This is a genomic window from Alicycliphilus denitrificans K601 (assembly GCF_000204645.1).
Lineage (GTDB): Bacteria > Pseudomonadota > Gammaproteobacteria > Burkholderiales > Burkholderiaceae_C > Alicycliphilus > Alicycliphilus denitrificans.
The window spans coordinates 2,902,245-2,957,061 of record NC_015422.1 but is presented as its reverse complement, the minus strand read 5'-3'; the positions used below and the strand labels follow the sequence as shown (position 1 = coordinate 2,957,061).

53 protein-coding genes, 1 tRNA gene and 1 pseudogene (2 of these 55 only partly in view) are annotated in these 54,817 nt (G+C 65.8%); 16 read left to right on the top strand and 39 right to left on the bottom strand.

Features of this window, described 5'->3' with window-relative positions; genetic code table 11:
* The 6 genes from rplT to ALIDE2_RS14020 all read left to right on the top strand — a co-directional run.
* Positions 1-203, top strand: the 3' portion of a protein-coding gene (gene rplT / locus ALIDE2_RS14045; RefSeq protein WP_005795139.1) for a 50S ribosomal protein L20. 157 nt of this gene lie to the left of the window's left edge; 203 of the gene's 360 nt are visible here — the last part of the coding sequence; the start codon falls outside the window, past its left edge; the stop codon is at positions 201-203.
* Positions 204-304: 101 nt separating this feature from the next.
* Complete coding sequence (pheS, locus tag ALIDE2_RS14040) at positions 305-1,357, top strand: phenylalanine--tRNA ligase subunit alpha (RefSeq protein ID WP_013519333.1); 1,053 nt, start codon at positions 305-307, stop codon at positions 1,355-1,357.
* Positions 1,358-1,480: 123 nt separating this feature from the next.
* Positions 1,481-3,925, top strand: a complete 2,445-nt coding sequence (pheT, locus tag ALIDE2_RS14035; RefSeq protein WP_013722370.1) for a phenylalanine--tRNA ligase subunit beta — start codon at positions 1,481-1,483, stop codon at positions 3,923-3,925.
* A complete protein-coding gene (locus tag ALIDE2_RS14030) occupies positions 3,922-4,275 on the top strand; it encodes an integration host factor subunit alpha (RefSeq protein ID WP_013519331.1) in 354 nt (117 codons plus the stop codon). Before pheT ends, ALIDE2_RS14030 begins: the two co-directional genes overlap by 4 nt.
* A 99-nt stretch (positions 4,276-4,374) precedes the next feature.
* The gene (locus ALIDE2_RS14025; protein ID WP_013722369.1) at positions 4,375-4,800 is read left to right on the top strand and encodes a MerR family transcriptional regulator; all 426 of its coding nucleotides are present in this window, start codon (positions 4,375-4,377) and stop codon (positions 4,798-4,800) included.
* A 33-nt stretch (positions 4,801-4,833) separates the two neighbouring features.
* A tRNA-Pro gene (locus tag ALIDE2_RS14020) sits at positions 4,834-4,910 on the top strand.
* A gap of 261 nt (positions 4,911-5,171) precedes the next feature.
* Here ALIDE2_RS14020 and ALIDE2_RS14015 read toward each other — a convergent pair.
* Positions 5,172-6,029: a S1 family peptidase gene (locus ALIDE2_RS14015; RefSeq protein ID WP_013722368.1), complete on the bottom strand. Its 858-nt coding sequence runs from the start codon at positions 6,027-6,029 to the stop codon at positions 5,172-5,174.
* Positions 5,998-7,107 carry a hypothetical protein gene (locus tag ALIDE2_RS14010; RefSeq protein WP_013722367.1) on the bottom strand — a complete coding sequence of 370 codons (1,110 nt, stop codon included), beginning with the start codon at positions 7,105-7,107 and terminating at the stop codon, positions 5,998-6,000. The genes ALIDE2_RS14015 and ALIDE2_RS14010 overlap by 32 nt, the downstream gene beginning before the upstream one ends.
* 485 nt (positions 7,108-7,592) lie before the next feature.
* Here ALIDE2_RS14010 and ALIDE2_RS14005 point away from each other — a divergent pair, with 485 nt between their 5' ends.
* Complete coding sequence (locus ALIDE2_RS14005; RefSeq protein ID WP_013722366.1) at positions 7,593-7,928, top strand: hypothetical protein; 336 nt, start codon at positions 7,593-7,595, stop codon at positions 7,926-7,928.
* Between the two features lie 5 nt (positions 7,929-7,933).
* Here ALIDE2_RS14005 and ALIDE2_RS14000 read toward each other — a convergent pair whose 3' ends face one another.
* The 23 genes from ALIDE2_RS14000 to ALIDE2_RS13890 form a co-directional block, all read right to left on the bottom strand.
* On the bottom strand, positions 7,934-10,708 hold the full coding sequence (locus tag ALIDE2_RS14000) for a conjugal transfer protein TraG N-terminal domain-containing protein (RefSeq protein ID WP_013722365.1): 2,775 nt from the start codon (positions 10,706-10,708) through the stop codon (positions 7,934-7,936).
* A gap of 21 nt (positions 10,709-10,729) precedes the next feature.
* Positions 10,730-12,178, bottom strand: a complete 1,449-nt coding sequence (locus ALIDE2_RS13995) for a conjugal transfer protein TraH (protein WP_013722364.1) — start codon at positions 12,176-12,178, stop codon at positions 10,730-10,732.
* Positions 12,179-12,187: 9 nt separating this feature from the next.
* Positions 12,188-13,066, bottom strand: coding sequence for a conjugal transfer protein TraF (gene traF / locus ALIDE2_RS13990; RefSeq protein ID WP_013722363.1), 879 nt, complete (start codon positions 13,064-13,066; stop codon positions 12,188-12,190).
* A gap of 7 nt (positions 13,067-13,073) precedes the next feature.
* Positions 13,074-13,469 carry a hypothetical protein gene (locus tag ALIDE2_RS13985; RefSeq protein ID WP_013722362.1) on the bottom strand — a complete coding sequence of 132 codons (396 nt, stop codon included), beginning with the start codon at positions 13,467-13,469 and terminating at the stop codon, positions 13,074-13,076.
* Positions 13,466-15,883, bottom strand: a complete 2,418-nt coding sequence (traN, locus tag ALIDE2_RS13980; protein ID WP_013722361.1) for a type-F conjugative transfer system mating-pair stabilization protein TraN — start codon at positions 15,881-15,883, stop codon at positions 13,466-13,468. The genes ALIDE2_RS13985 and traN overlap by 4 nt, the downstream gene beginning before the upstream one ends.
* 9 nt (positions 15,884-15,892) lie before the next feature.
* Complete coding sequence (trbC, locus tag ALIDE2_RS13975; RefSeq protein WP_013722360.1) at positions 15,893-16,645, bottom strand: type-F conjugative transfer system pilin assembly protein TrbC; 753 nt, start codon at positions 16,643-16,645, stop codon at positions 15,893-15,895.
* Complete coding sequence (locus ALIDE2_RS13970) at positions 16,632-17,651, bottom strand: TraU family protein (RefSeq protein ID WP_013722359.1); 1,020 nt, start codon at positions 17,649-17,651, stop codon at positions 16,632-16,634. Before ALIDE2_RS13970 ends, trbC begins: the two co-directional genes overlap by 14 nt.
* Positions 17,648-18,277, bottom strand: a complete 630-nt coding sequence (gene traW, locus ALIDE2_RS13965; protein ID WP_013722358.1) for a type-F conjugative transfer system protein TraW — start codon at positions 18,275-18,277, stop codon at positions 17,648-17,650. The genes ALIDE2_RS13970 and traW overlap by 4 nt, the downstream gene beginning before the upstream one ends.
* Complete coding sequence (locus ALIDE2_RS13960) at positions 18,274-18,681, bottom strand: hypothetical protein (protein WP_013722357.1); 408 nt, start codon at positions 18,679-18,681, stop codon at positions 18,274-18,276. Before ALIDE2_RS13960 ends, traW begins: the two co-directional genes overlap by 4 nt.
* A gap of 11 nt (positions 18,682-18,692) precedes the next feature.
* Positions 18,693-19,280, bottom strand: coding sequence for a conjugative transfer signal peptidase TraF (gene traF / locus ALIDE2_RS13955; RefSeq protein WP_013722356.1), 588 nt, complete (start codon positions 19,278-19,280; stop codon positions 18,693-18,695).
* A complete protein-coding gene (locus ALIDE2_RS13950) occupies positions 19,277-19,636 on the bottom strand; it encodes a hypothetical protein (protein ID WP_013722355.1) in 360 nt (119 codons plus the stop codon). The genes traF (ALIDE2_RS13955) and ALIDE2_RS13950 overlap by 4 nt, the downstream gene beginning before the upstream one ends.
* Entirely contained in the window at positions 19,633-22,215 is a 2,583-nt protein-coding gene (gene traC, locus ALIDE2_RS13945) for a type IV secretion system protein TraC (protein WP_013722354.1), read from the bottom strand. The genes ALIDE2_RS13950 and traC overlap by 4 nt, the downstream gene beginning before the upstream one ends.
* A gap of 7 nt (positions 22,216-22,222) precedes the next feature.
* On the bottom strand, positions 22,223-22,867 hold the full coding sequence (locus ALIDE2_RS13940; RefSeq protein ID WP_013722353.1) for a TraV family lipoprotein: 645 nt from the start codon (positions 22,865-22,867) through the stop codon (positions 22,223-22,225).
* Positions 22,864-23,709: a DsbC family protein gene (locus tag ALIDE2_RS13935; protein WP_013722352.1), complete on the bottom strand. Its 846-nt coding sequence runs from the start codon at positions 23,707-23,709 to the stop codon at positions 22,864-22,866. Before ALIDE2_RS13935 ends, ALIDE2_RS13940 begins: the two co-directional genes overlap by 4 nt.
* Positions 23,693-25,099, bottom strand: a complete 1,407-nt coding sequence (locus ALIDE2_RS13930; protein ID WP_013722351.1) for a TraB/VirB10 family protein — start codon at positions 25,097-25,099, stop codon at positions 23,693-23,695. The genes ALIDE2_RS13935 and ALIDE2_RS13930 overlap by 17 nt, the downstream gene beginning before the upstream one ends.
* Positions 25,096-25,989, bottom strand: coding sequence for a type-F conjugative transfer system secretin TraK (locus ALIDE2_RS13925; protein WP_238530021.1), 894 nt, complete (start codon positions 25,987-25,989; stop codon positions 25,096-25,098). The genes ALIDE2_RS13930 and ALIDE2_RS13925 overlap by 4 nt, the downstream gene beginning before the upstream one ends.
* An 85-nt stretch (positions 25,990-26,074) precedes the next feature.
* Positions 26,075-26,641 (bottom strand): type IV conjugative transfer system protein TraE, encoded by a 567-nt coding sequence (traE, locus tag ALIDE2_RS13920; RefSeq protein ID WP_013722349.1) that lies wholly within the window; start codon positions 26,639-26,641, stop codon positions 26,075-26,077.
* 14 nt (positions 26,642-26,655) lie between these two features.
* The gene (gene traL, locus ALIDE2_RS13915) at positions 26,656-26,955 is read right to left on the bottom strand and encodes a type IV conjugative transfer system protein TraL (protein ID WP_013722348.1); all 300 of its coding nucleotides are present in this window, start codon (positions 26,953-26,955) and stop codon (positions 26,656-26,658) included.
* 31 nt (positions 26,956-26,986) lie between these two features.
* On the bottom strand, positions 26,987-27,349 hold the full coding sequence (locus tag ALIDE2_RS13910; protein ID WP_013722347.1) for a hypothetical protein: 363 nt from the start codon (positions 27,347-27,349) through the stop codon (positions 26,987-26,989).
* A gap of 114 nt (positions 27,350-27,463) precedes the next feature.
* Positions 27,464-28,168 carry an OmpA family protein gene (locus ALIDE2_RS13905; protein ID WP_013722346.1) on the bottom strand — a complete coding sequence of 235 codons (705 nt, stop codon included), beginning with the start codon at positions 28,166-28,168 and terminating at the stop codon, positions 27,464-27,466.
* The gene (locus ALIDE2_RS13900; RefSeq protein WP_013722345.1) at positions 28,165-28,701 is read right to left on the bottom strand and encodes a lytic transglycosylase domain-containing protein; all 537 of its coding nucleotides are present in this window, start codon (positions 28,699-28,701) and stop codon (positions 28,165-28,167) included. The genes ALIDE2_RS13905 and ALIDE2_RS13900 overlap by 4 nt, the downstream gene beginning before the upstream one ends.
* 174 nt (positions 28,702-28,875) lie before the next feature.
* Positions 28,876-29,373 (bottom strand): hypothetical protein, encoded by a 498-nt coding sequence (locus ALIDE2_RS13895; protein ID WP_041701534.1) that lies wholly within the window; start codon positions 29,371-29,373, stop codon positions 28,876-28,878.
* Positions 29,374-29,567: 194 nt separating this feature from the next.
* A complete protein-coding gene (locus tag ALIDE2_RS13890) occupies positions 29,568-29,876 on the bottom strand; it encodes a DUF5983 family protein (RefSeq protein ID WP_013722343.1) in 309 nt (102 codons plus the stop codon).
* Positions 29,877-29,998: 122 nt separating this feature from the next.
* Between ALIDE2_RS13890 and ALIDE2_RS13885 the strand changes: the two genes are divergently transcribed.
* Positions 29,999-30,244: a helix-turn-helix domain-containing protein gene (locus ALIDE2_RS13885; RefSeq protein ID WP_013722342.1), complete on the top strand. Its 246-nt coding sequence runs from the start codon at positions 29,999-30,001 to the stop codon at positions 30,242-30,244.
* A 14-nt stretch (positions 30,245-30,258) separates the two neighbouring features.
* Here the strand turns inward: ALIDE2_RS13885 and ALIDE2_RS13880 are convergent, their stop codons facing one another.
* From ALIDE2_RS13880 to ALIDE2_RS13860, 5 genes are read right to left on the bottom strand one after another with little or no spacing between them, the layout of a single operon-like run.
* Positions 30,259-30,882, bottom strand: coding sequence for an IncC plasmid conjugative DNA transfer DtrJ family protein (locus tag ALIDE2_RS13880; RefSeq protein ID WP_013722341.1), 624 nt, complete (start codon positions 30,880-30,882; stop codon positions 30,259-30,261).
* Positions 30,879-32,786, bottom strand: coding sequence for a conjugative transfer system coupling protein TraD (gene traD, locus ALIDE2_RS13875; RefSeq protein ID WP_013722340.1), 1,908 nt, complete (start codon positions 32,784-32,786; stop codon positions 30,879-30,881). The genes ALIDE2_RS13880 and traD overlap by 4 nt, the downstream gene beginning before the upstream one ends.
* A gap of 1 nt (position 32,787) precedes the next feature.
* Entirely contained in the window at positions 32,788-34,551 is a 1,764-nt protein-coding gene (gene mobH, locus ALIDE2_RS13870; protein WP_013722339.1) for a MobH family relaxase, read from the bottom strand.
* A 53-nt stretch (positions 34,552-34,604) separates the two neighbouring features.
* Positions 34,605-35,255, bottom strand: a complete 651-nt coding sequence (locus ALIDE2_RS13865) for a FlhC family transcriptional regulator (RefSeq protein ID WP_013722338.1) — start codon at positions 35,253-35,255, stop codon at positions 34,605-34,607.
* A complete protein-coding gene (locus tag ALIDE2_RS13860) occupies positions 35,256-35,570 on the bottom strand; it encodes a hypothetical protein (protein ID WP_013722337.1) in 315 nt (104 codons plus the stop codon).
* 311 nt (positions 35,571-35,881) lie between these two features.
* Between ALIDE2_RS13860 and ALIDE2_RS13855 the strand changes: the two genes are divergently transcribed.
* On the top strand, positions 35,882-36,568 hold the full coding sequence (locus ALIDE2_RS13855) for a S24 family peptidase (RefSeq protein ID WP_238530020.1): 687 nt from the start codon (positions 35,882-35,884) through the stop codon (positions 36,566-36,568).
* 68 nt (positions 36,569-36,636) lie between these two features.
* Here ALIDE2_RS13855 and ALIDE2_RS13850 read toward each other — a convergent pair whose 3' ends face one another.
* The 5 genes from ALIDE2_RS13850 to ALIDE2_RS13825 all read right to left on the bottom strand — a co-directional run bounded on the left by ALIDE2_RS13850 (position 36,637) and on the right by ALIDE2_RS13825 (position 40,465).
* The gene (locus tag ALIDE2_RS13850) at positions 36,637-37,701 is read right to left on the bottom strand and encodes a DUF932 domain-containing protein (RefSeq protein WP_013722335.1); all 1,065 of its coding nucleotides are present in this window, start codon (positions 37,699-37,701) and stop codon (positions 36,637-36,639) included.
* A gap of 261 nt (positions 37,702-37,962) precedes the next feature.
* The gene (locus tag ALIDE2_RS13845) at positions 37,963-38,967 is read right to left on the bottom strand and encodes a DUF7146 domain-containing protein (protein WP_013722334.1); all 1,005 of its coding nucleotides are present in this window, start codon (positions 38,965-38,967) and stop codon (positions 37,963-37,965) included.
* On the bottom strand, positions 38,954-39,547 hold the full coding sequence (locus ALIDE2_RS25460; RefSeq protein WP_238530019.1) for a hypothetical protein: 594 nt from the start codon (positions 39,545-39,547) through the stop codon (positions 38,954-38,956). The genes ALIDE2_RS13845 and ALIDE2_RS25460 overlap by 14 nt, the downstream gene beginning before the upstream one ends.
* The gene (locus ALIDE2_RS13830; protein WP_013722332.1) at positions 39,544-39,792 is read right to left on the bottom strand and encodes a hypothetical protein; all 249 of its coding nucleotides are present in this window, start codon (positions 39,790-39,792) and stop codon (positions 39,544-39,546) included. The genes ALIDE2_RS25460 and ALIDE2_RS13830 overlap by 4 nt, the downstream gene beginning before the upstream one ends.
* A 70-nt stretch (positions 39,793-39,862) precedes the next feature.
* Positions 39,863-40,465, bottom strand: a complete 603-nt coding sequence (locus tag ALIDE2_RS13825) for a hypothetical protein (protein WP_013722331.1) — start codon at positions 40,463-40,465, stop codon at positions 39,863-39,865.
* A 494-nt stretch (positions 40,466-40,959) separates the two neighbouring features.
* On the opposite strand from ALIDE2_RS13825, the gene ALIDE2_RS13820 reads away from it, so the two are divergent.
* The 4 genes and pseudogenes from ALIDE2_RS13820 to tnpC all read left to right on the top strand — a co-directional run bounded on the left by ALIDE2_RS13820 (position 40,960) and on the right by tnpC (position 43,894).
* Positions 40,960-41,484, top strand: coding sequence for a hypothetical protein (locus ALIDE2_RS13820; RefSeq protein ID WP_013722330.1), 525 nt, complete (start codon positions 40,960-40,962; stop codon positions 41,482-41,484).
* Positions 41,485-41,538: 54 nt separating this feature from the next.
* Entirely contained in the window at positions 41,539-41,967 is a 429-nt protein-coding gene (tnpA, locus tag ALIDE2_RS13815) for an IS66-like element accessory protein TnpA (RefSeq protein WP_013516301.1), read from the top strand.
* A complete protein-coding gene (tnpB, locus tag ALIDE2_RS13810) occupies positions 41,964-42,296 on the top strand; it encodes an IS66 family insertion sequence element accessory protein TnpB (RefSeq protein ID WP_013516300.1) in 333 nt (110 codons plus the stop codon). Before tnpA ends, tnpB begins: the two co-directional genes overlap by 4 nt.
* An 82-nt stretch (positions 42,297-42,378) precedes the next feature.
* Positions 42,379-43,894 (top strand): annotated as a pseudogene (gene tnpC, locus ALIDE2_RS13805) (IS66 family transposase).
* A gap of 749 nt (positions 43,895-44,643) precedes the next feature.
* Here tnpC and ALIDE2_RS13800 read toward each other — a convergent pair.
* The 4 genes from ALIDE2_RS13800 to ALIDE2_RS13790 all read right to left on the bottom strand — a co-directional run bounded on the left by ALIDE2_RS13800 (position 44,644) and on the right by ALIDE2_RS13790 (position 51,738).
* Positions 44,644-47,241, bottom strand: coding sequence for a DEAD/DEAH box helicase (locus ALIDE2_RS13800; RefSeq protein WP_013722329.1), 2,598 nt, complete (start codon positions 47,239-47,241; stop codon positions 44,644-44,646).
* Between the two features lie 323 nt (positions 47,242-47,564).
* On the bottom strand, positions 47,565-48,272 hold the full coding sequence (locus ALIDE2_RS25015) for a hypothetical protein (protein WP_013722328.1): 708 nt from the start codon (positions 48,270-48,272) through the stop codon (positions 47,565-47,567).
* A 12-nt stretch (positions 48,273-48,284) separates the two neighbouring features.
* Positions 48,285-51,272, bottom strand: a complete 2,988-nt coding sequence (locus ALIDE2_RS13795) for an N-6 DNA methylase (protein ID WP_013722327.1) — start codon at positions 51,270-51,272, stop codon at positions 48,285-48,287.
* Positions 51,253-51,738 (bottom strand): hypothetical protein, encoded by a 486-nt coding sequence (locus ALIDE2_RS13790; protein ID WP_148262971.1) that lies wholly within the window; start codon positions 51,736-51,738, stop codon positions 51,253-51,255. The genes ALIDE2_RS13795 and ALIDE2_RS13790 overlap by 20 nt, the downstream gene beginning before the upstream one ends.
* A gap of 267 nt (positions 51,739-52,005) precedes the next feature.
* Here ALIDE2_RS13790 and ALIDE2_RS13785 point away from each other — a divergent pair, with 267 nt between their 5' ends.
* From ALIDE2_RS13785 to ALIDE2_RS13775, 3 genes are all read left to right on the top strand, one after another.
* Positions 52,006-53,799: a PRTRC system ParB family protein gene (locus ALIDE2_RS13785; RefSeq protein WP_013722326.1), complete on the top strand. Its 1,794-nt coding sequence runs from the start codon at positions 52,006-52,008 to the stop codon at positions 53,797-53,799.
* 97 nt (positions 53,800-53,896) lie between these two features.
* Positions 53,897-54,373 carry a PRTRC system protein E gene (locus ALIDE2_RS13780; RefSeq protein ID WP_013722325.1) on the top strand — a complete coding sequence of 159 codons (477 nt, stop codon included), beginning with the start codon at positions 53,897-53,899 and terminating at the stop codon, positions 54,371-54,373.
* Between the two features lie 96 nt (positions 54,374-54,469).
* On the top strand, positions 54,470-54,817 hold the 5' portion of the coding sequence (locus tag ALIDE2_RS13775; protein WP_013722324.1) for a PRTRC system protein C. The gene runs 111 nt beyond the window's last position; 348 of the gene's 459 nt are visible here — the first part of the coding sequence; the start codon lies at positions 54,470-54,472; its stop codon lies off the right edge, out of view.

Sequence of the window (54,817 nt, the reverse complement as noted above, 5' to 3'; positions counted from 1 at the left end):
AGAAGCGCGTGTTCCGCCAGCTGTGGATCGCCCGTATCAACGCCGCTGCCCGTGAACTGGGCCTGACCTACAGCCAGTTCGCCAACGGCCTGAAGAAGGCGTCCATCGAGATCGACCGCAAGATGCTGGCCGACCTCGCGGTGCATGACAAGGCTGCCTTCGGCAGCATCGTGGAGCAAGTCAAGGCCAAGCTGGCCGCTTGAGTTCACGACTGTCAGCTATGTTCTTCATAGCTTTCAGCGCGCAAACAACAAGGGCTAGGGCTTGAGAAGGCGCTAGCCCTTGTTTCTTTTCAAGAGTCGATATGAACGAGTTGGATTCCTTGGTCGAAAGCGCGCGCGAGTCGTTCGCGCGCTCCGCAACCCCCGCCGAGCTGGAGAACGCCAAGGCGCAGTTCCTGGGCAAGTCGGGCCGCCTGACCGAGCTGATGAAGGGCATGGCGCAGCTCTCGCCCGAGGAGAAGAAGACGCGCGGCGCCGCGATCAACGTGGCCAAGCAGGCGGTGGAGGCGCTGCTCGCGGCGCGTCGCCAGGCGCTGGCCGATGCGGAGCTGGAACGCCAGCTCAAGGCCGAGGCGCTGGACGTGACGCTGCCCGGCCGCAGGCAGGGGCGCGGCGGGCTGCACCCGGTGTCGCTCACGCTCGAGCGCATCGAGGGCATCTTCGGCTCCATGGGCTTCGACGTGGCCGACGGCCCCGAGATCGAGACCGACTGGTTCAACTTCACGGCCCTCAATACGCCCGAGGACCATCCGGCGCGCTCCATGCACGACACTTTCTACGTGGAAGGCGGCACGAGCGAGGCGCCCCACCTGCTGCGCACGCACACCAGCCCCATGCAGGTGCGCTACGCGGTGCAGCACGTCAAGAAATACCGCCACCTGATCGACGCGGGCCAGCCCATGCCCGAGATCCGCGTGATCGCGCCGGGCCGCACCTACCGCGTGGACAGCGACGCCACGCACTCGCCCATGTTCCACCAGTGCGAGGGCCTGTGGATCGGCGAGAACGTGAGCTTCAAGGACCTGAAGGTCGTGTTCACGGCCTTCTGCAGGACCTTCTTCGAGAGCGATGACCTCGTGCTGCGCTTCCGGCCCAGCTTCTTCCCGTTCACCGAGCCCAGCGCCGAGATCGACATCCAGTTCCAGAGCGGCCCGCTGGCCGGCCGCTGGCTGGAGGTGGCGGGCAGCGGCCAGGTGCACCCCAACGTGGTGCGCAACATGGGGCTGGACCCCGAGCGCTTCATCGGCTTCGCCTTCGGCATGGGGCCGGACCGGCTGACCATGCTGCGCTATGGCGTGAACGATTTGCGCCTGTTCTTCGACGGCGACATCCGCTTCCTGTCGCAGTTCCAGTAACGCACGAAAAGAGGAGCTGCCAGCGCTTGCCGGCAAAGGGTTTCAGATCGTTTTGATATTGAAACTATGGAATGGCAAGCGCCAGCAGCTCACTTTAAAAGAGCACGCCAAAGAAGTCTGACTATGCAATTCCCTGAATCCTGGTTGCGAGAGTTCTGCAACCCGCCTTTGACCACCCAAGAACTGGCCGATACCCTGACGATGGCGGGGCTGGAGGTCGAGGAGCTCCAGCCCGTCGCCCCGCCGTTCAGAAGAATAGTCGTCGGCGAGATCAAGGAGGCCGCGCAGCACCCCAACGCCGATCGCCTGCGCGTGTGCCAGGTGGACGTGGGCCAGCCCGAGCTGCTCAACATCGTCTGCGGCGCGCCCAACGCGCGCGCGGGCATCCGCGTGCCATGCGCCATGGTGGGCGCCGAGCTGCCTCCGGGCGAGGACGGCAAACCCTTCCTCATCAAGGTGGGCAAGCTGCGCGGCGTGGAGAGCCACGGCATGCTGTGCTCGGCGCGAGAGCTGAAACTGTCCGAGGACCACGGCGGCCTGCTGGAGCTGCCCGCCGACGCGCCGCTGGGCCAGGACATTCGCGAGTACCTGAAGCTCGACGACACGCTGTTCACGCTCAAGCTCACGCCCAACCTCGCGCATTGCCTGAGCGTGTACGGCGTCGCGCGCGAAGTGTCCGCGCTCACGGGCGCGCCGCTCAAGGCGCTGCAGTTCCCCGAGGCCGCCGCCGCCATCGACGACCGCCTGCCCGTGCGCGTGAGCGCGCCCGACCTGTGCGGGCGCTTCTCGGGCCGCGTGGTGCGGGGCGTCAACCCGCGCGCGCAGACGCCGCAGTGGATAGTCGATCGCCTCGCGCGCTGTGGCCAGCGCAGCGTGGCGCCGCTCGTGGACATCTCCAACTACGTGATGTTCGAATTCGGCCGGCCGTCCCACATCTTCGACCTGGACAAGATCCATGGCGGCCTCGACGTGCGCTGGGGCAGGGCGGGCGAGCAGCTCAAGCTGCTCAACGGCAACACCATCACCGTCGACGAGAAAGTCGGCGTGATCGCCGACGAGCGCGAAGTGGAATCGCTCGCCGGCATCATGGGCGGCGACGCCACGGCCGTCTCCGACGACACGCGCAACGTCTACGTGGAGGCCGCCTTCTGGTGGCCCGAGGCCGTGGCCGGCCGCTCGCGCCGCTACAACTTCGCGACCGACGCGGGCCACCGCTTCGAGCGCGGCGTGGACCCCGAGCTCACCGTGGAGCACATCGAGCGCATCACGCAGCTCATCGTCGAGATCTGCGGCACGCCCGAGACGGCCCTGGGCCCCATCGACGACCAGCGCGTGAACATGCCCGCGCAGAACGCCGTGCGCATGCGCGTGGCGCGCGCGGCCAAGGTCATCGGCATGCCGCTCACGCAGGTGCAATGCGCGGATGCGCTCAGGCGCCTGGGCCTGTCGGTGCGGGAGGAGGAGGGTGCGGTGACCGTGCTGCCGCCGTCCTTCCGCTTCGACCTGCGCCTGGAGGAAGACCTGATCGAGGAAGTCGCGCGCGTGGTGGGCTACAACAACCTGCCCACGAACCCGCCGCTTGCTCCCATCACGCCGAAGCTGCGCGCCGAGTCGCGCCGCAGCAGCTTCGCCGTGCGCCGCGAGCTCGCGGCCCTGGGCTACCAGGAGACCATCAACTTCAGCTTTGTCGAAGAGCGCTGGGAGACGGAGCTGGCCGGCAACGCCGCGCCCATCAGGCTGCTCAACCCCATCGCCAGCCAGCTGAGCGTGATGCGCTCGTCGCTGCTGGGCTCGCTGCTGCAGGTGCTCAAGTTCAACCTGGACCGCAAGGCCGGCCGCGTGCGCGTGTTCGAGCTTGGCCGCGTGTTCCTGCGCGATGCCGGCGTGCAGGGCAGCGACAGCAGCGTGGAGGGCTATGCCCAGCCCATGCGCGTGGCGGGCCTGGCCCATGGCGCGGCCGACGCGCTGCAATGGGGCCGCAAGGACAAAGCCGTGGACTTCTACGACGCCAAGGGCGACGTGGAGGCGCTGCTGGCCCCGCTGCGCCCCACGTTCGAGCCGGCCACGCACCCCGCGCTGCACCCAGGCCGCTGCGCGCGCGTGCTGCTCGACGGCAAGGCCATCGGCTTCGTCGGCGAGCTGCACCCGCAGTGGCGCCAGTCCTGGGAACTACCCGCGGCGCCGGTGATGTTCGAGCTCGAACTCGATGCCGTGCTGCAGCGCAAGGTGCCGGCCTTCCGCGCCGTGGCCAAGCGCCAGTTCGTGGAGCGCGACATCGCCGTGGTCGTGGCCGAGCGCGTCACCCATGACGAGGTGATGGGCGCCATCGCCGCCGCCCTGCCGGGCGAGCTGCTGCGCTCGGCCGTGCTGTTCGACGTGTTCCGGCCCCAGCCGCCGCGCGCGGGCGAGAGCGCGCCGGCGGGCGCGCTGGCCCAGGGCGAAAAGAGCCTGGCCATGCGCCTGACGCTGGGCAGCGACAGCGCCGCGCTGACAGATACGGAAATCGACGCCGCCGTGCAGACCGTGCTGCAGGCGCTGGCCCAACAGACGGGAGCGAGGTTGCGATGACATCGGGAATGGAAACCGGCGCGATCGAATTCGCGGTGGAGAGCCTGGAGTCCCCGGCTCTGACCAAGGCGCAGCTGGCGGACCTGCTGTTCGAGCACATAGGCCTGAACAAGCGCGAGTCCAAGGACATGGTGGACGCGTTCTTCGACCTGATCGTGCAAAGCCTGGTCGATGGCCAGGACGTGAAGCTCTCGGGCTTCGGCAATTTCCAGATCCGCACCAAGGCCCCGCGGCCCGGGCGCAACCCGCGCACGGGCGAGACGATCCCCATCGAGGCGCGGCGTGTGGTGACGTTCCATGCCAGCAGCAAGCTCAAGGAGCAGATCCAGGGCCGCTCCAAAGAGGCCTGAGGCCGTTGACACTGTCTTGCGTTTGCAGCCCCCCGGTCCCTGGTGGACTCGGGGCGCCTGCAGTACCCTTGAGGGTTTCCGCTCATTCACGCAGATCCCATGAGCACCCAGCTGCCCCCCATCCCGGCCAAGCGCTACTTCACGATTGGTGAGGTGGCCGATCTGTGCGGTGTCAAGCCCCATGTCTTGCGCTACTGGGAGCAGGAGTTCACGCAGCTGAGGCCCGTGAAGCGGCGTGGCAACCGGCGCTATTACCAGCACCACGAGGTGCTGATGATCCGCCGCATCCGCGACCTGCTGTACGACCAGGGCTTCACCATCAGTGGCGCGCGCAACCGGTTGCAGGAGCTGACGCATGCGGACAAGGGTTTGCGTGGCGCTTCGCTGCCCGGGCCCGATGACGAGCAGGCATTGCACGGGGAGCCTGGCGCGCAGTCCGTGGAGGGCGATGGGCCGCACGCTGTGCCTCTCGACCCTGCGCGGCTCAGAAAAGAATTGGAAGAAATTCGCGCACTTCTTTTTTAGTGCTGATTTTTCGCTATAGAATACAAGTCTTGTCGGCGTGTAGCGCAGCCTGGTAGCGCACTTGCATGGGGTGCAAGGGGTCGCGAGTTCGAATCCCGCCACGCCGACCAATAACGATAAGGGCTCCTAGCTATCAAGTTAGGAGCCCTTTTTCTTTGTTCGGCAGCCAGGGGTCCACCCAGGGGTCCACCAGTTCTGGGACGGGATGGGCTTCCCTTGCGACATAGATGGGTGCAGAAACCCGAAGCGCACACGTATTCCCTGCATGCTGTAGAGGGTTTTGCGCTGGATGGGCTGGCGAACTGGTTACGTGCCCCGTGTCCGGTTTCGTTCTTGCGCGTTGCATTGGCCTGGTAAGAAGCGTCTCACCTTTAGCGCTGCTCGATTTCTCCGGGATCGGCGTGCTTGGCGCGCATTGTGGAGATCCAAGTGCTCAGGGCGCGAACTCGCGTGTAGATGCCGGCTCCCTGATGCTTCGCGCAGTCGACGCCGCGGCTGACGATGCCGATCACGAACTGTCGGCCGCCCAGCTCAGCCACGAGCGGTCCCCCGCTGTCGCCGCTGCATGCGTCCTCGACGTTCCCCCCTGCACAGATCATCAGCGTGTCCGCCAGCGGAGGTATCCCAGGACCCGATGCTTGGCATGTCGCGCCGGGATGGATGGTGACGTTCGCTGCCAGCAAGTCGGTGGAAAACACCCCCGATTCCGTGATACCCCAGCCGAAGACCTGGGCCTTCGCTCCTACGGCGTCCAGTGACGCTTCGGCCGCGGAGGCGAGTTCCAGCGGTTTTGCCGCGATGGGCTGGTCGAGCTTGAGCAGCGCGGCGTCGAAGCGCCGGGACGAGGCGCTGTATTCCAGTCCCTGGTGGTAGTAGGTCTCGAGTTCGTTGACCCGGCGCACGGTTCGCGCCGGATCTTTGAGATTCCGCGTATTGGCGATGACGCGGACGTCGGAGGCGTCGATGCCATCAGAGCAGTGGGCGGCGGTGAGAACCCAGCGCGATGCAATGACCGCGCCTCCGCAGCGGATTGCATCGGGGGTCTTGCGCAGCACGATTGCCACTTGCCAGGATAGCTCCAGCGATGGATCGGGCTTGAAGCCCTTGTAGATATAGGGCTTGGTGCCTTCCTGCCAAGCGGCCGCGAGGGCGAGGCCGCCGCAGCCCGCCACAGCGAGGCCGAGGAACAGCCGCCTCCTATTGGTTGCGGGCCTTGTCGAAGGAGCCATACAAACTGTCCAATGCGCTCAGATCCTTGGTGGCAGCGAACAGCGCGTCAACCAACTCGCTGGGGCTTGACGGACCGGCCTCGATAGCCCGCGTGTAGGTCCAGTACCAAGTGCGCAAGCTGGCTAGAGTCCGGTCGGCGATCGTGAGAGCGCCCAGCACCTTGGCGTGCGCTGCTGCGGTCTCGGCGAACGCGTCTGCGGCCTGCAGGTTGAGAGTGCGGGGCAAGGCCGGGTTTCGTGCATCGCGTAGCAGTAGCAAGGCCTTGCGCTCAAGGTATTGAAGGTGCTCGCGCAGCATACGGGAGTAGGCGCTGCGCGCACCCGGTGGTACTTTTGACTTGCGCAGCTCCGGATCGTTGGCGATGGCGCCTTGGCTCGTGCTGGAATCGAGTTGGTCCAAGGCGACAGCCACCTCTGCCTTGTAGATGGCGACGTACTGGCGTAGCGCGGCAGCGCGAAGCTCGCGGTCCGCGATCTGCTCGATCTTGAGGATGAGCGCACCGACTGCTTGGATCACAGCTACCGAGCCCAATGCCTTGACATCCGTGCCGAAATCAGGCCCAGTGATCTCCGCAGCAAAGTTCTGTCGGATCACAGTGCCGCAGTCCAATTCGCGCTTCACGATATCGGCCTCCTGCTCGGCCGTGTCCTTCCGGCGTTGTATTTCCCGGGCCTGGTAGTCGCCCAGTGCAGTGAGGCTGTTGAGCGTCTTCTGTGTGGTGGCGATGCTCTGCTGATAGCCCGAAAAGCTGGCATCGGGTTCCTTGCTGAGCACGGTCAGCTGTCGCTGGAATGCGTCCAGCGCATCGAGCGCTTCTGCCGGAATCGGTGGAGGCGGCGCGCACAGCGCGCTGATCAGGCCATTTAGTTCAGTGGCGTCCACCTGGCTGTTGAGAATGGGCGCGGCTGCGTAGAACGCCATCCGGGCAGCGTCCGCCTCGGCCTGACGTTGTCGCAGTTGTGAAATGACGGGGCTTACTTTCTCCGTGAGCGCCTTCTGCTGGCTGAATGTGACACAGCCGCTCGCTAGCAGCGAGAGACCAGCCGCCGCCGCTGCCTTGGAGATCCGCTTCATCATCCGCCCCTCCGTTGGTTGCATTTCCGATACGAAGGGAATGTAAACGTCATTGCCAAAAGCGACAAAGAGGATTTGTCATCGGGAAATCCGCCCGTTCACGCTCGCGGCACCTGTGCCATTCGCGGCCCGCGCAAGTGCCTCAGTCGATTCAAGCGGTTCGGCAGCGCTCTCAAGCTGTGGGGCACGCGCGAGCCATCGCAGTGACACCGTGCTGGCGGTCATCTGCCTGGACAACGCCGAGGTGATCTCCATCAAAGAGCGCAAGCGTTAGCCGACCGTGTGCCGACGGTCGCTTTCGACGTGATCGAGGCTGCAGTCCGCGAGACGCAGACGGCAGTCTAGGATTCGCAGGGCTCCCAGGAAGATTGAGGAACTCGGACATTCGACGGCGCCAGCCGACCATATCGTGTGGTGAGAGGCTGGAAGGCCCTTGGAGGTCTTGACATGAAGGTCGCCGCTGATAGGGTAACTGTCAGGAGGTGCTCATGCGAAAAGCCATCTTCCTCTTCTTCCTGCTGCTGGGCATCGGTGCTGGGTACCTGTCGGCCCGCAACGATGACTGGGGCCTGTGTGTTGTCATGATGGCCGTGGGCGCGCTGTTCGGCGCAGCGATCGGCGGTGAGCTGTCACAGATCGGGAAACGGCAAGGTCGCCTTCCACTCCAAACCGAAGAAGAAATCGAGCCCATCCCTGGGGGACTTGGAACGTCAAGCCGTGATGTCGCGGCCAACTACTGGCGCGATGAAGGACACATGCCGTTCATGAAGCCACCGCGACCGGAGCTTGGAAACCACATGTTCGACGCCGACAAGAACATCTAACGGATCTACTTCTTCAAGGCGTCCTTAACGGCTTGAGTCGCATCGTTGATGATCGGGGCGGCGTCTTCTTTGATCTGCTTCCCAGTCTGCTTCATCAGGGAACGCTCGGAAGCTAGGGTGCCGTCTGGTGTCTGCGTGATCTGGGCTTTTCGGTCGAATCCTCCCTGATCGGCCGAAGTGCTTGCCCGGATGCGCTGACCCTCCTGATGAATCGTGCTGCGCACCGATGAAGGCGAACCCGCCATCGGCGCGGGGGGCGCTGCGCCGCCACCGAACCGGCGCACGTCACCTTGATTCGATTGGTGGCGCCCTGTGAGGTCGGGTGCAAGTGCCGGATCGCCGGAGTTCCGCAGGTGATGGGCCTGAAGGTCGCCAAAGGTCGTTGGCACCGCCGTGCCGTCCGAGAACACGCTATGCGGGCGCAGGGATTGTCGGGCCAGTTCCGCTTCCATCAGCACGTGCGCGGAGGCGCTGTTGCCGCCGTACTGCTCGGCGTAGCGGGTGAACATGGCGAGGTTGTGCGGGTCCTGGGCGATGTCGATAGAGATCGTCTCGCCCCGTTCGTACGCTGTCGAGACGCGCTCCGCGAAGGCGCTTCGCTCCGCGAGGCTTGCGTCGGCACGCTCCGAGCGTGTAGCGGTCGAAGACAGGCGTGAGGCGAGGTCCTGGGCTTCACGTGCATCGCTCGCTATGACGTTCATGAAGCTCCTGTCCTGCGATGCTCGGTCGCCGAACTGCTTGAACTCGGCAAGTTGTTCACTCGTCATGGAGGCAAGAGCCTGCTGCTCTGCCTTGGACAAACCCGATGCATAGGCCTTCTCAGCTGTTGCGTTGCCTTGTAGACCGAAGAGGGGGGTGTTGACGCCAAGTCGGCCAGAGACCCCCAGCGCTATTCGCGCGACCTGCGCCTGTGTCAGGCCCGTGGTGTCCGAGACGCTCCTGCTAATCTGGTCCAGCCGATTGAGCGTCTCGCCGAACTGCTCGAAGCTGCTCGACGTGGAGCCGCTGCTGCTGCGCGACGACCGCAACTTGGCCACGCCTTTCGTGAATGCCTCCGCCAGCACGGACGAGCGCTCGCTGCTGGCTGCCACAGCCTCGCTGCGCGCGGCATCCACCTGCCGACTGGCGTCCTGCACGTCCTGTTCGGACACCCGCATCGACACGACCCGCGATGCGTAGCCCTGGTTGCGCAGCAGGCTCACCGCCGTCCTGCCCGTGAGCGCGTTCGCCGAGAAGGTGTTGCCGCTCAGGTCGTGCTGCCAGCTCCCCATGAATGCCGAGGTACGGTTCGGCGCGAGCTGCATCTGGTCCATGGAGACGTTGCCCAGCGACGTATTGCCGACGGTGACCGCCGAAGTCGAGCCCGACAGCATGGCCTGCAAGCCTGACAGCCCGCCCACCAGCGCCGTGCCGAAGTTCTCCATCCTTTTCAGTGCGGCCCAGGCTACAAAGGGAATGCTAATGGCGAGATACCCCACGATCGCCTCACCCGAGAGCGCGCGGGAATAGATCACCGAGGCCGTCTGCAGCGCCAGCGCCTTCGTGCCGGTGCCCAGGTCCGCCGCGGCTGCCAGGTCGTAGGCCGCGTAGATCGAGGCCATGTAGTTGAGGATGGCGTACAGCGGAGGCCAGAGCTGGATCCAGATCAGGATCGACGCATACCCCTTGAACGCCATCATCGTCTCGCGGCCGCTGGTGAGCAGCAGCAGGAGCACGAACAGCGGGAACATTGCGTAGGTGACCGCTTCGATCACGTTGCGGAAGACGGGCAGCGCCTGCTCGGCCACCTTGCCGTAGTTCAGCCATGAAGCGTTCATCTGAGCCACGGCCTGGGCCCGCCCCACGGCCAGCACCATGGAGGCCGGGTCGTTGACCTTCTGCCCGACGATCTTGCCGGTGTCCTCCAGCGCGTTGAGCATCGCGTTTTGCCGGATGATGTCCGCGGCAGTGGCCGATGCGTTGGCGATGCTGTTCTTGAGGTAGGCCTGCTGGATCTGGCCTGCGATCGCGGCTGCCGCCGCGGTGCCGGGCAGCGTCGGGTTAAGCTGGAAGGCCAGGCGCCTCTGGATGCGCTGCAACTGTGCCGGCAGCCGACCATTGAGGCTCTGGTACACGTTCGGGCAGGTGTCCACGCCCACGGCTCCGCCTGCGCCCGTGAGCGTGCTGAATCGCGCAGGGTTGGGTGAGGCCATCAGCGGCCAGACATCGTTGGAGGCGGAGAATGTGGCCGGATCGAGCGAGCCGTCGATCAGGTCGTACATCGCGCAGTTGTGAATGAAGTTCACGAGGTCCGTGCGGAAGGCGGGATCCTGGAACACCACGTTGCCGGTCTCCCTGACGAGGCGGTTGCCGAACATCAAACCGTTCTGCTGGTAGGAGAGCTCCGAAGGCAAGGCCCCCGCTCCAGGGATCACCTGGAAGGCGGTCTCGAATAGCCCGGTGAGCGTGTGTCCGATGGTGCTGGTCAGGCTGCCCAGCAGCGCCACCCCGAAGGGCACGTTGTCCACGACCTTGACCGGCGAGCCGCCGGTCTTGTCGACGATGCCCACGGTGACCTTGGGCACAATCAGGATGCCGAAGACCAGCACCACGGAGGCGAGCCACTTCCAGCCTTGGAGCTTTTCAGGGGCAAACGCGTAGGCGATGAGCGCGGCGACGAAGCCGCAGAAGGCCACCGCCGCGACGGCTGAGGCGTAGTCGCCGGAGGCGTGAATCGCGGCGGACGCGTTGAATACTCCGAACAGGCTGTCCGCGTTCTGGTAGGCGTAGATCTCCCACATGGTCGTGCCCTACCATCGGCGTCAACGCGACAGGTGGGCCGCCTGCTGGCCCAGCATGTCCATCACATGCTGGGGCATGCTCGAGCGCAACTGGCGCTCCAACTGCTCCAGGTGGCTGGCGACGGCGCGGTAGGAACCGACCTTCGCATACAGGAGGTTCTTCTCCTGGGAGATCTGCAGCAGGATGGCCTGGGCGCGCTGGCGGATCTGGTTGGCCTGGTCGCGCTGCGTCTGCTGCAGCGTGTAGTCCTTCGCCAGGGCCGCCATGCCCAGGCGCAGGTTCCTTTCGAGAAAGACGTGGGCGTAGTCCGCCGCGATCACGTCGCGGTACTGGCCGATCAGGCTGTCGGCCAGACCCGAGCCCGGGATGCTGGTGCCCACCGAGAGCATCTTGTAGACCGGCTCGGTGGTCTGGTTGACGAAGCCGACCTCGGCGGAATTGTTGGGGATGGCCGTGCGGGTGGCGATGCGGTCGGCGATCGAGCGCATCATGGTCTCCACGCGCGCCGTGAAGGGCACGTGGTCGTAGGCGGTGTTGGTCGAGACGACGTCGCAGGTCGAATAGTCGTTGCAGCGCAGCAGGTGCTGGATGACGTTGTTGCCCGATCCGGCGGCCTGGCCGTAGAGCAACTGGCTGATCGACGTCAGGGTCGGTGCGATCGGCTCCGGGTCGCGTCCCGATTCCTCGGGGTAATAGATGACGGTGCCGACCATGCTCATGATCAATTCACGCCCTGCGTCGTCGAGGGAGGAGCCGGTGTACTGCAGCGCCTTCCAGGTCAGGTTGCCCACGAAAGGCGCCTTGTTGCGCACATTGGCATCGCCCGATGAGCGGGCAGAAGACAGGATGCTGGGCCGGTCGGTCGAGCAACGGCGGCGGGCAGCGTCGCGGTCGCTCTCAAGGCCCATCTCCATCGCCAGGTCCGAGCAGGTTTCCTGCGAGCTGTAGCCCACAGCCTCGGCCGCGCTGCTGACGATCGCCTTCGCGGTCTCGCAAGAATTGATGCGGGCATTGTTGATCCAGGTCTCCAGCCCCTTCGCCCACTTGGTCAGGCCCCCGAGGAGTGGGGACACGGCCTCGAGCGCGAGCTGGAACGCAATGCCGGGCAGCGCGGCCGTGATGTTGCGCAAGAGGTTTTTGAACTCCTGTGCGGAGATGTGCGAGAACGAGCCGCCGAACACGTCGATCCCGCCGCAGCCCGCCTTCACGCTCGGAAACTGGATCGCCGCGAGCTGATAGACCTTGTTGGGCGATCGCATCATGAGCGAGCCGCCGGTGTAGGTGTTGTAGGTCTGCCCGCGAAATGCTCCCGGTGCGGTGTAGTTGCCGATGGCGCCCAGGTTGTTGAACATGTCATTGACCTCGCTGTTGAGGTCGGCGCGGGCGGGCAGCGTGGCGGATAGCACGACCAGGGCCGCGGCCAGCGCGACGGCCTTGCGAGCACGGACAGGGCGGGAGGGACGGGACATGGAAACCTCCTAGGGCAGGGCCAGGTGCTGGGTCGCGCCGGGCAGCATGGCCTCGCCGGTGGGCGAGGAGACGATGGCGATGCGCTCGAGCAGCTGCGACTCGGAGAGCACGCCGGATCCGATCGGGGTGATCTTTCCGGTGGTGGGCTGGGCCAGGAAAACGGCCGGCACCTGGGTCACCTGCAGAGCCGTGGCGATGCCGTTGTCGGGGCGGGCGCGCGGGAAGCCCGGCATCGGGCCGCCGTCCACGCTCACGGGTACGACCTGGATGCCGTGGCGCGCCTCGAATGCCTGCAGGGTGGGCGCGAAGGCGTGGCAGTAGGGGCAGTCGCTGCGATAGAAGAAGATGAGCACGTGGTCGCGGCCCAGCTCGGCGACCGAGGCGGAGCGGTCGGTCCGCTGCTGGCGCTCGAAGACCTCCAGCGCCTGGGCGTTGACGGGCCGGCCCTGCAATGTCGGATCAAGCTCGGGCGTGGCCCAGGCCACGCGCTGCGCCACGTCGGCGAAGTAGGAGGCGCGGTTCACCACCTGCATCTCCAGCTCCATGTAGCGCCGCACGTTGGACTCGGTCGGTCGCATGATCGCGATGTTGCGCAGGTCTTCGAGGGACTTTTGCAGCCGCTCGAATTCCACCAGCTCGGGCGGGCGGGGCGGATCTGCCGGTTTGGTTGGCCTTGCCGGGACGGCCTGCGCGCGTGGCGGCGCGGGCTCCTCCAGCGGAGGGTCTTCGTAGAAGTGCCAGCCGCGCCAGCGGTCGGACCAGTAGGGGCGGGGCTCGACCTGCCCAGCGGCAGGGGCTGCTTCCTGGGCCGCGGCCGTGACCAGCGCCATTGCCAGTGCCAGGATCGGCAACAACCGCAGGTACGCGTAAGTGGGGCAGCTCATCATGGCGTCCTCACAGCAGCGACTTCGGCGGCAGGCCGTCGAGGCAGTAGTTGATACCGAATTCGATGGTCTGCTTGCGCGGCACCGCAACGTCGGGCAGCTTTAAGCCCGCCTGCCAGAAGAGCACCTTGAGTCGGCTGCAGCCCGTCTCCCGGTAGCGCTTCACGGTGGACACATCGATATAGATCGGCGAGGTGGCCTGGAAATGCCGGGTGATCGCATCCGCCACTTTGCCGATGAGTACGCCGTGGGCTGCCCCGTCCGTGGACTGCAAGGCCGCCAGCAGGACGGGCCGTGCATCGGTCACGGGCGTGCGGATCGGCTCGGCATGCGCTCGCGTGGCGAGAAGGAGGATCAGGACGATACCTGCGAAGCGGGATCTGGCGCGGGTGGCGGTATTCTTCATTGGCATCTTCCTTCGCCGTAGTAGCAGTTGCTCGCGCGACCGACGGCGCCGCCTTGCATCGCTCCTGCGCTAGGCAGGTTTGGCACGATCGACGCGTAGAACTCGGTGAGATCCATCTGCGCGAAGTTCAGGCTCTGCAACTGCGCGATCGTGAAGCCCGAACAGTCCGGCGCTTCGGCCGTGCCCCACCACTTCGCGACCTGCAGCCGACCCTGCTCATTGATGATCCTGGCCAGGGCCGAGTTGAAGCAGCACTTGGTCGTGGTGTGCGTGATGCAGGAGACGCATTTGCCCAGGATGCGGATGCAGGATGAGCAGTAGGTGCCGACCGTATGGCACAGCCGTGCGCCTTCCTTCATCGCCAGCTTGCCTTCCTCTTCGTCGCAGGAGATCGCAGACATCACCACGTAGATGACGATCGCGATGACCAGGCTCCATGGGTCGAAGGCCACCACCACGCTCTCTCCGGCATAGAGCACCGACGAGCCGGCAGGCAGGGCCGTGCCATTGATAGCCACCGTGACGCCATAGGTGGTAAAGCTGCCTGAGAATCCGCCGCTCATCAGCAGCGCCTGCATTCCGTGGTAGAGGAAGTCGCGGTTGCCGGAATTCATCAACACATCGAAAACCAGTCGCGAACCCACCCCGAATAGACTCTGGTTGCTCATGCCCCGGCCCGAGGCGTCCGACATGCAGCAGTTGTTGAGCAGGCGGTCGCGGCAGCGGTTGGCTTCGCCCCGGAATACCTGGAGGTTGTCCGTATCGAGGTAGACCCCTGCCTCGCGTCCCGCTTCCAGGAAGGACATGGCCCTCGCGAAGTCGGCGTCGTTGGTGTACGTGGTATTGAAGCAGCTGCCCGCGATGCAGAAGACGTCGATCGGGCAGTTGCGCGCCGTCACCGCCGAGCCCGGGGCCACCGGGCAGCTGTAGGTGTTCTCCGCGATTTCGCAGGTGCCCGTGGCCGGGTTCATCTGGCGGCAGACGGTTCCCGATGGCGTGCAGCCTGCCGCGGCCAGTGGCGCGCACTCGTCGGTGGGCGTCCCGTACTGGCAGGAGAGCGAGGTCTCGTAGCGCCAGCACGCGCGTGTGACCGAAGCCCCGTCGATCACCTTGGTGGCCGGCCCGTCGGCGCAGCGCGCCGCGCCGGTGACGGCGCAGCGGCCGTCGCTGTCGAGTGCGGGGCACTGCTCATCCCATTGGTCCGACTCGGTCACCGTGGTGTGGGGCCGCTCGAAGCTCAGCGTCATCTGCGAGATCGGGCCGTACAACGCGTTCAGCCGGAAGCCCACGATGGGGCGGTTGCTGCCAAACCGCCAGTAAGAGGCCGAATAGGTGCCCGTGACGTCCTGGCCCGGCGCGTCGTTCGGGTCGGTGCTGGGGGCATAGCAGCGGCCCTCGTCGAGGTAGGTGGTCTGGATGTCGCCGGCATCACCGCCCGAGCCGGTCGTGTGCGCGATGCGGTCGCCGCTCTGCGTGCCCGAAGGGCAGGCGCCATACACCTCCAGGAACGGCCGCTCGTTGGTGCAATTCATGTCCCCCGAGTCGCCCCCGCCGCCCGTGCAGACCTGGCGGTACTCCTGCGCGATGAAGCCGGTCAGCCGGCAGGCATCGCCATCACAGCGGTTGTTGACGACCCAGACACCGTTCTGGCCGCCCGGCGGCCAGGCGGGGTTGGGCAAGGGGGCCACCATCTGCGGGAACACCAGTCCCGAGCCCACATCGACGTCGAAGAAGACCACCGGCACACCGGCGCTGGTCACCCGGAAGCGCTGGCCCGAGGCCGGCTGGTCGGGCTTGCACTGCACGCCCAGTGCGACGCTGCCGGAGGCCGCCTGGGCGAACCACTCGCCCGGCGGGCAACTGCTGGTGCGCGAGATCGATACCGACAGCGTGCGGGCGCACGACTGGGCAGTCGCGCCGCTGTACTGCCGGCACACGCGGGTCTCCGTCGCGGGCGTGGCCACGGTCTCCACCTGGCAGCCGCTGTAGTAGCTCGCGATGTCCTCCAGGGCCGTCGAGGGGTTGGCCGCCACGCGGCGCGCGTCGAGGACAGCCGGGTCGTAGGGCGAGACGGGCTCGCGCGGTGTGTTGGCCGAGGCCCGCGCGCCCAGCAGCGCCTGGCACACAGGATCGTTCGGGGTGGTCGCGCAGGCCGCGAGCCGGGCGCTGGTCTGGCCCGAGAGGTTGGGCTGGCCGTAGTAGCCGCGCTCGGGCGGCGTCGTGGTGTAGCCCGGCACCACCGCCGATGCGTCGGGGGCGTTGATCGTACCGCGGATCACCGGGTTGGCGGCCTGGCCCGCGGCTGTGCCCTCGGCATGCGGACCGGTTTGCGCGACCGTCTGCGTCGTGACGAAGCAGGCCAGCGTGAGCCAGACCACGGCACGGCGCAGGAGGAGGACGAGGGCGGGGCGCATGGCGGGCTCCTACTCCTTCAGCCGTTGCAGGAAACCCGCGGCATCGCCCTGGAACGCCGGGGCGGTGCGCACCATGTGCTCCAGCGCGTAGTCCAGGCTCACGTCGCCCGCCGTGCGCAGGAAGGCCTCGGGTGGCGCGCAGGTACCGCTGGCGCAGGACACCGGCCGCGTGCCGTCGCGCACGAGCACGAAACTGGGCACGCGCACGATGGAAAAACGGTCGAATGCCGGGGGGTCGATCTGCACCGCCACCTGGCGCGTACCGATGAGCGGCTGCAGTTGCGCCACGGTCTCGCGCAGCGATCCCTTGACGAGGCCGCGTAGGATGACCGAGGCGCGGGCGCGCGCGGCCTGATCGATCAGGCGCTGCAGGGCGGGCCGTGGCATCGACAGGCTCACGAAGACGAACAGGCCCGGCCCGCGCGCCAGCCCTTCGGCGGCCTGCATCGCGTCGACCTGCGAGGCGTAGCCTCGCGCCAGCGCTTCGAGGTCTATCGGCGTGCGCGTCGCCGGCTGGGGCAGGGCCTCGATGGCCGGCGCCGACGGCACGGGTGCCGCTTTCAGCTCGGCCTCGCCCGGCTCGCGATGCCTGCGCCGCGCCTGCTCGATGTCCTGCTCGGTGACGGTGGGCTGCTCGCGGCCCACGCGCTCGAGGTCGGCCTCGGTGATGTCGGGTCCGGCGGCCGTTGCCGCCGTCGCGTGCAGCGCCAGCGCCAAGGCCGAGGCGATCCGGTGTCGCGAGAGAAGGTCAGTAGCCCACACAGCAGTTCCTCTTTCTGAACAAGATGAAGCTGAAGTCCTCGCCTCGTACCGGGTACTCCTTGCCAGCGCTCCAGGTGACGGTCTGGCGGCCGAAAGGCCGGCAGCACTTGCCGGTTTCCTTTGACGTGGCCGGGATTGGATGGGTGAGCTGGGTCTTGTAGGCGGCCTTGTCCATGACGGGCAGGAAGTACGGTCCGCACAGGCCGGGTGTGCCGTGCCAGCCCCAGGCGATCAGCTCGCGGTGCATCTTGGCCGTCAGCCGCTGTGCCATCAGCGCGGCGGTGCGCACGCCGCCCAAGTGGTACGGAACATGGCCGTTCATGGGATAAAGGCCGCCCTGGCAGCCGGCGCACCAGAACATCTCCCGGATCCCGAAGCCAAGCGAGGCCGCCACGCAGTCGGCAGCGCAGGCCGCGATGGCCACCGGATTGGCGAACAGCACGGCGTCCGGGTTGATGATCAGCGTGAGTTCGTCGTCGGCCCAGAGCGGGTCGACCTCCGTGAGGTAGGCCAGGTCGAAGCTGCCCTTTTCCAGGCAGGGGAAATCGGTGACCACCTCCAGGTAGTAGAGGACGGGGTTCACGTAGAAATGGGCCTGGTAGAAACTGCCACCATCGCCATCGCCCTCGGACCGTGTGAATCGCGCGGCCTCGGGTGCCGGGATGCCGGGATTGAGGTCGATGCCGCCGAGCGAGGTCAGGCAGAAGGGCTTGCGCACGGCCTCGACGTGCCGGGCCGGCTCCCAGAAGCCGACCGACAGGCCGATCACCGGGTTGACGCCGCAGGTGCACAGCGGGCTGCCGGGGTTTTCGATGTCTTCCTGCGAACCGAAGTCGCCGATGCGGGCGCTGCCGATGCTCAGCGGCAGGATGCAGCTCCAGCAGATGTCCGTGATGGGGTTGGGGAACTTGCCGGTGCAGGTGGTCGCGCCTGCGGCAGCGCCGCCTGCAGCCAGGGCCAGTCCGGACAGCCATCGGAGCAAGGAGGTGAACCAGGGGCGCTTCATTGCGTCACCTCCATTTCGTCGATGCGCAGCCGCTTGCCCTCCTGCGAGACGAGGGCGGGCACCTGTGTGATGCCCAGGCGCCGCGTGAGCATCCCCTGCTGGTCGTAGTAGACGGGGACGCGCCAGGACTTCATGAGATCCAGGTAGGAGCCGCCGGTCAGGATCGGCTTCACCTTGCCCTGGTAGTGCGTCATCAGCTCGCGTGCGCGGCGGACTTGGCGGCTGTCGCGTGCGTCGAAGAACAGCAGGTGGCGCGAGAGGGACACGATGTCCAGCGGATTGGCCTTTGTGCCCGCGGCGAACAGCAGCTCGCCCTGGGCGCCCAGGAGGTTGCGGTCGAGCGTGTAAGTGGGGTTGAAGTAAAAGGTGCGCGGCGTGGCGGTGGTCCGCACGCTGGCTACCGGCACGGGATTCCTGACGATGTCGGTGCCGCGGGCGCGCGCCTCTTGCTCGATGCGGGCCAGTTCGCCCGAGCGTTCCTTGTCCCGCAGGCGCTCCTCGATCATGCGAAGAAGGTGGGGCTCGGCGATCTCGTAGGTCGGCCCCAGGGTGCCGAGGTCGGTGGCGAGCGTGGGCAGGCCGGTCCCGGCCAGCAGGGCGATGGCGAAAGAGGCGGTGCGCTTCATCGCGCAGCTCCCCGCGGGCACGGGATCTGTGCGATCCACCGGTCCCGCGCCGCCTTGTTTTGCTGGTGGGCGGCGCGAATCAGCCCCATCAGCGCCGGGTGGCCGTCACCCTCGGACAGGGCCTGCCGCAGCTCGGTCGTGGTCGGCGCGCGGCCGCAGCGCAGTTGCGCGGCGGCGAGGTAGGTGCGGGCTCCCTGCTCGGCGGCCGGGGCGATCTGCCGCAGCAGGCCGAGGTAGTCGGCCAGCGGCATGTCATCGGCGGGCGCGGCCGTGGAAGGCGTGCTCACCGGACCGAAGGCCGGGCTGGTCTGCGCCCGCCCGGGATTCGAGGCCGCCGCCAGAATAGCCAGCAGGAGGCCGAGGCTGGCGCCCACGCGGGGGGCGATGCTGGATTTACGGGGCATGGTCCGACTCCTCAGAAGATCGGCTGGACGATGCCCAGCACCTGCCCATCGCGCACCAGTCCGCTCTCGGCATAGCGCGAGTCGAAGCTGTGGAGCCCGATGCCCTGGACGTAGTAGTGGCCCGGCGGGATCACCACCGGGGCGATGGGCGCGAGCGGATGGCCGTCGTAGGCGTGGGTCTTGGCCCGGCCCACGGCTTCGCCGTTGACGAAGACCGTGCGGTCCGAGACCGTGACCACATCGCCGGGAACGCCGCGCACCCGCTTGAAGAAAGGCTGGCCGCGCAGGCCGCGGTAGTGCGCCTGTGCCTCGCCAGCAAAGGCGAAGACGATCAGGTCGCCGCGCCGCACGGGCCTCTGCTGGAACTGCATCAGCGCCACGTGGTACGGCAGGCTTGGTGTCCAGTTCACGAGCAGCGGCACGCGCGGCGTTGGGTCGACGAACAGGCGCACGTAGGCGAAGCCCCAGATCGCGAGTACCGGCAGGTACAGGTACCAGCGCCGCCGCATGTGGCGCAGGAACTCCGCGAAGGATCGGACGTGGAGGCGCCACCAGCCAGACGCCTGGATGGCCGCATTGGTGGAGACGGGTTCGGTCATGGATGGTCTACCTTTCTGCGTAGCACCGGCGTGAGATCGCGGCTGTTCGGCGCACCGGCGATCGCGCTCTTGATCACCACCAGGCAGCCGCACTCGCGCGGCAGTTCCTCCAGCGCCGCGGGCAGGCGCTGCGAGAAGCGGCGAGCCAGTGCGAGCGCCTGTTCGCGTTCGGCCTCGGTGCCGGTGCCGGTGCTTGTGAGCATCTGCGTGAACTCGGCTTCCTTGGCGCGGTAGACCTCCGACAGGTCCACCACGCCGACGACGAGCGTGGGCCGCAGCACCCAGCGGTCGTAGGCCGCGATGCCGGCAGCGGCGAGTAGCGCGGCGACGAGCGCATGCAGCAGGAGCGCCCTCATAGCGCGTACCCCCGCTGCCGCAGCAGCTCGGTGATGGCCTCGTCGATCGACAGGCCCTGGGCGCGCAGTTCGTCAATCGGGGCGTTGTCCTCCAGCTTGTTGGAGAACAGCAGATGGGTCGCCGGGTCGAGGATGTTGCGGGCGACACCCTCGCCGACGGGCGAGGAAATGTAGAGTTCGGAAAAAGCGCCGGCCTCGGTGCGCAGCGAGTTGAGCAGTCGCTTCTTCGGCTCGTCCATGGACAGGCGCCCCTTGCGGTCGAGCATCTCGATGGATTCGGGCTTCTGCCGCAGCAGGAACACCCAGTCGGAACAGTTGAACGCCGCTTCCATCTGGGCGCTGCCGTAGTAGTCGTCGGCGCTTTGGGTAGCAGTGCCGAGCGCGCCCCCGTACTTGCGCGCACGGCGTGCTGCCTCCTCCACCACGGCCGCCTTGACGGGATCGTCGGCGCCGATGTCCCCCAACTGCTGTTTCAGCTCGTCGATGAAAAGCACCTTGCGCCGGTTGCGCGTGAGGTACATCTCCCCGGTGATCTGGTGCAACAGAAGGATGTTGACCACCGCGTGCAGGTCGGGCCGGCGCTTGAGTTCCTCATTCTCGACGACTATGAAATCGTTGCTGAAATCGACGTTGGACCGGCCCTCGAAGAAGCGCTCGTACTGCCCACCCTTGGCGTAAGGGTTGAGCATGATCGCCAGGTCCCGTATGCGCTGGTCACCGTTGACGCCAAGTTCCTCGATGGTCCCGGTCTTGAAGGCGTCGCGCACGCCGGTGATCGTGAGGTCCGGGCCATGTTCGCGCCAGAGCTTGAGCACCATGGCGGAGATGGCCTTGTACTGCACCTCCTCCAGCGTATGCTGCATCGAGCACATCTTGGCGATGCCCGGCACGAGCATGTCGATGTCTTCGTTGATGTCGCGCACGATCGTGAACGGGTTCAGGCAGATGTTGGAATCCGCGCGGAACTCGATGTAGGTGCCCTGCGCTTTCCTGCAGAGCTTCTCGAAGCTGCGGCCCAGGTCCAGCATCCAGACCTTCGCGCCGATCGCGCGGTAGGACCAGGCCAGCTCGTTCATCAGCACCGATTTGCCGCTGCCGGGGGCGCCGATGATGGCGAAGTTGTAGTTCCCGAGATCGTTGTCGTAGAGGTCGAGCGTCATGACCTGGCCGCGACGGCCGCCGAAGACCAGCGCCGGCGTGCGCGTGCCGCGCCACTCCGCAATGAGCGGCGCCATGTGGATCGCGTTCGACATGGTCTTGCGCGTGACGCGGCGCATCTTGCCCAGGTCCTTGTGCATCCTCGGCGTCAGCGTCATGGGCAGGCTCGCGAGCAAGGCCTGCCTGTGCATGTAGGCGTCGGAATTGAGCTGAAAACCCCGTGCGCGCCAGATCGCGTTGGCGGCCTCGTGCGCCGAGGCGGACTTGTCCGGGTGGGTGAAGATCGCGAGCTGGTGGTACAGACTGACGAGGCTGCCGCCGGTGTCGATGGCGTTCGCCGCGGCGGACCAGTCGTCGAGCTTCTTCCTCACATCCGGCATCACATCCGCCATCTTGCTTTTGGCGTTCTGGGTGGCGCGCACGTGGTTCGCGGTGACGACGGACTTGGTGGCGTTGGGGTCCAGGATGTGCACGCCCAGCGTGATGAGGAAGGGCGCGCTGTACTGCAGCGCCGGCTGCATGAGGTCGCCGATCAGCGAGCCCATCTGCCATAACGCGAATTTCTCCGGGAAACTCTTGATCGAGTAGAAGCGCGCTTCCAGCACCTCGGCGCTGGTTTCCTTCCATAGGGTGATGCCGGAGGGATGCGGATCCTGGATGGTGTCGAAGTCCACGATCTGGTCCCGAATCTCCCGGCCATCGTCGTAGTGCAGCCACCGATCGTCATCGAACTGCAGGTCTTCCGCGTCCGAGTGCGCGATCCGGTCGGGGTTCGTGAAGAGGGCGCACCAGTTGATGAGGTCGGCCGCGTCGCACACGCGGTTGGGCAGCATGGCCGCGCGCAGCGTGGCGGCCATCGAGTCGCGCAGCGTCAGCAGCGCCTCGCGGCTGTTCAGATCCGCCGCATCGCCGGGGAAGGACACGCTCAGCATCAGCCGGAAGTCCCGCAAGGTGTAGTGGAAGCCCGCGGTGAGCGAGGTCTGCGTGCCGCGCAGCAGGTGCTGCACGCGCTGTCGAGCGAGCTTGCGGAACAGGTTCTCGTTGGGCACGGGCCGCCCGAAGGGGCGGGCCTTCTCGGCCTGGTCCTCGTCTTCCACGCGCAGGTTGGTGTACTGGCGCAACTGGTGGCGGATGTGCGGCGAGGCGAACAAGTGGAACTGCAGGCCGGTGTCCGGCGGGCAGTTGGCGTAGAGCGAGACCAGCACCTCGGCCATGCGCTCGTCGGCGCCCGACTGCGGCATCACTTCCAGAAGGAAGCCCATGCCGTCGCGGTTCACGAAGAGCTTCTCTTCGGCGAGGTAGGCCGAGTAGGGCAGCCAGCCAGCGAACTGTTCGGCCGGTGTGTCCGCTGGCAGTGCGAAGGGGAACAGCGGTGCCGCGCGGAACTCGCCGGACGGGGCTTCGGTGGAGGGTATGCGCATGGTGGCCTCACTGCGGATGGGTGCCCAGGCCCGCCGGGGGCCGACTGAGCGAAGGGAAGGGATTGAGGGACGTGGGCCGCTGCACCGCGCCCTCGGAGGGGGCGGGCGCGTCGGTCTCGGTGGGTGCCTGGCCGGACGAGGATGGGGCGGGGGCCGCGGGCGGTGGGCGCAGCGGCGCGTACTGGTCGCGGATGCGCTGGCGGACGCGGTCGATCTGCCAGCGCCCGGTGTCCACCTGGACGTAGACGTAGCCCTGGTCCCACAGGTCGCCGTCGGCGTCCTCCCAGGGCTTGGTCCACAGCCGCAGGACACGGGCCTGGGAGCGCAGCGCCAGGGCGGGCGCGTCGCCGGTGCCTGCCAACGCATTCGCGGCTGTGGGAGCCGCGAGCGGCTGACGGGCCGGGGCCGGTGCGACGGGCACCGCGCTCCTCGACGGCGCCGCTGCATCGCCCGCGGCGGTGCCCGACGTCCGCTGGCTGGGAAGGTTCTCGTGCAGCGCGTTGGCGTAGGTGCCCGACACCGAGTCGCAGGCCACGCCCTCGGGCGCCGCGCAGGCGTATTTGGACCCGCCGCTGAGCCCAGACATGTTGACGCAGGCGGCCAGCGGCAAGAGCAGGGCCATGGCGCAGAGGCGCAGCGTTGTCGTGCTCATGGCCGTTTCCCCGTGCTGGCCGGCTTGGATGCGGACTTGGCGGCTTCGGCGAGCCGGGCCTCCAGCACCTGGCGGCCGACGTAGCCGTCGGTGCGCGTGCCGTCGGCCCAGATCAGCGTGGGTGTTCCCTGCACCCCGAGCCTGCGTGCCAGTTCGAGGTTGCGCGCGATCGGGTGCTCGCAGCTTGCAGTCGGCTGCTGCAGACTCGCGTCAGCTTGCAGCATCCATTGCCGCCAGGCGCGCTCGCGGTCGGCGGAGCACCAGATCGCGACCGGCCGGGCCTCGCCCTGGAAGGGCACGAGGAAGGTGTAGACAGTGACGTTGTCGATGCCAGCGACCTCGGGCTCCAGCTGCTTGCAGTAGATGCAGTTCGGATCGCTGAAGACCGCGACCTTGCGCTGGCCATTGCCGCGCACGGTCTTGATCGCGTCGTTCAGCGGCAACTGGTCGATCGAGACGGGTGCTGCCGACGTCGACTCCGACTGGAGTTGAGCACCTTGGGCAGCGCTACGCTGTGCGATCCTGGGGCCCGTGATGTCGCGCATGCTGGCCGTGTCGAAGAGGCGGCCGAACACGAAGAAGCGCGGGTTGGCGGCCGTGACGTAGGCCACGTTGCCGTTCATCCAGACCTCGTAGAGGCCCTCGACCTCGGTGCGTGCCACCTCGGTGAACTGGGTGCCGGGATGGGCCATGCGCAGCGCGCCGAGCAGGCGGGTTTCGTCGGGCGTCGTGGCTTGGCCGGGGGTGGCGGCGGCCAGCAGCACCGCGCACAGCGCCGCAGGGAGAAGCCTTGCGGCGAAACGAGGGCGCCGCGCGCGCACGGGGTCAGTAGTTGCCATCATCGGTGGCCTCCAGGTAGCGGGTTTCGTGGGAAGGGGAGCGGCGGGTGGCCTGCCCGGCCATGGCGGTCATCGGCACGTCGATGCGCACGCCCTTGGTGATCACCACGTCGATCTGCCGGCCGGCGTCGACCTCGATGACCGGAAAGGTGTTCTCGGCCAGCTTGATGTAGTACTGGGCCAGGCGGTCCAGGGCCTTGCCCACGCCTTGCCCGAGGCCCGCCCGGTAGGCGTCGGCATTGCCGTCCGCGCTCGCGATGGTCCCGAGGGCCGAGGTGCTGTAGGTGGTGTTGGCGGTAGACAGACCCTGCCCGATACCGCTGACCACCCCGGCCATGAGCGCATTCGCCAGCATCTGCCCCTGTTTGGTCACCAGCCTGCCGCGCATCCCGACTTTGCCGTCCTCGCCGTAGACGCTGCCCTGGATGCGCACTTCGAGCGTCGCGCCGTCGGCGCGCACGCACGACAGATTCTCGGTGCGCAGGTAGGCGCGCTCGGAGCTGATATCGCCGTAGCCGGCCGCGATGACGAAGCACTCGCGGTACTCGCCGCGGAACTGGTTGGGCAGGACGCTGTTGTCGGAGAGCCGGATCAGCACCGGGTGCGGATTCGATTGCGACTGACCGCCAGTGGGGGCGTCCAGGCCGCCGAGCAGGATGCCGCGCGTGAAGCTGACGGGCAGGAAGGTCGAGACCGTCTTGGGCGTGGTGGCCGACGCAGGTGGGCCGTCCCGCGCGGCTGTGCCATCGCCACCGGCGGGTGGACGCGCGCGCTCTGCCAGTGTTACCCGGGAGATCACGGGCGTCGGCGGTGCTGGCGGTGCGGGCGGCTGCAGGTGGGGCGGTCCGGCCGGTATCGCGCCCAAGCCGCTGGCGGTGGACGGCGGCGCTGGCGGCAGGCTGGCTGCGGGCGGCATGGCCGTGGGGCTCGGGTCCGGAGCTGTGGGCGTCGGTGGCGGCGGTGCGGCGGGCTTCGGCGCGGCTGCCTGCTGGCTCGCGGTCAGGCGCTGCTCCAGTTCGGCGAAACGCTGCATCGTTCTCCCCTCGAAGGCCTGCCGCTCCTTGTTGAGCCGGCTTTGTTCCTCGCGCTCGGTTTCGTACTGGGCCAGCTTCCGGCCCGCGGTACCGACCCACTGGTCCACCGGATTCACCTGGCCGCCGGGCGGCAGGACGCCGATGTTGGTGACGTCGCCGGGCCGCGTTGGGGCGGCCCGCCCGTGCGGCTGGTGGTTCGTGCCGGAGAAGCTGAAGATCAGCCACAGCAGGCCGATGCCGCCGCCCAGGACGGCGGCCAGCAGGGCGTACTGCCGCTGGCGCGGCGAGAGGCGATCCAGCAGCCCGCGCACGGCATAACCGGGCGGGCGCCCGCCCGGTGGCATGGAGGGCGTGCTCATCGCGTGCCTCCCCGCCGGATCACGTAGATGCTGGTGGTCTCGCCCGGCCGCAGGTTGTGGTGCTCGATCGCGATACCGGCGACCGCGCCGCCGGCACGGCTGTCCGGACGGTCGAACTCCTGCTCGGCGAGCACCATCGGGGCCGTGCCGACGTTCTGCAGCGTGTACTTTTCGCCGGTGAGCCCGCGGCCCTCGTACAGGCGCAGCAGCGTGAAGCGCGCCTCGGCCCAAAGCTGGATGGAACGCGATGTTTCTTCGACCCGGACATCCTGCGGCACGCGGTCCGAGGCCATCGCCACCAGCAGCGCCTTCATCGTGCGCACATGGTTGGGCGCGGGGCCGGACGGTGCTGCCTCGGGCGCGGCTGAGCGCAGTGCTCGCGGCGTCTTGTCGCGGATGACGATGGTGTCGGCCGGCGTGTCGGAGCGCCGCAGCAGCAGCGTGTAGGTGGCGCTGGCCGAAGACACGAAAAGGTTGATCGGCCGCGTCGCATCGCCGACCGGGCGGATGTAGACCTCGCCCTTGTCGCGGTCGCACTCGACGATGACGTCGCCGGCCGGGTTGACCGCGGAGGACGTCAGGGCGGCCGCCGTGACCAGGCCGGGCGTGGCGGAGGGCACCCCGGGGGATGCCGCAGCGGCCGGCAAGGGCGAGCCGCCGCAATGGCTCGAATGGATGTTGCCGAACACGTCCGTGATCGGCATGCCCTCGATGCGGATGCGGGTGGGCTCTTTCAGGGAAGCGGTGGCCTCGACGGCCACGCCGTCACTGGCCTCCACGACCTGCAGCGCATGCGCCTGCAGGCCGAAGGACAGGGCCGTGACGGCGAGGATGCGGCGTGCCGCCGGGGACAGGCTATCCCAGCGCTGGCGCGACGGTGCGCTGTGCAAGGGAGGCAGTTTCGCGAGCCTGGTCGGGGCGGGCCGGAGTCCGGTGGGCGCGGGGCCGACCAGGCGTGGCGGCGTGCATGCGATGTCACTTGACCGCATAGGGCACCTCCTTGAATCCGATGACGTGCATGCGGGCTCCGGCGTGGCCGAAGTCGATGCGGTAGGCTTTGAGGTCGTTCGCGGTCTCGTAGCCGTTGACGAGGGTGCGCAGGCGTCCCCGCACGACCAGGGACTGCGTGTCCTCGCTGGACACGAGCTGCTGCGGCGCGAAGGCCGTGGTGGCGTTGATGCGCTTGAGGCGCTCGGCCTCTACTTCCTGGCGCGTCTTGAGCGCGCCGTACTGGGCCGGATCGACGTAGCCGAGCAGGATGTCCTTCTTCCAGTCGATCGTGCTGGGAGTGACATCCAGGATCAGCCAGGCAACGAAGCTGCCCATCTGCTCCAGGTACTCGCTCGATGCCTTGTCGCCGCTGACCCAGAAGGTCTTGTTGAGCGATGGCGGCACGATCACCGTGCGCACCGTGCCCAACAGGTTGAGGATGACGATGAGCGCGAGCACCACGCCCGTGGCCAGCGCCCCGACGGCCAGGGCAAGGCCGCGGTTGCGCCGGCGCAGGTCCTTGAGGTCGCCGCTGAGTCGGTCGAAGTCCATGGCGGTACTCCGGCTCAGCCCACCATGCGGCGGATGTGCGACGGCGGCGTCGCGCGCATCGACGTCGCGGGGTTCGTCGGCAAATGCCAGTAGAGCCAGTGCAGCGCGAAGGCGGGGTGCTTGTCCGCCTTCAGGCGCGAGATCCAGCGCGAGACGGCGATGCCTGCGGCCATGCAGGCTGCGAATGCCGCCTTGCTCGAGGACAGGTAGCCGATGAAGAACGCCAGGACGATGGGCGCGGCGACGTCGACGTCCCAGAAGCCGATCTTCCATTGATCGTCCAGACGCCGCGGGATGTAGGTGTCCGCTTGCATGTGGGCCTCCGGGATTTCGACGCGCCGGGGCTCAGACGACCGCGCCCATGATCGCGCCGGCGATCACCAAGCCCACCGCCGCAAAAATGGCCAGGCCGACATAAAAAAGCACGGGCCCGAAATTGCGCAGCGCGGACAGCGAGATGAGCGCGACGACGAAGCCGACGAAGCCGACCAGGGCCTTGATGCCCGGACCGAGTTCGGCGATCTGCGTCAGTGCGCTGGTCAATGGGCCCGTGATGCCCGTGAACGCCACGAGGTCCAGCGCGTGGCTCGGGAACGCGAGGGCCAGGCCAACGAGGGCGATGACCATCAGGCAGAGGAAGCCGGCGAGCTTGCGCGCGGGCGAGCGCTGCGCGGCCGGGGTGGTAGTGGACAGGATGGCAGTGCTCATGGAATTGCTCCAGCAAAAAGGACGAGACGACGGGTGGAATCGGGTGTCGGTACGGGTTGGCGCGTGGGCGGGGTGGCGGACCGGGGTCCAGTGCTGGTGAAGGCTGTTGGCCGCTCAGGGCGGGTCGTCGCCGTCGATGCGGTAGCGGATCTCGACGCGGCGGTTGTTCGCCCGGCCGGCCGGGCTGTCGTTGGATTCGGCGTAACAGCACGTGCCTTGCGCGTCGACGCTCACGTGCGCCGCGATGGCGGGCGACAGAGCCAGAAGTTGGCGCAGTACCGCCTGAGCGCGGGCCTTGGCGAGGCCGTCGTTCGTGGCCGCAGGGCCGGTGCTGTCGGTACGGCCGCTGAGCGTGATCTCGCTCGCCTGGGCTAGCCGCGGCGCTACCTCGCGCAGCGCCGCGCGGGCGCTCGGTCCCAGCTGCGCGCTTGCGAACGGGAAGTGCACGGCGACCTGCTCGAAGGCCGGCGGCTCTGGTGCCTTGGCGGGGACCGAAGCGATGGGCGGCGGAGCACTCTCTTCGAGCTCGACGTCGGCATTTCTCGGCAAGGCGGGCGTTGCCGGCGCGGCCGGGGCTGTGGATTGCACAGCGACCGGTGCCAGGGTCTTGGGCGTGCGCTGCGGGCAGGCGTCGCCGCGGCACAGTGCGAATGCCGCTCCGTCGCCATATCCCCCCTGCGCCAGCTGTGCCTGTGCGATGGGCGTTGCCGGTGCGGGCGGAGCGACCGGCGCGGGCGGTGTCGCCGCGCACGCCGCGATGGCCAGGCATGACGCGGCCGCGCTCGGGCGACACGCTGGCATGTGCGTCCTGCGCGTCATGGCGCGACCCTCACGTGCAGGTCGCGGCGCTGCGACGGAACCGTGGTGGCGGTTGGCTGGGCGGGCAGCGGCGTGCGGTTCTGACGCACCGTCGGCAGGTGCCGGTACACCTTCCAGGCGTAGGTGGCGCGCGCCTTGGTGCAGGCCTCGCCCTTGAGCTGGCTGCAAGCGGCGTTGTAGGCACCCACGGCATTCCAGGTGACGCCGTGGCGGGCGAAGCTGTCGGCCATGAGCCAGGCGCCGACCTGCAGGTTGATGCAGGGGTCGTAGAGATCGGCCTCGCGGATGCCGAAGCCGGCGAGCTTGGGCAGGTGCCGGCTGTTGATCTGCATCAGGCCTATGTCGTAGCTGCCGGTGTGCTGCGCATGGCCGCGGTTCACCGCCTTCGGGTTCAGGTTCGACTCGGTGCGGGCAACGGCATAGAGCAACTCCGGCGCCACGCCGTAGCGCTGGGCCGCGGTGTCCCAGCATGGCGTCGCCAGCACCGGCATGGAACACGAGATCGCCCACACGAAAACGATAACCAGACGCATCGAAGCCTCCGGGGTGTGTTCAAGACCAACCCGCCATTGCATGAGCGCAGGGCGGGCGCGGGGTGGGGACCTGCAGTGCCGGTCAGGGTCTTGTGCGGGTGGGGCGGGGAAGGCGGCTGGCGGGAGCCGTGGCCCGTTCGGGTCGGTGCGGGTGGGTGGCCTGGCGTCGCAGGGTCAGCGCCGCTGTTGCGGCGCGCGTTGGACCAGATGGCGTTCCACCATGTTGTGGCGCGCCTGGCCGAGTACGGCCGCACCGGATGGATCGGCCTGCTGGCACAGGGCCACGCAGGCGGTGGTGATCTGGTCGAGTCCGAACTTGGGGTTCGGATGCTTGTTCACCGGCGAACACTGTAGGTCGTGCAGCAACTCGTACTGGGGTCGCCACAGCGATTCGCGTCGGCGCGGCGTGGTCGGCGAGCGCATGACCAGATCGGTCCCGAGAAAGCCGAAAATGCGTTCGACGGCGTCGTCGCGGGTGAAGACGATGGCCACGCAGGCACTGAGCAGATCCGGGATGCGGAACGTGGGCGATACGTTGTCGTCGCTGCGCAGCAGCGCATACAGCCAGTTGTGTTCTTCCATCCACAGGCGGGTTTCGACCACGTCGCAGGGGTCGGCCCCGCCCGCGGATGGCTGGTCTGGAAGGTGAATGTTCGGCATGGCAGTCAGCATGGCGTCGGTCCTCGTGTCCCGGAGTGCAATGAACACGCTCATGAGCGCATGGACGTAGGGTATGAGCGGGCGGCGCGAACGTCGCCTCGCAATGCCGCTCTTCTGAGGGGTGTTTCGCGATCAGCGTCCCAAGGCGCCCGGACAGGCCGGGGCGTGAAGGCGGATGGTGCCCGGCACGCGAGGCTCCGCGCGCGTCAGGCTTCGGGCAGTTGCTGCGCGTACAGCGGAAGCTCGTCGAGGGTCGGGGCCTCGGCATCGAAGAGCAGCCATTCGACTCCCGCCTGCGCCGCCAATTCGCTGATCAGGGCCAGGTCGTGCTCGACCGGCGCACGGTGCGGCGCCATGCCTACATGGACCAGCCCGCCGAATTCGGTGGGATAGGCGTTCACGGAAAGCGCGTTGGCCTGCAGCTTCGCGCGTGTAGTGGGCAACAGGTGCGATAGCGAAACGACGGCAATGGTTTCGGCCAGTTCCCGCAGGCGGCCGATGCCGGCAGTGTTCATGCTTGGGTCTTCGCAAGGGTGGTGTGGTTCGAGGATGAAACCCATGCGCCAGGAAGATCTGCTGAAAATTCTGTGGGTGATCGTCCGTGGTGCGATTGCCATCATAAATCCACTATGCGGGAATGCCTATTTCCTCGCCACGGCACGCCCACGACCCTGTGCTCACTGCACTGGGCGATGCCATTCGCCGAAGCCGGCGCGCGCGAGGCATCTCCCAGGAGGATCTCGCGCACGTCAGCGCCGTGGACCGTTCCTACATGAGCAGCATCGAGCGCGGAGTCCAGAATCCCGGCCTCGTCTCCATCGTTCGCATTGCGCGCGCGATGGACATGACGGTCACCGAACTGATGGCAGAGGCGGAGTTGTAGCGGGTTCCCCCGGCTCAGGCGCGTCGGTGGAAATGAGCGATGGCGCGGCCGAGCAGCACGGCCATTGCGATGGGAAACCCGGCCAACGATGCCGGATGCAGGTGCACCGGCAGCACGAAGGCGACGATGGTGGAGCAGGCGGTGATGATCAGCAGCGAGCACCACACGGCGAACATCTCGGGGTCGTGCTGCAGGAATTCCTTGGACCGGATGACGCGCACCAGCGCGCCGTCGGTGGCCGCGACCAGCACCAGGGGGAGCAGCCAGGGCAGCCATTCGAGCAGGCTCGACAGGCGATAGCTCGCGAGCATGAGCAGGGCGTCCACCGAACGGAAGTAAGGGTTGTCGAACAGGCGCTGGTTGACCGTGGCCATCTCGACCGCCACCGCGCCGTTGATGCCGGGCGTTCGGGGCATGTCGCTGGCCGCTGGCAGCGGACTGGCTTGCGCCGCATCCGACTGCAGGCGCATTGCGCGATCCAGCATCCGATGGGCCGGCTCAGGTCCCCAGAACGCGACGGCCGCTTCGTGTTCGCTGCGCAGCTGCCCCAGGAAGCGCTCCGGCGGATGCGCCGAGGGTACGTAGAGCACCAGCACGAGCAGCAATACCAGGGAGACGACTGCGACGGCACGTGTCATGCCGCGACCTCTTCAGTATGAACGTCGGCGTCAAGATCGGGGTCGATGATCGGGAAGCGGCCCTTGATGATGCGTCCGCCCGATACCGATGCGAAGTACTGCAGATTGGGCAGCTTGCCCAGTACCTCGGCGGGCACCACCTCCTCGAAGCTCTCTGTGAGTTGCGTCGAATAGCTCGATGAGAAGTCTCCCAGGTGCGCGTCGGCGCCGTGGCTCAGGCCGACGCGCACCGTATGGATGGCGGTCTTGCCGAAGGTCTCCGTGACGAAATCCTGCGTCGGCCGATCCTTGGTGCGCAGGGCGATCAGGTTGTTCAGGTTTCCGACCGCCATGCGCGCAGCGTCCTCGCTGCCGAGGCGCTTGGCCAGGTCGGCCAGGGTCTGCATCGCGCAGGTCGTGAAGATGCCGCCTTCGGCGCCCTTGTTGAGGATCTCGATCAGCGGCTGGTTGATGACGTTCGAGACTTCATCCACGAACAGCGAGATGCGCTGGTAGGTGCCGAGGTTGTAGCGCATGCCCGCGCGCGCGGCCTGGTCGGCCAGGGCCAGCGCGCCGATGGCGGAGGCCACCGAAGGATCCGGCAGCGAGTCCAGACACATGTAGAGGACGTGGCCGCCGCGTTCGATCTTCTCGAAGTTCATGATCGGGCGTTCGTCGTCCGCATCGAACGGGTCGGGCGACAGGCTGCGGCCCAGGTCGCCCGAAGTGAGCATCGAGAGGATCGGCAGCAGATTGGCCGTGATCTTCTGGTAGTGTTCCCTATTGTGCCGAAACGTGCGGACCTGGGCGTCGAGCGTCTTGTTGCGCTGGTTCTGGGCCACGTGATGCTCGTAGTAGGCGACGAAGGCCATCAGGTCGGCGCTGGCCGCTTCCGAGGGGCGGCGCATGTTGCCCTTGTGTGCGTCATGCAGCAGCTTGCGCATCTCGGGCTGGTCGCGCCAGCCGTTGCCGAGCAACTGCTCGTAGAAGCGCCGCAGCGAGGCCTCGAGGACCGGCTCGATGCCGCCTTCGATGTACTTGGTGAGCTTGATGAGGTTGGGGCGCTCTTCGAGTTCGACGAGGCCCTGCACCACGACGTTCACCGCATCCCAGCCGAAGGCCGAGAAGGCGCCCGCGGTGTCGGGCGGCATGATCGACTGGATGCGCGACGCGATCTCGGTCGGCTTCTGCCAGTTGAACGTGAAGTCCAGCCGGACGCCTCGGTCGGGGAAGGCGGGGTGGAACTCCATGAAGGTGTCCGGCTCGCGGTAGTCCGCGCAGGCGCGCTCGACGATGCGCTTGAGCCGACGGCTGTTCTTTGGGTCGATCACGATCACGACGTCGCCGCGGCGCACGGCCTGGGTGATCAGGTTGGCCAGCGCCACGCCCTTGCCGGATTGCGTGGTGCCCACCAGCAAGGTTCCGCCTTCGAAGTTCTGCAGTGGCCGATGCAGCGGGTGCTCGACGGGCTCCACTCCGTGGATGTACGGCAGGCCGATCTCGGCGTCGGGCTGGGCGGCATGCCCCTGGCCGAGCAGGCGCTGCAGCCAATGCGGGACGGTGAACTCCCGGTAGTCCACTTTCGAGAGTTCGTACAGACGCTGCGCATGCACCGGACGCCATTCGAAGCCGAAGCCGAGGAACACCTGGGCGGCATCTTCGCTCAGGCGGGCGAGCTGCCGCGGGCCGATGACCTGGATGCGACGGCCGCTCAGCGAACCGCGCAGGCGCAGCACGCGCACGGCCTGGCCGAAGCGGTGCAACGCCATGGTCGAGCAGGCGCCAGCGATCGCCAGAGACGGAAGCAGCGGCAGCGTTCCCGCAGCGGCCACGCCCGTGAAGTAGCAGGCGGCGACCAGCCAGGACATGCCGGCGTGCGCCTCGAAGGCGGTGCGCCAGGGCATCTCGTAGCGACGGACAAGCATGTCATTGGCTCCCGCGCCCCGTGCGCAGGGCGGACGCCCCAGGGGCTTCGGATGCGCCCGAAAGGGCGAAGGCATGCGGGTCGAGGCCTTCAACGTGCGTGGACATGAGCACGATGCCATGCACCGTGGTATCGCGGATCTGGCGGGTTACCGCGGACGGGCCGCCCGAGGGCGGGCGAAGAATCATCCGGGCATCGTCGAGGGCGCGGATCGCGATGCCAGGCTGGACCCCGCGATGCTCGAATCGCGTCAGGGGAATGAAGAAGCCTTCGGCCTCGGTGATGATGTCCGGTGCTTCCGTGCCATCGTCGAGGGCTGCCAGGATGTCGACAAGCGCTGTGCGAACGGCGGGGTTCAGCCTGAGCGGCGCCAGCAACTTGACAGAGGGGCGGGGGGCCAAGGGTTGGGCCGGCGCCGTGGAAGTCGCTGTTTCGTTCAGACCTGCGATCGTTGGAGGGGAATCATGTGCCGTGCTTTCGGCGGGGGGATCGATCAGCGACAACTGCATTGCCGATCCGCCCGATGCTGAAGATGGTGCAACCGTGGGCGCGGCCGGGGCCGCTGGCAAGGCCTTTGCAGCCGGCGGTGCGTTGTGCTGCGCCTTTGAGTCAGATGGTGTTGGAAAAAGGCTGGCCTCCAGTGCACTAGGCGGCGGCTCAAGACCTGCCAGCAGGATGGCGGAGTTGGTGAGCTTGACGGCCTCTATGGGTGCCTTGGCACCTGGCGGCTGGATCGTCCAGGTTTGTCGCGCCGCTTCGGCTGCCACAAATACGCCTGCCTCCAGTAGCAGCTCCAGCAGGGTCTGCGGAGATTTTGGGATACCGACGAGTTGGTCGTTCTCGAGAAGAGCCAGCACATCTTCGGCCGCGCCGGGCCAGACCAGGAAGAGCCCTTCCGGCCCCAGCCAGACGCGGCTTTTGTCACGGTTGGCCGTCCAGCCCGAGTGGCCGGCCGCGAGGCGGCGCAGCGCATCCACCAGGTAGCGCTCGAGGTGCGAGCCGTACTGAGGCTTGCCGTAGCGGTCGGCGCTGGCCAGCAGGTTGCGGTCGATCACCAGCGCCAGCGAGCGGCGCACAAGCTCGTCGAGCACGTTGTGTTCGCGGTACTGCGGAATACCGCCGATGCTGGCCATGAGTTGCGGCACGATGACGGCGTTGCTGCTGCCCAGCATCTGGAGCACCGTGGCCGGAACGACATGCGGCAGCGCGAAGAGTCCCAGGCCACGCGACTCGCGCGCGTTTGCGCGCCAACGCACGAAGTAGCGGTCCACGCCCCGGGATTCGAGCCACGGTGCCAATCCTCCCAGGAATGCCGGCCATTCCTCGCCGTCGGCGGTGGTCACGATCAGGTGCGACAGTACCCGATGCAGTTCGCAGCACAGGCCGCCGATGAAGGTTGCTATCCGCCAGCGCGGTTCCAGCTCGCGGCGCTCGGAGATCGTCGAGCGGCCTGAGAAGATGTGCGCATCGGTTCCCTGCAGACTGAAAAAGGCGGTCTCCAGGCCCAGTTGCAGCAGGCCACCCGGCGTATGGAAGTAGTTGCCGGCGGTCGCGGGCAGCAGGTGCACAAAGCGCGCGTAGCCTTGGATCAGCGGCAGCAGGTCGCGCTCGAAGGTGGCGCGGTCCGCGCCGAAGCACAGCTTGATGCGCGCCAGCAGTCCTTGGTGGAGCGCGAGAACGGGGACCAGCGGCAGCGCCTCGAAGCCGGGATCCGAGGAAGAGAACGAATGTGCTGCGGTGCCTGGTGGCGAAGGGCTTGGAGCCATCGAAGAATCTCCGTGCCTGTGCGGGCGGATGGAGATCCATTGTTCAGGGATGGCTATGGCTTGGCCGTTGGCAATGGGGCCGGAGTGACGGGGGTTTCGCCCTCGGCACCCCGAATTGGAGCGAGGTGAACGATGATGTCCGCGGAGATTGGGGGTGGCACGACATAGGACGCGGTCAATCTCGGATCCCGGCCATGCCGGTCCAGCAATTGGCAGAACGGGCAGGAGCGCGATGCCGTATCCATGCCGCCCAGCGTGTCGAGGAACTCGCTGCCACAACGGGGGCACGATGCCAGTTGGAAGCTCGCCGACCTCGCGATCCATAGCCCTTCAGTATGGGCAGCAAGGTCGAAGGCGCGATCGAAGCTGATGCGCAAGGGTTGCCGGTGCATCGACTGGTAGTAGCGGTAGGCCTCCACCAGGGCTTCGGCCGCGGGGCACCCCAGTTGGCGCAGCCGGTGGAAGTTGGCGACGATGACGGATGCTTCGATCCGGTGCAGCAGGTTCGCACCGTGATACCACTCACGGGAATCCGGTGCGCGGCCGCGTGGCGGGAGTGCCTGGCCGCTGAAAAGCAAATGCAACAGCTCCCGCGGACGCAGGCCGGTGAGGTGATGAATGGTTCGGATGCGCGCTCCCAGCGTGGCGCAGTCTCGGGCCAGCGCCAGCATCCGCATGCGCTGGCTGATTTTGGTGCCCGGCATTCAACGGGTCACCTGGATTGGTTGGAGCGACGGAGGGAAAGGCGGTCGCACTGCGGCGAGCGTGCCGGCCAATGCGGGCGGCGAATCGACCAGTGCGAGAAAGTCGTTCCTGGGCACGAACAGCGATGTGTCGCCGACGGCATGCACGAGAGACCAGATCTCGGACGGCTGCATCGTACGCAGGCGCTCGGCCTGGGTGGCGTGCAGATGGAATTTGCGGCAGGTCTCCACCAAGTCTCGCTGCGCACCCACGAGGATCACGTGGAGCAATTGCAGGTTGGTGGATTGCACATCGGACAGATGCAGGTGGCGCATGATCGGTTCCTCATATCCCGGTTGGGTGGTTCAACGATGTTTCACGACGTCCTCGGAGCGAGTTGATGGGGGCTTTTGGGGATACAGCATATGCTGCGCTTTGCGCGAAATCCCGCATCCCAAGCTGCGCGCGGAGAGTCCGCAGGACTTGCCACCGACAAATGGCGGCTTTGGAGATTGATTTCGCATTCGCGCACATCCGGTAACAAAAGTAGCAGTACAACACGCGATTTGCGATCGGCAAGGAGACAAGCGTGACACCCATAACCACTGCAGCGCGCTGCCCCACGAGGCGCGCGCCTACCCCGCGAATGAAAGGGCTTGAAGGTGGCCTGCGTGCCAGGGCTGGGCACATAGGACGCGAAGCCGCAGAGGTCGATCTCGACCTCGTTCCTGGTGTGCGTGATCGTCTGCATGCCAGACTGGCCGCCATGGGCATACCCGCCACGAAGGAGGTGTCCTATGTGGCCGGCATCACCCAGCGAGCCGCGCAAAGCGTGCGCCGATGGTTTGACGCACGCGAGCCCGGGTTACCGGACCTCGAATCCTTTGCTCGGCTGTGCATCGGCCTGGGGTGCAGCGCGGACGAGATCATCGGGGCCCTTCATCGCGAAGGGCACGATCCGGCTCGCTGCGCTCACATGGTCCAGATGGCCAACTGCATTCGCGCGATCACCGATTCGCTGACCCGCAGGGGCGAACTGGGAATTCCGGTCCGTGTGCCTGGCGACGAAATGGCACCACGCCTGAAGGCCGGGGACATCGTGTTCGTGAAAACGGCCATCACTCGTATCGAAGGCAATGGCATCTACGCATTCACCCGCGACGACGGACTTCTTATCCGCCGCGTGGAGCAGCGGATTGACAAGAGCATCGTGCTTCAGTGCGACAACAAGGCCTATCGGGATCATGAATGGAAAGGGGCCGCAGCAGCTGCGCGTTCCGGCGTCAAGCTGCTTGGCAAAGTCCATGGCGGGATCAGCGTGCAGGTGTTCTGAAGGAAGCCATTCTGTGCCAATGGCGGGCTGCAGGAGGGATTGACCCTCCTGCAGCCGCGACACGTTTCTCAGGCGGCTTCGGCCAGCGGCTTCCACTCGGATGCCGACAACTCGATGAGCTTCCCGCCCAGGACCTCGAACTCTGTGGCCCGGTCGTAGTCCTCGACTTCCTGGCTGAAATGCGTGACCGCGTTCACCAGGCCGTAGCCCGACAGATCACCCCCAGCCACCAGGTGGCGCAGCACCCCTGACCGTTCCGCTTCGTTGAGCGTATAGCGCTGGGCCAGCACCTCCACGCTGTGCACCGGGTCGCCGACGAGCTTGATGCCCATGGTCCTTTGCATCTTGGCCGCAGCTTGACGGAACGTCACTTCCGACACCGCTGCCTGCACGACGTCGCGGACCTTGAGGAAGAACGCTTTGTCGTCGGCCTGCAGGGTGTCGTCCTGGTAGACCGTCACGCCTTCTTCGTCCTGTGCGAGCGAACGGCCGACGTGCGTCTTGCGCAGGGCGCGGTCGGCGACGATGAGGCCGTTGCGGCACACCAGGCGGTAAAGCAGCGGCTGCACAGACAGCGTGCCCTGGCCCACCTCGGAATTCGAGATAGCGATGCCTGCCTGCACGATGTCGCCGGGCGCCATCTCGAACTTCAGCTGCGGCGTGACGCACTTGATATACATGCGCGTCTCGGTCAGCTCCACGGACTCGAACCGGAGTTCGGGCAAGCCCTTGAGGATGGGCAGGACATGCACGGCCAGATCATAGTTGTCCAGGCGCCGGTAGCGGTCGGACAGCACGGCACGTACCTGTCCGTCGAGGGTGCGCAGCAGGCGCCGGTCGGGCTCGCTTTGCAGCCAGGTGTTGACGTTGCGGTCCAGCAGTGCCGGCTGGTTCTCGCGCATGCGCTCGAAATAGGCATACGGAATGTTCAGCTTGTCGGCGAGCTGCCGGCGCGCGAGCGGCGTCACGCCATAGGCTGCCGGTCCGCTTGCCTCCTCGACTACGAGGGTCGTTCCGCCGCCTTCGCTGGTGCTGTGGCGCACCAGTGGCGAGGACACTACCAGATCTTTCTTGGTGTCGAGCTGGCGCTCCAACTCCTGGGCCAGATTCAACAGGGTACGTCCGCTTCTCATGACAATCTCCTTCGGAGAGAAAGAAGCGGGGACGGCAGAGCCCCGGCGGGGATGCGCATCCCCGCATGGGCTGATGAAGGACCGGCGTGAGCCGGCCCGCGATCGCGCAATCTGGTTGCGCGCAGAACTCCCAGGCTGCCTTCGCCGCGTGAACGGCCTGGTCTGGCAGCGACCAGGGGAGACACCTTTTCAGCGCAGACGCGCGGGAGGCGAATCTGCGTTGAAAAGGCGGGATGGGCGAGATGCCCATCCCAGCAAGGGTCACGCGGCCTGCAACAGCAGGGCTTCCTGCCGCTGCCGCCAGACGTCGGCCCAGTCGGAGCCGATGCGCCGGGGCAGATGCGGGCGCACTTCGCGGCGACCGCGGTGACAGGGCTCCCTCATGAGCCGGCGGGCGAGCGCGTAGGTGCTGGCTTGGCCGGTGAAGTCGCCGTCGGCATCGTTGTCGCCGTAGATGCCCACGCTGACGACTGTCTCGGGGATCCAGATCTTTTCGAGGTTGCCTGCGCTGAGTGCGCACCACACGGGCCTGCCGGTCGCCAGGAACACCGCGATGCCGGTCTCGATGCCTTCGCAGACCGCGAGGTCGTCGGTCGCTTCGGCCAGCCGCACGGCGGCACCAGCAAAGCCACTGCTCAGCACCTTCTTTGCATCTGGCGCATCGAGCTTTCGGCCATCGCGCAGGTAGGTGCGGTGCAGCGTCACCGCGCCTTGCGCGTCCTGCACGCTGGCCAGCATGGCGGGGTATTCGGCGACCTTGCGGGACTTGGCAGCGCCCTCCTTCTGGTAGTAGCCCAGCGCGGGGTGGAAACGCAGCGAGGGCGGATAGGTACGGAGCGCGAGTCCTCGGCCACGCAGGTAGCGGTCCACCTCGTCGCCGAGGGTGATGGGGCGCGCCTCGTTCCAGATGCGCTGCGCAAGCTTCTTCATCCGGTCCGGCGTCGGCTCATCGGCCGGCCTGGCCGGAGGCAGAACCCCCAGCAGTTTCTCGACGGCGCACAGCGCGGTGTGGAAGTCCATTCCCTTGCAGGCCTGCAGCAGCTTGAAGCCGCCGCCTGGACCGCACTTGCGGCAGTGGTAGTTCCCTTCGCCGAATTTGTCGGTGTACTGGAACCGGTCCTCTCCGTCGCGGCACACGGGGCAGGCCATGGGCTTGCGTTTGAGCATGCGCTCGTGGATCCCCATGGCACCGAGAATCTCGGTCCAGCGCCCGTGCGCGCGACGTTTGACGGCGTCCACGCGAGCGGTGTATTCAGCGTTCAGCATGGCGGTCTCCCTCCTGCTTCCGCTTTTCGGCGTGGTGGCCGGCCGTGATGGGGCGCGCGCCTGCCTGCCGGGTGTTCTTCACCAGGTCGGTGACCGGCGTGGGCCGGTCGGCGAAGGCACCGCGCTCAGGGCGCAGGATGCCTTCTTGCTTGATGCGTATTTGGATCTTCATGGAGATCTCCTGTGAGGCCAGGGCTCCGTCCCCAGCGGGATGACCCGCTGGCGAGTAGCGAAAATCAGGCGCTGCCGTCGATGTCGAGGGACACCGATGCAGTGAACAGCTGGCCGCAGGCCAGTGCCTGGGCCAGGCCGTGCTGCTCGAAACTCGGGGAAGCAGGTGCCGACTGTCCAGGATGTCGCCGTGCACGTCCAGGCGCTCGACCTTGAATCCCAGCGGGTGCCAGTGCACGCGGTAGATCAGCCGGTCGGCACCGGCAATGACGAAGGCCCTGCCGGCCTGGCCGGTCACGACTTCGCTTTCCTTGACGAGGTATTCGATGTCGTCCAGCGCCCTGACGGGAAGCAAGGCCTCCGACGGGTTCGGGTGGCGTGCGGCATAGTGCATGGTTCGACCCTTCATTCGTTGTCCGGCCCACAGGCCGGGCGAGAAATCGCCGCCGTGGTGCCGAGGCGAACAGTCCGTGCGTCGGCCGCAAGCGGCGGTGTTCCTTCCGCTGCCACGCCCGCGGGCGCAGAGCAGTGAGACGGCGTGTCCTCGCGCATGGCTTCTTCCATCGCGATGGCATCCTGGTAGTCCAGATGGCCGGCGAACCCGTAGGCCACGAAGATCGCCAGGAGGCAGAAAACGTCCTTCCATTCGGTCATGGTGGACTCCTTTCAAGTTGCAGGGTGGGGCGGGGCGCGCCCCACGGATTGGGGTTTCAGGCCGGAGCAGTCAGGCGAAAAGATCGCCCTCGAGGGCAGTGCGCCGGATCGCTTCGTTGATCCACTGGGGGTTGCGGGCCAGACGGGACTCGATCCATTCGGGGTGGTCCACGATGGCCTCACGCACCCAGCTCGGGTAGCGCATCAGGGTTTGGCGCAGCCAGCTGCGCATGGCACAGCGGATGACGTCCCGGACTTCCTCGACGTCGACCAAGCCGCAATACGGCAGGGGCGACAAAGGGCTGCAGCCCACCACGCGAAGGCAGGAGACGAAACTGAATGGCTTGCGATCCTTCTCGCGCTCGGTGAACACCCAGCGCAGCGTGTCGAACTTATCTTCGAGCGGTGTCTCGGGATCTGCCAGTCGGCCGATCTCCTTGAGCAGCCGCCAGTGCAGCAGCACGATGTCTTCCTCGCTCCATTCGACGGGGGACCTGTCGTCGGGGTCATCGAGCATTGCCGCGGCAGTTGCGAGTGGAACGACGTGCGCATTTCCAGCCTGCAGCCGTTCGAGCAGGACCTGGAAGGCCGTCCGCTCGGCGTGCATGCCTTCGGACAGGATTCCCATCGGCGGGCAAGTACGGATCTCGGATGAGATGCTGGGGCTCAGCATGGTTGGCTCCTTGGGATGACGGCAGGAGCCAACGCACCGATCTAGGGGCTGTTAGCCCCCAGGGGGTGGATGAATGAACGGATCCGTGTGGCGGATCAGGGATTCCAAGGCTGGCTTGGACACGGCGCGATGCGCCGTGGGACCGGTGCGCCAGCGACCGGCAGGGAGAAAGCTTTCGGCGCCAGGCCGAGGGCGTGACTGCCCCCAGGCTGGCCTCGAAAGCCGCCGACGGGAAGCATTGGTTAGAGACAGCGATCCAGAGCGTGTCGCGCTCAGACCGTGCCGGCGGAACTCCAGGGCTTGCCAGGGGGTGCAGGGCCAGCTACTGCATGCCTCCCACGGTAGGGGCCGAACCCTTGTGCGTCAATGCCCGAAGCGCCATCCGCCCACCCCGATGCCGAAAGCAGCCCGACTTCGTGGCCGTTTCGCGTGGCGATGCGCGAACGTCTTGCCGATCATTTCTCCGAAGCGCGTTGCACCAGGAGAAGATGACCATGGCCGACCTCGATTTCGTCAAGCACGACCAAGGGGGTGTCAATGCCCGCATCCTTGCCCGGGAAACCAAGGCCGACTTCCGGCGAGTGGAGGCCGCGAGCCTGAAAATCAAGGCCAGCTTTGCGAGCGCCGAGGGGAAGCGCCTGTTCATCAGGTACTTCAATACCTTTCAACTGGGCATCCATTTCATCTCGGTGATCTCACGAACCCGGCTCAATCATGAAGACGTCGCGAAGGTCGAGACGCTCATCCGAGAACAGGTGGACAAGGTTGCCGAGCAACTGAACCAAGCTATTGACGGGGCCGAGGCTCTGTTTAAAGCCAACGGCATCACGAGCGTCGCTACCTATGACACGGTTGCCCTGGAACTGGAGGTGGGCGTGCTGTCCTCCAGCAGTCGCAGGTATCTTGAGATCCTGGGCAAGTTGGATCAATTGATGCCTTTGCTGCAGACCCTGGAAATCCATGAGGTCATCACAGCGCAGGCAGTCGACATCGGTATGCGGCTGGCGAACCCATCTTGAATGAGGTGGTAAGGCTGAGCAAGATCGTGTGCACGCAACATTGGCGTGGACACGATGCTCAAAGACCCTCAGACCCCGCGCTATGCGCAGCGGCGCACGCACCGCACCTACACCCCGCAATTCAAGGCCGAGCTGGTGGCTGCCTGCCGACAGCCAGGCGCATCGGTCGCGGCGGTGGCCCTGCAACATGGCATGAACGCCAACGTGCTACACCGCTGGCTCAAGGAATGGGCGCAGGGATTTCACCGTCTTGAAGCTGGCGTCAGCACTGCAGTCGTTGCTTCCCCACCCCCGGCCTTTATCCCCATCGACCTGAGCGCAGTACCGCCGGCGTCTGCTGGTGAGCTGCCATCCGCGTCCTTGCCAACGCCAGCGGACGGCATCCGCATCGAATGCCAGCGCCCCGGCATGTCCGTGACCGTGCACTGGCCCTTGTCTGGCGCCGCCGAGTGCGCCCAGATGCTGCGGGAGTTGTTGCGGTGATCCGTATCGATGAGGCCTGGCTGGCCACCACCCCGCTGGACATGCGCGCGGGCACGGACACGGCCCTGGCGCGGGTGATCGCCACCTTCGGCGCGGCCCACCCGCACCATGCCTACGTCTTCGCCAACCAGAGAGCCAATCGCCTGAAGGTCCTGGTACATGACGGTGTGGGGCTGTGGCTGGCCGCGCGCCGGCTGCACCAGGGCAAGTTTGTCTGGGCACCTGCGGGCAGTCCGAACGTGGCGTTGGAACACGCCCAGCTCAACGCCCTGGTGCTGGGCCTGCCCTGGCAGCGTGTGGGCTCGCAAGGTGCCATCAGCGTGGTCTGAATCGTCGGCGCAAGGGCGTGGCCGTGGCAATCGGGAGATGCGTCAATGGCTGGACCCAGGGTGAGCGGGCACACTGCCAGCCATGGTGATCGACGAGCAAGCCCTGAGCGAACTGGACGCAGAGCAACTGCGCGAAGTGACCCAGCGCCTGCTGGCCGAACTGCGTCACCAGCGCGCGCTCAACGAGAAGCTCACCTATGAGTGCGCGCTGCTCAAGCGGCTGAAGTTCGCCGCCCAATCCGAGCGGCACAGCGCCGATCAGAAGAGCCTGCTGGAAGACGAGATCGATGCCGACCTGGCGGCGGTCGCTGTCGAGATTGAGCAACTCCAGCCGCCTGCGGCTGCGCCCGAAGCCAAGCAACAGCCCAAACGCCAGCCGCTGCCGGCCCACCTGCCGCGCCGCGAAATCCGCCACGAGCCTGAGTCGACCACCTGCGCCTGTGGCTGCCGGATGCAGCGCATCGGCGAAGACGTGGCCGAGAAGCTGGACTACGTGCCCGGCGTGTTTACCGTGGAGCGCTACATCCGTGGCAAGTGGGCGTGCACCCAGTGCGAAACTATCACCCAGGCGCCGGTCGAGGCCCATGTGATCGATAAAGGCATCCCGACTGCCGGCCTGCTGGCCCAAGTGCTGGTGGCCAAGTACCAGGATCACCAGCCCTTGTACCGGCAGGAGAACATCTTTGGTCGCGCCGGCCTGGCGATTCCAAGATCCACCCTGGCGCAGTGGGTAGGCACCTGCGGTGCGCGGCTGCAACCGCTGGTCGATGCCCTGAAGGCCGAGGTGCTCGGCCACCGGGTGTTGCACGGTGATGAGACCCCGGTGGCCATGCTCAAGCCGGGCAGCGGTAAAACGCACCGGGCCTACCTGTGGGCCTATGCCCCGGGAGCGTTTGAAGCCACGCGGGCCGTGGTCTATGACTTCTGCGAGTCCCGCGCCGGAGAACACGCCCGCGCCTTTCTGGGGGACTGGCGCGGCAGCCTGATCTGTGACGACTATGCCGGCTACAAGGCCAGCTTTAGCCAGGGCGTGACCGAAGCCGGTTGCCTGGCACACGCCCGGCGCAAGTTCTTCGACCTGCACGCAGCGGGCAAGAGCCAGATCGCCGAATTGGCCCTGATGCAGTTCGCCCGGGTCTATGAGATCGAACGGCAAGTTCAGCCCCTGGCGGCACCAGAGCGGTTGCAGGTGCGCCAGCAGCACAGTCGGCCCATTCTGGACGCGTTGCACCAGTGGATGGTGCTGCAACGCCAGCAGGTGGCGGGCAACTCGGCGACGGCCAAGGCGCTGGACTACAGGCCTCAAGCGCTGGGCAGCGCTCACGCGCTTCGTCGATGACCCGCAGCTGCCGCCGGACAACAATTGGATCGAAAACCAGATCAGGCCTGTGGCCCTGGGGCGCTCGAACTGGTTGTTCGCCGGCAGCTTGCGCGCGGGCCAGCGGGCGGCCGCCGTGATGAGCCTGATCCAGTCAGCGCGCATGAACGGGCACGACCCATATGCCTATCTCAAGGATGTGCTGACCCGGCTGCCCACGCACAAGGCCAGCCGGATTGAAGAACTGCTGCCGCATCGCTGGCAACCCATCGATATCTGATCATCAGCCATGGCCGCCAGCGGCGGTCAACATGGGTTTGCCGTGCGCTTACAGAACAGACAGAAATCTGATCAATCAGAAGGTCTGCCGCTAAGCCCCTCCTCTGCCGGGGAGACGGAGGGCGACCGGCTGTTGTCAGGCAGCAGGCCGAACTCGCAGTCCCGGCTAGCGGCTGTCCTCGCGGGCGCCATGTGTGGGGCCGATTCGGGCTGGTTTGAGACAGTCGCCGTTAGCTGGCGTTCGACGGCTGTGGCCGAAACCGGTCACTTGACTAACGATGACAATGAATCCTCCAGGAACGGGCGTCCAGGCTGCGACAGCAGCCTTATAGACGCTACGCGAGACGTTCTGAGCTGATCTCCATTGCGACCTCTACATCCTGCACAAGAGCTACTCGCTCGGTTCCTCGGGATTGCTTTCAGTGCTCAACGAGACCAGATGCCCAGCGACGCCAACAGACGGGAAAGCAAATCGGGTTACTGCGGGCGCTGCAGTCCGGGCAGGTGGCGACGAAGCTTCCACCACAACGGCCTGCAATGCCCTAAGCGCGTCTTCCAGTTCATCCAACATGCTCCCGGTTCTTGGTGCCAGCGACGCGGAACATCCGCGCGACCACCCGGGGGTGAGCTGACAATCTGCACAGCCTGCCCGTCGATTTCGCGAGCCTCTTCGCCCAAGACGGCGATATTGATCGCCGTGTTCGCAGAGTGATGTGCTGTGGGAAGCATGGATGGGCTTGGAGGCGAAACTCAGGGCACGCCGGTCAGATGCTCTCGAGCTGGCCGTGCGGCCAGCCATGCAAAGAGGCCTGGTGCGTCGGCACGGCTGTCACTAAGTGCTTGGGCTGCCTGCGCCCGCCAAGCGAGATCGCCGGACTCATGAAAATCCCTGCGGAGGTCTCGGACGGTGACGAGAGCCTGGTCTGCCCACCGCCGGAAATCGTCGAGATCCCAATGAGAGACGCGGGCTAGGTGCGGCATCGCTCCGTCCTTGGCCTTCTTCGCTGGCGTCACCAGTACCGGCTGAATCTGCGCACCAGACGATGCAGGCACATGCTCCCGCATCCAGTCGGGATGAGAAGCGGCCTGGCGCGCTTTGGTGGCGTCGATTGTGGATGTTTCACCCTTGGCGTTTGCATGATCCTCGAAGACCAGCGCTATGTTGCCGACGATCCACCAGGGGTCAGGTGAGGCGTCGTCTTCCCGCTTGCCTGCGTTGAAGCCCAGGTGCTCACCCAGGAGAACTTGAGCTTGCTCGAAGGTCTTGCCGTCCTTCAGCCCCTCGCGTATTGCGTTCTCGCGAGCAGAGAACTCGCGGTTGTGCAGCGTGCCCAGCTTAACGAGTTGTGCTTCCAGTTGTTCGACCTGCAGCAGCAGCGTGCCGTGACCGACTTCTTCGGGCGTTGGCGCTGTTGTTGTGCCGCCGCGGGCCAGCCCGATGAGCCAGGGAATGCCGGCGGCGGCTTCCTTGGCCTTGCGGTATTGGGCGCGCGCGTGCGTGTCGAAACCTGCTTCCCCTGCGGCCGAGGCAACCTCGGCCGATGTGCCGGCCAAGTAGTGCCACAGCGCGCGGTAGCCGCGCAAGGCCGGGTCGGTGAGGCCGCCTAGGACATCGCGCGCCGCATCGTAGGCCTTGATGTAGTCCTCGTTCCACATGGCTGTCTGCCAGGCAATTTCCTGGGCCACGACCGCCTCCAGCTGGTCCATGGCGGGGAACTTGGCCTGCGTCGCTGCTTCGCGCGCATCAAGGATGCCCTGGTTCGCTTCTTCCCAGTCCTCATCGTGGTCCAGGAAGATAGCGAAGTTGTCGAGCAGATCCTGCGCCGTGATCCTGGTCGACTGGTCGACCCCGAATTCCAACTCTGCCTGTAGTTCAGGATGGAAGAACGCCCGACGCTTGCGATCAGTCAGGTAGGCCGACAGTTCGTCGCCGGTGATCACAACAGCAGAATAGTCGTTCAAGCCACGCGTGCAGCGCCCGATTGCCTGCAGTACGCGCGTCTGGATGCGCTCATTGAACAGCAGGTTCGCCCCCATGCGGTTGATGAGGAAGCGTTCTTGCAGATTTGTCGTTCGGGACAGGCCCTCTACAAACAGCAGTCGGCAGTCGTCATCGGGAAAGTCGATCCCGTCGTAGCGGTTGGCGATCACGGCAGCTGCATGCGCAGAGCTCGTAAAGCCTGTCTTGCTGACTTCGAGATCGTCGGCCGTGAACACCGGATACTTCAGGTGCTCGGTCACGTCCTTGCTCACCGTTTCGGCGTCCGGCTTGTTGGGCGTCAGCACTAGGCTGCGGCCGGCCTTGCGCATCAGGTCGCGCCGCAACTGCAGCGTCTGCTCTTCGGTAAGTGACTTCTCCGGAAACATGAAAAAGCGCCTCCCGATGCCTTGGCGATCCCACCCCTCGGGGATTGGCAGGCGCTTGATCCGCGGACGTCCGGTGAGTCGCTCCAAGTCTCCGCCTGCACCCAGTGTGGCAGACATGAAGATCCGCTGTTTTGCGCCGGCAAACGGACCGTGGGACCAAGTCGGCGGGATCAGCGGTCGCAGCATGATCTCGCTGGACGAGACGTACAACTGGCATGCATGGAGATGGTTGGCCAACATGCGCCATGAATAGCGATGATCCGTATCGCCGACGTTCGCGGTTATGGTAGCCCGCAGTTCGGCCGCGATTTCAGTTAATAAGTGGCCCGGGATCTTATCGACCCAACTGATGTCGTCAACGCTTTGCCAGTCGCCGGTCAGGCGGGTGTAGTTGTGCGGAGGAAGCACTGCCTTGATCACGCTTGCCATGGCCGTGAACAGCGCTTTGTCATTCGGCTCGAACCGGCTCACGCGCAAGGTCCATTGGCTCGCCATGTAGTTCTCGGCAGCGTGGGCATCGTCGATGATGATGATGTCCGGGCTATCGAAGAACGGATTGGTGTTGAAGAGGCTGTTGTACGTCGTCACGGCGATGCGGTCGCCGTCCTGGTACGCGGTCTTTGCCTCTGGTGAGTAGTTCTTGATCTTGCCCGTGAACGGCTCAACGGTCAGACCGTACTTCGCCGACGCTTCCTCAGCGACCTGGTGAACAAGCTGCCGGGTAGGGCAAAGGTAGACGATGCGTTCGCGGAACTTGCGCCGCCGCCACTCGGCCAGAAGGAGACCCACCAACGTCTTGCCGCTGCCGGTTGGTAGTTGCAGCGCTACATCTGGCACGTCCAACGCGTGCGCCACGTAGTTGCGCAGCACCTGCCCCTGATGATCGAACAAGCTGGCGTGCTTGCGTCGTGGAAGATCGCGAAACAACCGGTCGGGGCTTTCTGGAACAGCAGCGTGAGTTGTCGGCTTCTTGAATGCCATGAGAGATAAATCCTTGCAGAAGCGTTCGAGCGCCACCGGTGACGCACCGTTTCGCCCCGGAGACTCATATAGTAAATGCAGCATTGGGTCACGACGGAGCAGAAATCAGCACCGTGAAAATGTGATCAGGCTCATTGGTGGCAGCGATCTGCCGCGGATCTGTCTTTGGCGGTCCGCGGGTGGACGACGCCTATCGCTGCAGAACCTACCTCTGGCGTGGCAGCTTCAGACTGACAAGGGACGTTGCGATTCCGAACTTCGGTGTCAGCTCCTGCCAAAGCCGATGTTGAGAACAGCCCTGGCGGCCAAAGGGGGCGCAGCGTTTATTCCACCGCTGACAACCATAGATGGCGCAAGGCGATGTCGCCTGGATGCTGCTGATCGGGCAGCGGGAACGTTCGCTGGTGAATACTGATCGCAACCGTCGGCCCAGTTGCCGCGTCTACCTGGAGCTTGCCTGTAAGCAAGCCACTGGCGAGTGCGCCTGAACGAGCTTTTGTCCAGTAGCCACTCAGTGCGACGTCCGCGACTGCGGGGGGAGGTGGTGACACGTAGGCAATCATGCCGGCATGCGGCATGGCCCAGGCGTATCGACCATCCACAAAACGCATGACACCTTCGTCGTGATAGTCGTCAAGCGTCCGCCCACGACCGATGATCTTGCACTCATAGAACTGAGCGTTCTGCGTGTCCACCGGCCTTGCTGCCAGGCGATGAAAGGTCAGATCCGGCCTTTTTTCCTTTTCAGATCCAGAGTGATTCTCTACCTCCTGGCCACGTATGGGAGGTGCGAAAAAAGCTGCAGAAAAGCCTCGCACCTCGTTGGTGTTCAGTAGCAAAACCAGTTGCTTTTGAAGCTGGATGGTGATGTCGCGCTCAATGGCTGTCTGAACCCATGCGACGAAAGCTGGTTGGCTCATCAGTCGCCCCCACGCAATGGCGATAGCGCGTTCAATTGTCCGCAAATGACGTGCAGTCCATGGCGAATATGGCGGCAGTCCGACTGGAGGCGTTCCGAGGTTGAAGGACATGCCGGTTGCCGCTCAATGCTCGGACGAGAACAAGCCCTGATGGATCAGGTCCAACGCAAGAAGGCGGGCTTGGCTGCGAGACCAGTACCTGCCTTGACGCAGACGACCGATCAACCAGTCACGTGGACCGAGCTGAAGTCGGATCTCTGAGGACATCAATGTGTCAGGCGCGTGCTGCAAAAGGGCATGGACCTGCTCACGATCGAGCGCAGCCTGGGCGCCAGCAGTCAGCCGAACAAACTGCCACACCCGGTCGCCATCGGGTGTCACAGCGCATGGGATGCCGTGGACTTCCACATCCTCAAGCTCGGAGATGATAGATGCAATGCTTCGCGCGAACGCGTGGATGCGAGGGTCTGCCTCATCAATCAAGGCCAAAGCGCGAGCCTTGGAGGCCGGATATGGATTCTCAAATTCCAGGGCGTCAGCGATGAGCTCCTCGTCAAAAGACGAAAGTTCGTAGATTTCCGCGACCAGCTTGTTAAGCGAAGACCAGGACGGCTTGCCACTCTTGAGGTCCGCAGCCATTTTTGAGATGAGACTTTCCTGCGCTGCTGTCAGCTCGGTACGTGGAACCACCGGGAAGTTGAGGAAGTCGACCTGGTTATAGATATCGCGTTCGACACCGAACTTCGAGCTCGTCATCAATGTCCAATACGCCAGCAGGTCGGCATATGACAACACGTACAGGTAGTCGGCCTCAAACGCTCGATTTGATGGGATGGTCATCCCGTAGAACGAGCGGCTGAACACCACGTCGCTGTCACAGTAGATGGCGCCACGATGCACAGTCTGCTGCTTGGGCGCCTCTCTGAACAGCAGAAGGGGCCCTCGATAGATGTCAGGGTCACGAGGCCACTGGAACTTGAGCTCAGGATGGCGCGACTCGATTTTCGACAGTTGCCTTGTATTCACGACAAGCGTTGGCTTGTCAGCAGCCTCTAGCACATACTGGCCACGAAGATGCGCGGCATACTGAAGCTCCTGCTCGCCTGGAATGAAGCCCTGCCGGAGCCCGAGATGAAGCTCGTCCAAGTACTCCTTCATCGGGATGCGCGGAACGCGATGGATCCGCCCGATTAGTTCGAGGTCGAGCGCACTGCCCCGGGAGAGCGATTTGAATGCGTGAGGATCGTGGACTGCCAGTTCCATCGGCACAGGAATGGCGGCCTTTGGATCGAGACGGATCTCCCGTCGTCTGCCAAGGGCCGGCTCCCGCCGAGGCGAGAGGAAGTAGAACGAGTCGGCCGGCTTTGACGGTAAATTGATGGACACCAGCGCACAAAATGGCTGACTATTAGACGGCCAGATTTTCGGCTCCTGGCGCACATGCATCCCGTTCAAGATGCCAGTCACCCGTGTCATCGAGAACCAATGCCGACGAGCTTGTGCGGTCTCACTGCTGAACAGAAGTCGTGCATGGACGAGCAAACCGATCACGCCCCCGGGCTTGCACCACTGGGTTGACCGCCACATGAAGGCGAGGTCCGGCCACTGGTTCGGCACAAGGCTCTTTGCACCTTGGGGTGCCTTCTCGTCGGCAGCGTAGGCCGTCCGGTCCAGGTCTTTTTTCAGACGACCCGGCAGCCTCGTCCAAGGAGGATTGGCCAAAACGATATCGTACGGCCCCATCGAGCGTAGCTGCATGCTCAGACTTCCAAGCTCTGCGTCCTTGGCCCCATTGAGATACTTCTCATCCACGCACCTCAGTGTCTTGTCAAATAGACGCTCGAACCGCAGATCGCTCAGCGGCTGCGGCTCGGGGTCCAGCTCCAGTGCAGCAAGATAAAGGCTCAGTGCTGCGACCTTGATAGAGATCGGATTGATGTCCAGTCCGCACAGCTGTTTCGTCAGGATCGCACGGATCGTTCCCCGCTTCGGTCGGCTTCCGGTGTGCATCCACGTCTCGGCGACGAGCCGGCGAAATGACAGTACGAGGAATACCCCAGCACCAACTGCCGGATCTAGCACCGTGACTTCATGCCGCTTCTCTTGAGCGGTTGCGCCGAAGACCCCATCCACAACCAGCTCAGCAATGGCGCGCGGCGTGTAGTGAATGCTGGTCTTCTTCGCCTTCGCAGGCATGTAGCGGTGCGCAAAGTGCTCGTACACCTGACTCAATACATCCACGGGAATGTGTTGAAAGCGCAGGCCACCCCAGTCCAGTGACAACTGGCCGTCGTAGGAGCCCACCATGACGTTAGACAGGATGTCGCAGACCTTGGAACCAGCCGTCCCAAGCGCGTGCATCAGGCCTTCGTAGTCCTTCGACCGTAGTTCCAGGAGGTCGCCGTTAAATACTTGATCCAGCCACTCGAAAGTTCGGACTAGGGCTTGAGGATTTTCGAACAACTGATCAGGCCTGACGGCACCTCGGACGATGGCATCAAGGTCAGAGCTTCGAACGATGTCTCGATCCGCCAGAAATCGCGTGAATAACGCACGACCGATCAATGACAGCACCTCTTCGTCGCTTAGTTCCGTCTGACTGCAAGCCTTGCGAAGCGCGTCAGCCGACCGGGTCAGCAGCTTGAACAGCAAATCGTCAAGCCAGAGGCGGTCCACATCCTGTTCGTCACCGCCTGCTGCGTCGTTGAGCAGCCCACGCAACCCATTCGGATCTGACATCTCGACGGTTGACTCGACCGTGGGCATCGCGCCTTCCGCGTAGAAGCCCACTCGGTAGATGGTTGTCGAGCCAGCGTTAATCACTGCAAGGTATGCGGCGTCGGCTCGACAAGCCACGGTGCGCATCAACTGCGCAAGCTTCTGGCCTTCGATCGGGCCGGCCAGCAGCTCCCTTCGAACTACGTAAACCGCAGCTTTTCCGGAGACCTCCACGGCACCTTCGGGCAGCGGCTCCGCAACAACACTCGATCGTTCGCCGGGCAGCAGGTCCATGTACCGCAGATGCCGGGCGGACGCTTTCTCACCAAAGTCGACGATTGACTCTGGCGGCACGCAAAGCCTTTGCAGAGTGTTAACCAGTGCGCCGTGCATTGGGCTGCTCTACAGAAGGTGAGGGCACCGCCATCAGGCCGAACGGAAGATGCGACTGGGGGCTGGGCTCCAGCCCCACAAATTCATAGACAGCGCGCCAGATCGGCGCTGAATCGATAGTCAGCGATACGGCACCGTCAATCTCGGTGCCAATTTGCCAGAGGCCGTCGACTTGGTTCGCAAAGTAACGTGTCGGCATGGTGTTTGAAGCGGCTGGAGCATTCAGCAATGCGTGCAGGTCGGCTGAGAAGCAGGCAATGGTTCGCAGCGGCATTTCCAGCTGCTTGTGGAGCATGGCCACGATGCTGAAGAACGCAAGATCGCTGATGGTGAAAGTCCGCGCGGTTCGAGCCTGGGTAGGCGACTCACTGAATGGCGGGAGCGTGCTGAGCCAGCGCTGGACATCAGTGCGACTGACGCCCAGTAACTCGCGTATATGCACTGCTTGATATTGAAGTCCTGCCATTACACGAATTATAGGCAGTACTGCACCAGATTTGATGCAGTACTGCGCGGAGATTTGGCTGCGACAGACGCAGGCAGGACTTGAATGCGCCCGGCGACGTGACTTTCCACTTGCGGAAGCAAGCGGCCCGCGCCGAACTGGTCCTGGCGCTGCAGGCCTGGGTGGAGATGGTTCGATCGCCCGTCGACGAGGGGCGCGAGCACCCTTGAAGGTGAGCCGGGCCGCGGGAGCATGGCTGCATCCCACCCGATGCAGACAGGAGGCACCGTGACCGATACCCCCCACCCGAGTCAGCCCACCTTGCCGATCCGCCGGATCGTCCAGGGCAGGAACCCGCGCACGTACTTCGATCCCGACAAGATGGCCGAACTGGAGGAGGGCATCCGCGCCGTCGGCGTGCTCGAACCCATTGTCGTGAGGCCGATTCCGGGCACCGACCGCTACGAAATCATCGCGGGCGAACGCCGCTGGCGTGCCGCCAGGAACGTATTCGGAGACGGCTACGACATGCCCGTGGTCATCAAGGACGCCAGCGACGAGACCGCCGAGGCCATGTCGGTGATCGAGAACTATCACCGCGAGGACATGTCACCCGCCGAGGAAGCCCATGCGGCCCAGCGCCAGCTCCTGCGCCAGCGCGGCGACAAGGAGGAAACCGCCCGCCTCATGGGCTGGTCGCCCGACGTGCTGGAGCGGCGGCTGGCGCTGCTGGCCTGTACGCCTGCCGTGCTGCAGGCGCTGACCAGCCGCACCATCCTGCTCGGCCACGCCGAACTGCTCTCGGGCATTCCCCCCGACAAGCAGGACACCGTGCTCGAGGGCATCCTGGCGCAGAAGGTGCCGGTGGCCGTGCTCAAGGCGCAGTTGGGTCGCTATGCGCGTCGGCTGGCCGATGCGATCTTCGACACGGCGCAGTGCGGCGGCTGCGCGCACAACTCGGCGCGGCAGGCGGGCCTGTTCGCCGAATCCCTGGGCGAGGGCTACTGCCAGCACCCGAGCCATTTCGAGGAACTGACCTTGCAGGCGGTCCAGGCCCGGGCCGATGCCCTGCGCGACGAGTTCCCGGTCATCCGCATCGTGAAGGCGTCCGACGGCTTCACGCCGCTGCCGCTGACAGCCGAGGGCGACCTGGGTGTCGGTGCCCCGCAGTACACCTCCTGCCAGGGGTGCCAGTCCTTCGGCTGTTCGGTGTCCGCGATGCCGGGCAGCTACGGCGAGGTCACACGGTCGCTGTGCTTCGATGCCGCATGCAACAGCCAGAAGGTCGCCCTGTGGCGCAAGGCGCAGCGCGACGCGCAGGCGGCAGTGGCCGAGGCAGCGGGCAAGGGGAGTGCGAAGGCTGGCAAAAGGAACAAGAGCGCTGCGAAATCCGCAGCCGTCGCACCAGCGAACCAGACCCCGCAGCGCGTGGCGGCGCACCGCCTGACGGAGTGGCGCAAATGGCTGGCCAAGGCCCTGATGGCCGAACCGCAGCGCAGCCAGCGCGTGCTGATCGCCCTGGCGCTGGCCGGGCGCGGTGCCGATCTGCGCGAGGCGCAGTTCCGCAACGCCTTCGAGCGGATTGCGGGCCAGCCCGGACGTGCTGGTTTCGGCGTGCGGGGCGGGCTGCAACGCGCGGATGCTGCACCCGAGGCGCAACTGGAGCGGCTCTTGCAGGCCGCCACCGCGTCCGCCGCCTTCGGCGTCAGCACTAGCGACCTGGAGCTTCTCCTGAACTACGCCGAGGTCGATGAAGGCCGGTACTTCCAGTGGGACAAGGCATTCCTTGACCTGTTCACGATGAGCGAGCTGGAGAGTCTCGCGGCCGAGGTGGGGTTGAAGAAGGCGATGGGCTCGGGCTTCAAGGTGGCGCGCTCGGGCAAGAAGCAGGAGTTCATCGCGGCCTTGCTCAAGGTGCCGGGGTTCGCCTACCAAGGCACCGTGCCCGCCGTGATGTGCTATCCGCGCCAGCCGATCCTGGCCGATGAAGCGCAAAACGGAAGCGGCGAAGCGGATGAAGTGGAAGGCTCCGAGACCAGCGGTGCCGTAGCCGAACCGCAGCCAGAACCGGCCCTGGTCTGATGCCGGGGCAGCCCCTGGACAGCAGGGGAGCCGGTTCTAGCATGGTCTGGACGGCCCCGCACGGGCCATGTCCCCCCATTCCCCCAAGGAGCATGACATGACGATGTTCGAGGAATTGTTCGCGCTGGCTTGCAGCGCCACGCTCACCATGACGGTGAGCGCCGACGAGAAATCCGGCCGCCTGACGGTCAACGTGATTCCCAAGCCCAGGAAGGACGCGGGCGAGCCCGCGCTGGCCCAACCCCTGAGCCTGACGGCCACCCCGCAGGAATTCGACGCAGGCTTCATCGACGCGCTGCGCGGCTACCGCGAAGTCCGGCGCAGCCTCGCACAGCAGGCCGAGGCCACCAAGGAAGTGATCGAGGCGGCCAAGGCGGCATCGGTCAAGAAGGCCAGTGATGCGACGGCCAAGGCCGCAGCGCCCAAGTCGCCCGCCGCCAAGCCCGCCCCGGCATCCACGGCCACTGCCAGCCCGGCCCTGCGGGACGATGACGATGGGGTGGACGGCGGCGGGGAGGCCGCGCCGCAGCCCGCGACGGCGGGCAGTGGCCAGTCCTTCGACCTGTTCGGATGAACCGGCGCAGCGCCCTTGCGCCGGTGGCACACGGCGAGAGACTGAGTGCAAGGCCATCGCCGTGGTGGCCGCATCCGAACCCAAGGAGTTATCCCCATGTCGATCGAAGTCACCCCCATCGTGCGCACCTTCACCTACAACGGCATCCTGCTGCCGGACGTGCCCGGCCTCGCGCCACGCGAGGTGCGCGACCTCTACAGCGCCCAGTTTCCCGAACTCGTCAGCGCCGAGGTCGAGGCGGGCGAGGTCGGCAACGGACGGCAGGACTTTGTTTTTCGCAAGGCCGTGGGCACCAAGGGCGCGGGCACCCATGACGCCGTGCGGCAAGCACCATCCGGCCCACGCCTCGCGGCGCTGCTGGAACGTGTGCAGGCCGTGGAGCGCGGCAACCTGGGTGCGACGGGCAAGCTGTCCCGCGCCTTGTCGCGTCGCAGCGTGCAGACC

What these genes read in the sequence shown, in the direction of transcription:
- pheS (WP_013519333.1), top strand. Translation starts at nt 305, where the DNA reads ATGAACGAGTTGGATTCCTTGGTCGAAAGCGCGCGCGAGTCGTTCGCG.
- pheT (WP_013722370.1), top strand. Translation starts at nt 1,481, where the DNA reads ATGCAATTCCCTGAATCCTGGTTGCGAGAGTTCTGCAACCCGCCTTTG.
- ALIDE2_RS14030 (WP_013519331.1), top strand. Translation starts at nt 3,922, where the DNA reads ATGACATCGGGAATGGAAACCGGCGCGATCGAATTCGCGGTGGAGAGC.
- ALIDE2_RS14025 (WP_013722369.1), top strand. Translation starts at nt 4,375, where the DNA reads ATGAGCACCCAGCTGCCCCCCATCCCGGCCAAGCGCTACTTCACGATT.
- ALIDE2_RS14015 (WP_013722368.1), bottom strand. Translation starts at nt 6,029, where the DNA reads ATGGCTCCTTCGACAAGGCCCGCAACCAATAGGAGGCGGCTGTTCCTC.
- ALIDE2_RS14010 (WP_013722367.1), bottom strand. Translation starts at nt 7,107, where the DNA reads ATGATGAAGCGGATCTCCAAGGCAGCGGCGGCGGCTGGTCTCTCGCTG.
- ALIDE2_RS14005 (WP_013722366.1), top strand. Translation starts at nt 7,593, where the DNA reads ATGCGAAAAGCCATCTTCCTCTTCTTCCTGCTGCTGGGCATCGGTGCT.
- ALIDE2_RS14000 (WP_013722365.1), bottom strand. Translation starts at nt 10,708, where the DNA reads ATGTGGGAGATCTACGCCTACCAGAACGCGGACAGCCTGTTCGGAGTA.
- ALIDE2_RS13995 (WP_013722364.1), bottom strand. Translation starts at nt 12,178, where the DNA reads ATGTCCCGTCCCTCCCGCCCTGTCCGTGCTCGCAAGGCCGTCGCGCTG.
- traF (WP_013722363.1), bottom strand. Translation starts at nt 13,066, where the DNA reads ATGATGAGCTGCCCCACTTACGCGTACCTGCGGTTGTTGCCGATCCTG.
- ALIDE2_RS13985 (WP_013722362.1), bottom strand. Translation starts at nt 13,469, where the DNA reads ATGAAGAATACCGCCACCCGCGCCAGATCCCGCTTCGCAGGTATCGTC.
- traN (WP_013722361.1), bottom strand. Translation starts at nt 15,883, where the DNA reads ATGCGCCCCGCCCTCGTCCTCCTCCTGCGCCGTGCCGTGGTCTGGCTC.
- ALIDE2_RS13970 (WP_013722359.1), bottom strand. Translation starts at nt 17,651, where the DNA reads ATGAAGCGCCCCTGGTTCACCTCCTTGCTCCGATGGCTGTCCGGACTG.
- traW (WP_013722358.1), bottom strand. Translation starts at nt 18,277, where the DNA reads ATGAAGCGCACCGCCTCTTTCGCCATCGCCCTGCTGGCCGGGACCGGC.
- ALIDE2_RS13960 (WP_013722357.1), bottom strand. Translation starts at nt 18,681, where the DNA reads ATGCCCCGTAAATCCAGCATCGCCCCCCGCGTGGGCGCCAGCCTCGGC.
- traF (WP_013722356.1), bottom strand. Translation starts at nt 19,280, where the DNA reads ATGACCGAACCCGTCTCCACCAATGCGGCCATCCAGGCGTCTGGCTGG.
- ALIDE2_RS13950 (WP_013722355.1), bottom strand. Translation starts at nt 19,636, where the DNA reads ATGAGGGCGCTCCTGCTGCATGCGCTCGTCGCCGCGCTACTCGCCGCT.
- traC (WP_013722354.1), bottom strand. Translation starts at nt 22,215, where the DNA reads ATGCGCATACCCTCCACCGAAGCCCCGTCCGGCGAGTTCCGCGCGGCA.
- ALIDE2_RS13940 (WP_013722353.1), bottom strand. Translation starts at nt 22,867, where the DNA reads ATGAGCACGACAACGCTGCGCCTCTGCGCCATGGCCCTGCTCTTGCCG.
- ALIDE2_RS13935 (WP_013722352.1), bottom strand. Translation starts at nt 23,709, where the DNA reads ATGATGGCAACTACTGACCCCGTGCGCGCGCGGCGCCCTCGTTTCGCC.
- ALIDE2_RS13930 (WP_013722351.1), bottom strand. Translation starts at nt 25,099, where the DNA reads ATGAGCACGCCCTCCATGCCACCGGGCGGGCGCCCGCCCGGTTATGCC.
- traE (WP_013722349.1), bottom strand. Translation starts at nt 26,641, where the DNA reads ATGGACTTCGACCGACTCAGCGGCGACCTCAAGGACCTGCGCCGGCGC.
- traL (WP_013722348.1), bottom strand. Translation starts at nt 26,955, where the DNA reads ATGCAAGCGGACACCTACATCCCGCGGCGTCTGGACGATCAATGGAAG.
- ALIDE2_RS13910 (WP_013722347.1), bottom strand. Translation starts at nt 27,349, where the DNA reads ATGAGCACTGCCATCCTGTCCACTACCACCCCGGCCGCGCAGCGCTCG.
- ALIDE2_RS13905 (WP_013722346.1), bottom strand. Translation starts at nt 28,168, where the DNA reads ATGACGCGCAGGACGCACATGCCAGCGTGTCGCCCGAGCGCGGCCGCG.
- ALIDE2_RS13900 (WP_013722345.1), bottom strand. Translation starts at nt 28,701, where the DNA reads ATGCGTCTGGTTATCGTTTTCGTGTGGGCGATCTCGTGTTCCATGCCG.
- ALIDE2_RS13895 (WP_041701534.1), bottom strand. Translation starts at nt 29,373, where the DNA reads ATGCTGACTGCCATGCCGAACATTCACCTTCCAGACCAGCCATCCGCG.
- ALIDE2_RS13890 (WP_013722343.1), bottom strand. Translation starts at nt 29,876, where the DNA reads ATGAACACTGCCGGCATCGGCCGCCTGCGGGAACTGGCCGAAACCATT.
- ALIDE2_RS13885 (WP_013722342.1), top strand. Translation starts at nt 29,999, where the DNA reads ATGCCTATTTCCTCGCCACGGCACGCCCACGACCCTGTGCTCACTGCA.
- ALIDE2_RS13880 (WP_013722341.1), bottom strand. Translation starts at nt 30,882, where the DNA reads ATGACACGTGCCGTCGCAGTCGTCTCCCTGGTATTGCTGCTCGTGCTG.
- traD (WP_013722340.1), bottom strand. Translation starts at nt 32,786, where the DNA reads ATGCTTGTCCGTCGCTACGAGATGCCCTGGCGCACCGCCTTCGAGGCG.
- mobH (WP_013722339.1), bottom strand. Translation starts at nt 34,551, where the DNA reads ATGGCTCCAAGCCCTTCGCCACCAGGCACCGCAGCACATTCGTTCTCT.
- ALIDE2_RS13865 (WP_013722338.1), bottom strand. Translation starts at nt 35,255, where the DNA reads ATGCCGGGCACCAAAATCAGCCAGCGCATGCGGATGCTGGCGCTGGCC.
- ALIDE2_RS13860 (WP_013722337.1), bottom strand. Translation starts at nt 35,570, where the DNA reads ATGCGCCACCTGCATCTGTCCGATGTGCAATCCACCAACCTGCAATTG.
- ALIDE2_RS13855 (WP_238530020.1), top strand. Translation starts at nt 35,882, where the DNA reads ATGAAAGGGCTTGAAGGTGGCCTGCGTGCCAGGGCTGGGCACATAGGA.
- ALIDE2_RS13850 (WP_013722335.1), bottom strand. Translation starts at nt 37,701, where the DNA reads ATGAGAAGCGGACGTACCCTGTTGAATCTGGCCCAGGAGTTGGAGCGC.
- ALIDE2_RS13845 (WP_013722334.1), bottom strand. Translation starts at nt 38,967, where the DNA reads ATGCTGAACGCTGAATACACCGCTCGCGTGGACGCCGTCAAACGTCGC.
- ALIDE2_RS25460 (WP_238530019.1), bottom strand. Translation starts at nt 39,547, where the DNA reads ATGAAGGGTCGAACCATGCACTATGCCGCACGCCACCCGAACCCGTCG.
- ALIDE2_RS13830 (WP_013722332.1), bottom strand. Translation starts at nt 39,792, where the DNA reads ATGACCGAATGGAAGGACGTTTTCTGCCTCCTGGCGATCTTCGTGGCC.
- ALIDE2_RS13825 (WP_013722331.1), bottom strand. Translation starts at nt 40,465, where the DNA reads ATGCTGAGCCCCAGCATCTCATCCGAGATCCGTACTTGCCCGCCGATG.
- ALIDE2_RS13820 (WP_013722330.1), top strand. Translation starts at nt 40,960, where the DNA reads ATGGCCGACCTCGATTTCGTCAAGCACGACCAAGGGGGTGTCAATGCC.
- tnpA (WP_013516301.1), top strand. Translation starts at nt 41,539, where the DNA reads ATGCTCAAAGACCCTCAGACCCCGCGCTATGCGCAGCGGCGCACGCAC.
- ALIDE2_RS13800 (WP_013722329.1), bottom strand. Translation starts at nt 47,241, where the DNA reads ATGGCATTCAAGAAGCCGACAACTCACGCTGCTGTTCCAGAAAGCCCC.
- ALIDE2_RS25015 (WP_013722328.1), bottom strand. Translation starts at nt 48,272, where the DNA reads ATGTCCTTCAACCTCGGAACGCCTCCAGTCGGACTGCCGCCATATTCG.
- ALIDE2_RS13795 (WP_013722327.1), bottom strand. Translation starts at nt 51,272, where the DNA reads ATGCACGGCGCACTGGTTAACACTCTGCAAAGGCTTTGCGTGCCGCCA.
- ALIDE2_RS13790 (WP_148262971.1), bottom strand. Translation starts at nt 51,738, where the DNA reads ATGGCAGGACTTCAATATCAAGCAGTGCATATACGCGAGTTACTGGGC.
- ALIDE2_RS13780 (WP_013722325.1), top strand. Translation starts at nt 53,897, where the DNA reads ATGACGATGTTCGAGGAATTGTTCGCGCTGGCTTGCAGCGCCACGCTC.